Annotated in this window: 66 protein-coding genes (1 of these 66 running past the window's edge); 28 read left to right on the top strand and 38 right to left on the bottom strand. The window is 33.8% G+C overall.

Translation table 11 applies throughout. From position 1 onward, the window contains the following. The 11 genes from FTT76_RS06930 to FTT76_RS06880 all read left to right on the top strand — a co-directional run. On the top strand, positions 1-373 hold the end of the coding sequence (locus FTT76_RS06930) for a phosphohydrolase (protein WP_180190230.1). Its footprint begins 725 nt before the window's first position; 373 of the gene's 1,098 nt are visible here — the last part of the coding sequence; its start codon lies off the left edge, out of view; it ends in the stop codon at positions 371-373. Between the two features lie 168 nt (positions 374-541). Beyond that, positions 542-883 carry a hypothetical protein gene (locus FTT76_RS06925; RefSeq protein ID WP_180190229.1) on the top strand — a complete coding sequence of 114 codons (342 nt, stop codon included), beginning with the start codon at positions 542-544 and terminating at the stop codon, positions 881-883. Positions 884-1,019: 136 nt separating this feature from the next. Further along, the gene (locus tag FTT76_RS06920) at positions 1,020-1,457 is read left to right on the top strand and encodes a DUF6573 family protein (protein WP_180190228.1); all 438 of its coding nucleotides are present in this window, start codon (positions 1,020-1,022) and stop codon (positions 1,455-1,457) included. A 60-nt stretch (positions 1,458-1,517) separates the two neighbouring features. Then, on the top strand, positions 1,518-2,012 hold the full coding sequence (locus FTT76_RS06915; protein ID WP_180190227.1) for a hypothetical protein: 495 nt from the start codon (positions 1,518-1,520) through the stop codon (positions 2,010-2,012). A 217-nt stretch (positions 2,013-2,229) separates the two neighbouring features. Continuing rightward, positions 2,230-2,874 carry a hypothetical protein gene (locus tag FTT76_RS06910; protein WP_180190226.1) on the top strand — a complete coding sequence of 215 codons (645 nt, stop codon included), beginning with the start codon at positions 2,230-2,232 and terminating at the stop codon, positions 2,872-2,874. A 49-nt stretch (positions 2,875-2,923) separates the two neighbouring features. Beyond that, positions 2,924-3,760, top strand: coding sequence for a hypothetical protein (locus tag FTT76_RS06905; RefSeq protein ID WP_180190225.1), 837 nt, complete (start codon positions 2,924-2,926; stop codon positions 3,758-3,760). Positions 3,761-3,810: 50 nt separating this feature from the next. Beyond that, positions 3,811-4,422: a hypothetical protein gene (locus tag FTT76_RS06900; RefSeq protein WP_180190224.1), complete on the top strand. Its 612-nt coding sequence runs from the start codon at positions 3,811-3,813 to the stop codon at positions 4,420-4,422. 194 nt (positions 4,423-4,616) lie between these two features. Then, positions 4,617-5,756: a hypothetical protein gene (locus FTT76_RS06895; protein ID WP_180190223.1), complete on the top strand. Its 1,140-nt coding sequence runs from the start codon at positions 4,617-4,619 to the stop codon at positions 5,754-5,756. 171 nt (positions 5,757-5,927) lie between these two features. Next, positions 5,928-6,440 (top strand): hypothetical protein, encoded by a 513-nt coding sequence (locus FTT76_RS06890; RefSeq protein WP_180190222.1) that lies wholly within the window; start codon positions 5,928-5,930, stop codon positions 6,438-6,440. Between the two features lie 119 nt (positions 6,441-6,559). Next, the gene (locus tag FTT76_RS06885) at positions 6,560-7,516 is read left to right on the top strand and encodes a hypothetical protein (RefSeq protein ID WP_180190221.1); all 957 of its coding nucleotides are present in this window, start codon (positions 6,560-6,562) and stop codon (positions 7,514-7,516) included. Positions 7,517-7,540: 24 nt separating this feature from the next. Further along, complete coding sequence (locus tag FTT76_RS06880) at positions 7,541-8,011, top strand: hypothetical protein (RefSeq protein WP_180190220.1); 471 nt, start codon at positions 7,541-7,543, stop codon at positions 8,009-8,011. A gap of 254 nt (positions 8,012-8,265) precedes the next feature. Here the strand turns inward: FTT76_RS06880 and FTT76_RS06875 are convergent, their stop codons facing one another. Continuing rightward, complete coding sequence (locus FTT76_RS06875) at positions 8,266-9,555, bottom strand: Y-family DNA polymerase (protein ID WP_180190219.1); 1,290 nt, start codon at positions 9,553-9,555, stop codon at positions 8,266-8,268. After that, positions 9,552-10,118 (bottom strand): translesion error-prone DNA polymerase V autoproteolytic subunit, encoded by a 567-nt coding sequence (gene umuD, locus FTT76_RS06870; RefSeq protein ID WP_180190218.1) that lies wholly within the window; start codon positions 10,116-10,118, stop codon positions 9,552-9,554. Before umuD ends, FTT76_RS06875 begins: the two co-directional genes overlap by 4 nt. Positions 10,119-10,269: 151 nt before the next feature. Between umuD and FTT76_RS06865 the strand changes: the two genes are divergently transcribed. Beyond that, a complete protein-coding gene (locus tag FTT76_RS06865) occupies positions 10,270-11,649 on the top strand; it encodes a hypothetical protein (RefSeq protein ID WP_180190217.1) in 1,380 nt (459 codons plus the stop codon). 18 nt (positions 11,650-11,667) lie between these two features. On the opposite strand, the gene FTT76_RS06860 is transcribed toward FTT76_RS06865, so the two are convergent. Further along, entirely contained in the window at positions 11,668-12,261 is a 594-nt protein-coding gene (locus FTT76_RS06860) for a hypothetical protein (protein WP_180190216.1), read from the bottom strand. A gap of 157 nt (positions 12,262-12,418) precedes the next feature. Here FTT76_RS06860 and FTT76_RS06855 point away from each other — a divergent pair, with 157 nt between their 5' ends. Then, a complete protein-coding gene (locus tag FTT76_RS06855) occupies positions 12,419-12,871 on the top strand; it encodes a hypothetical protein (RefSeq protein ID WP_180190215.1) in 453 nt (150 codons plus the stop codon). Between the two features lie 125 nt (positions 12,872-12,996). On the opposite strand, the gene FTT76_RS06850 is transcribed toward FTT76_RS06855, so the two are convergent. The 3 genes from FTT76_RS06850 to FTT76_RS06840 all read right to left on the bottom strand — a co-directional run bounded on the left by FTT76_RS06850 (position 12,997) and on the right by FTT76_RS06840 (position 15,738). Continuing rightward, positions 12,997-14,364 (bottom strand): type I-F CRISPR-associated protein Csy2, encoded by a 1,368-nt coding sequence (locus FTT76_RS06850; RefSeq protein WP_180190214.1) that lies wholly within the window; start codon positions 14,362-14,364, stop codon positions 12,997-12,999. Further along, positions 14,364-14,891 carry a hypothetical protein gene (locus tag FTT76_RS06845; protein WP_180190213.1) on the bottom strand — a complete coding sequence of 176 codons (528 nt, stop codon included), beginning with the start codon at positions 14,889-14,891 and terminating at the stop codon, positions 14,364-14,366. Before FTT76_RS06845 ends, FTT76_RS06850 begins: the two co-directional genes overlap by 1 nt. Before the next feature lie 61 nt (positions 14,892-14,952). Then, positions 14,953-15,738 (bottom strand): hypothetical protein, encoded by a 786-nt coding sequence (locus FTT76_RS06840; protein ID WP_180190212.1) that lies wholly within the window; start codon positions 15,736-15,738, stop codon positions 14,953-14,955. A gap of 264 nt (positions 15,739-16,002) precedes the next feature. On the opposite strand from FTT76_RS06840, the gene FTT76_RS06835 reads away from it, so the two are divergent. Continuing rightward, positions 16,003-16,920, top strand: a complete 918-nt coding sequence (locus tag FTT76_RS06835) for a hypothetical protein (RefSeq protein WP_180190211.1) — start codon at positions 16,003-16,005, stop codon at positions 16,918-16,920. A gap of 66 nt (positions 16,921-16,986) precedes the next feature. Here the strand turns inward: FTT76_RS06835 and FTT76_RS06830 are convergent, their stop codons facing one another. From FTT76_RS06830 to FTT76_RS06820, 3 genes are all read right to left on the bottom strand, one after another. After that, complete coding sequence (locus FTT76_RS06830) at positions 16,987-17,298, bottom strand: hypothetical protein (RefSeq protein ID WP_180190210.1); 312 nt, start codon at positions 17,296-17,298, stop codon at positions 16,987-16,989. A gap of 17 nt (positions 17,299-17,315) precedes the next feature. Continuing rightward, positions 17,316-18,641: a DNA cytosine methyltransferase gene (locus tag FTT76_RS06825; protein WP_180190209.1), complete on the bottom strand. Its 1,326-nt coding sequence runs from the start codon at positions 18,639-18,641 to the stop codon at positions 17,316-17,318. A 65-nt stretch (positions 18,642-18,706) separates the two neighbouring features. Then, positions 18,707-19,768: a DNA cytosine methyltransferase gene (locus FTT76_RS06820; protein WP_180190208.1), complete on the bottom strand. Its 1,062-nt coding sequence runs from the start codon at positions 19,766-19,768 to the stop codon at positions 18,707-18,709. A gap of 153 nt (positions 19,769-19,921) precedes the next feature. Between FTT76_RS06820 and FTT76_RS06815 the strand changes: the two genes are divergently transcribed. Further along, positions 19,922-20,116, top strand: coding sequence for a hypothetical protein (locus FTT76_RS06815; protein ID WP_180190207.1), 195 nt, complete (start codon positions 19,922-19,924; stop codon positions 20,114-20,116). Positions 20,117-20,162: 46 nt separating this feature from the next. On the opposite strand, the gene FTT76_RS06810 is transcribed toward FTT76_RS06815, so the two are convergent. Genes FTT76_RS06810 through FTT76_RS06785 form a run of 6 tightly spaced genes read right to left on the bottom strand, consistent with a single transcriptional unit; the run spans position 20,163 to position 22,816 of the window. Further along, complete coding sequence (locus FTT76_RS06810; protein ID WP_180190206.1) at positions 20,163-20,744, bottom strand: hypothetical protein; 582 nt, start codon at positions 20,742-20,744, stop codon at positions 20,163-20,165. Between the two features lie 2 nt (positions 20,745-20,746). Continuing rightward, entirely contained in the window at positions 20,747-20,953 is a 207-nt protein-coding gene (locus FTT76_RS06805) for a hypothetical protein (protein ID WP_180190205.1), read from the bottom strand. A 15-nt stretch (positions 20,954-20,968) separates the two neighbouring features. Then, positions 20,969-21,460, bottom strand: a complete 492-nt coding sequence (locus FTT76_RS06800; RefSeq protein ID WP_180190204.1) for a hypothetical protein — start codon at positions 21,458-21,460, stop codon at positions 20,969-20,971. A gap of 5 nt (positions 21,461-21,465) precedes the next feature. Next, positions 21,466-21,816 carry a hypothetical protein gene (locus FTT76_RS06795; protein ID WP_180190203.1) on the bottom strand — a complete coding sequence of 117 codons (351 nt, stop codon included), beginning with the start codon at positions 21,814-21,816 and terminating at the stop codon, positions 21,466-21,468. A gap of 13 nt (positions 21,817-21,829) precedes the next feature. After that, entirely contained in the window at positions 21,830-22,396 is a 567-nt protein-coding gene (locus FTT76_RS06790) for a hypothetical protein (RefSeq protein ID WP_180190202.1), read from the bottom strand. A gap of 54 nt (positions 22,397-22,450) precedes the next feature. After that, complete coding sequence (locus tag FTT76_RS06785) at positions 22,451-22,816, bottom strand: hypothetical protein (RefSeq protein WP_180190201.1); 366 nt, start codon at positions 22,814-22,816, stop codon at positions 22,451-22,453. A 269-nt stretch (positions 22,817-23,085) separates the two neighbouring features. Between FTT76_RS06785 and FTT76_RS06780 the strand changes: the two genes are divergently transcribed. Continuing rightward, a complete protein-coding gene (locus FTT76_RS06780; protein ID WP_180190200.1) occupies positions 23,086-23,835 on the top strand; it encodes a hypothetical protein in 750 nt (249 codons plus the stop codon). A gap of 38 nt (positions 23,836-23,873) precedes the next feature. Continuing rightward, positions 23,874-24,404 carry a hypothetical protein gene (locus FTT76_RS06775; RefSeq protein WP_180190199.1) on the top strand — a complete coding sequence of 177 codons (531 nt, stop codon included), beginning with the start codon at positions 23,874-23,876 and terminating at the stop codon, positions 24,402-24,404. Between the two features lie 105 nt (positions 24,405-24,509). On the opposite strand, the gene FTT76_RS06770 is transcribed toward FTT76_RS06775, so the two are convergent. The 4 genes from FTT76_RS06770 to FTT76_RS06755 all read right to left on the bottom strand — a co-directional run bounded on the left by FTT76_RS06770 (position 24,510) and on the right by FTT76_RS06755 (position 26,544). Continuing rightward, positions 24,510-24,710: a hypothetical protein gene (locus tag FTT76_RS06770; RefSeq protein ID WP_180190198.1), complete on the bottom strand. Its 201-nt coding sequence runs from the start codon at positions 24,708-24,710 to the stop codon at positions 24,510-24,512. Positions 24,711-24,980: 270 nt separating this feature from the next. Continuing rightward, positions 24,981-25,427, bottom strand: coding sequence for a hypothetical protein (locus FTT76_RS06765; RefSeq protein ID WP_180190197.1), 447 nt, complete (start codon positions 25,425-25,427; stop codon positions 24,981-24,983). Between the two features lie 41 nt (positions 25,428-25,468). After that, on the bottom strand, positions 25,469-26,110 hold the full coding sequence (locus FTT76_RS06760; RefSeq protein WP_180190196.1) for a 3'-5' exonuclease: 642 nt from the start codon (positions 26,108-26,110) through the stop codon (positions 25,469-25,471). Between the two features lie 17 nt (positions 26,111-26,127). After that, positions 26,128-26,544 (bottom strand): hypothetical protein, encoded by a 417-nt coding sequence (locus FTT76_RS06755; protein WP_180190195.1) that lies wholly within the window; start codon positions 26,542-26,544, stop codon positions 26,128-26,130. Positions 26,545-26,681: 137 nt separating this feature from the next. Here FTT76_RS06755 and FTT76_RS06750 point away from each other — a divergent pair, with 137 nt between their 5' ends. From FTT76_RS06750 to FTT76_RS06730, 5 genes are all read left to right on the top strand, one after another. Next, the gene (locus tag FTT76_RS06750) at positions 26,682-27,491 is read left to right on the top strand and encodes a DUF4942 domain-containing protein (RefSeq protein ID WP_180190194.1); all 810 of its coding nucleotides are present in this window, start codon (positions 26,682-26,684) and stop codon (positions 27,489-27,491) included. Between the two features lie 213 nt (positions 27,492-27,704). Then, entirely contained in the window at positions 27,705-28,184 is a 480-nt protein-coding gene (locus tag FTT76_RS06745; RefSeq protein WP_180190193.1) for a hypothetical protein, read from the top strand. 27 nt (positions 28,185-28,211) lie between these two features. Next, the gene (locus FTT76_RS06740; protein ID WP_180190192.1) at positions 28,212-29,189 is read left to right on the top strand and encodes a hypothetical protein; all 978 of its coding nucleotides are present in this window, start codon (positions 28,212-28,214) and stop codon (positions 29,187-29,189) included. Between the two features lie 181 nt (positions 29,190-29,370). Beyond that, on the top strand, positions 29,371-29,733 hold the full coding sequence (locus FTT76_RS06735; protein WP_180190191.1) for a hypothetical protein: 363 nt from the start codon (positions 29,371-29,373) through the stop codon (positions 29,731-29,733). Positions 29,734-29,748: 15 nt separating this feature from the next. Then, the gene (locus FTT76_RS06730; RefSeq protein ID WP_180190190.1) at positions 29,749-30,126 is read left to right on the top strand and encodes a hypothetical protein; all 378 of its coding nucleotides are present in this window, start codon (positions 29,749-29,751) and stop codon (positions 30,124-30,126) included. 411 nt (positions 30,127-30,537) lie between these two features. Here the strand turns inward: FTT76_RS06730 and FTT76_RS06725 are convergent, their stop codons facing one another. The 17 genes from FTT76_RS06725 to FTT76_RS06645 all read right to left on the bottom strand — a co-directional run bounded on the left by FTT76_RS06725 (position 30,538) and on the right by FTT76_RS06645 (position 49,045). Then, entirely contained in the window at positions 30,538-31,551 is a 1,014-nt protein-coding gene (locus tag FTT76_RS06725) for a hypothetical protein (protein ID WP_180190189.1), read from the bottom strand. Next, complete coding sequence (locus FTT76_RS06720) at positions 31,548-32,060, bottom strand: hypothetical protein (RefSeq protein WP_180190188.1); 513 nt, start codon at positions 32,058-32,060, stop codon at positions 31,548-31,550. Before FTT76_RS06720 ends, FTT76_RS06725 begins: the two co-directional genes overlap by 4 nt. Positions 32,061-32,075: 15 nt before the next feature. Next, positions 32,076-32,537: a hypothetical protein gene (locus FTT76_RS06715; protein WP_180190187.1), complete on the bottom strand. Its 462-nt coding sequence runs from the start codon at positions 32,535-32,537 to the stop codon at positions 32,076-32,078. A gap of 15 nt (positions 32,538-32,552) precedes the next feature. After that, on the bottom strand, positions 32,553-33,485 hold the full coding sequence (locus tag FTT76_RS06710) for a DUF6685 family protein (RefSeq protein ID WP_180190186.1): 933 nt from the start codon (positions 33,483-33,485) through the stop codon (positions 32,553-32,555). An 84-nt stretch (positions 33,486-33,569) separates the two neighbouring features. Continuing rightward, positions 33,570-33,743: a hypothetical protein gene (locus FTT76_RS06705; protein ID WP_180190185.1), complete on the bottom strand. Its 174-nt coding sequence runs from the start codon at positions 33,741-33,743 to the stop codon at positions 33,570-33,572. 259 nt (positions 33,744-34,002) lie between these two features. After that, complete coding sequence (locus FTT76_RS06700) at positions 34,003-36,819, bottom strand: type IV secretion protein DotL (protein ID WP_180190184.1); 2,817 nt, start codon at positions 36,817-36,819, stop codon at positions 34,003-34,005. Positions 36,820-36,872: 53 nt separating this feature from the next. Then, positions 36,873-40,055 (bottom strand): hypothetical protein, encoded by a 3,183-nt coding sequence (locus FTT76_RS06695; RefSeq protein ID WP_180190183.1) that lies wholly within the window; start codon positions 40,053-40,055, stop codon positions 36,873-36,875. A gap of 57 nt (positions 40,056-40,112) precedes the next feature. Further along, on the bottom strand, positions 40,113-41,279 hold the full coding sequence (locus FTT76_RS06690) for a hypothetical protein (RefSeq protein ID WP_257235047.1): 1,167 nt from the start codon (positions 41,277-41,279) through the stop codon (positions 40,113-40,115). Positions 41,280-41,293: 14 nt separating this feature from the next. Continuing rightward, positions 41,294-42,190 (bottom strand): HNH endonuclease, encoded by an 897-nt coding sequence (locus FTT76_RS06685; protein ID WP_180190181.1) that lies wholly within the window; start codon positions 42,188-42,190, stop codon positions 41,294-41,296. A gap of 114 nt (positions 42,191-42,304) precedes the next feature. Next, positions 42,305-42,712, bottom strand: coding sequence for a hypothetical protein (locus FTT76_RS06680; protein ID WP_180190180.1), 408 nt, complete (start codon positions 42,710-42,712; stop codon positions 42,305-42,307). A 158-nt stretch (positions 42,713-42,870) separates the two neighbouring features. After that, positions 42,871-43,446 carry a hypothetical protein gene (locus tag FTT76_RS06675; protein WP_180190179.1) on the bottom strand — a complete coding sequence of 192 codons (576 nt, stop codon included), beginning with the start codon at positions 43,444-43,446 and terminating at the stop codon, positions 42,871-42,873. A 12-nt stretch (positions 43,447-43,458) separates the two neighbouring features. Then, positions 43,459-44,346 (bottom strand): hypothetical protein, encoded by an 888-nt coding sequence (locus FTT76_RS06670; protein ID WP_180190178.1) that lies wholly within the window; start codon positions 44,344-44,346, stop codon positions 43,459-43,461. Between the two features lie 12 nt (positions 44,347-44,358). After that, positions 44,359-45,870 carry a DotG/IcmE/VirB10 family protein gene (locus FTT76_RS06665; protein ID WP_180190177.1) on the bottom strand — a complete coding sequence of 504 codons (1,512 nt, stop codon included), beginning with the start codon at positions 45,868-45,870 and terminating at the stop codon, positions 44,359-44,361. A gap of 22 nt (positions 45,871-45,892) precedes the next feature. Beyond that, on the bottom strand, positions 45,893-46,840 hold the full coding sequence (locus tag FTT76_RS06660) for a DotH/IcmK family type IV secretion protein (RefSeq protein WP_180190176.1): 948 nt from the start codon (positions 46,838-46,840) through the stop codon (positions 45,893-45,895). Between the two features lie 14 nt (positions 46,841-46,854). Further along, the gene (locus FTT76_RS06655; protein WP_180190175.1) at positions 46,855-47,538 is read right to left on the bottom strand and encodes a DotI/IcmL family type IV secretion protein; all 684 of its coding nucleotides are present in this window, start codon (positions 47,536-47,538) and stop codon (positions 46,855-46,857) included. 12 nt (positions 47,539-47,550) lie between these two features. Continuing rightward, positions 47,551-47,823 (bottom strand): hypothetical protein, encoded by a 273-nt coding sequence (locus tag FTT76_RS06650; RefSeq protein ID WP_180190174.1) that lies wholly within the window; start codon positions 47,821-47,823, stop codon positions 47,551-47,553. A gap of 1 nt (position 47,824) precedes the next feature. Further along, positions 47,825-49,045 carry a hypothetical protein gene (locus tag FTT76_RS06645; RefSeq protein WP_180190173.1) on the bottom strand — a complete coding sequence of 407 codons (1,221 nt, stop codon included), beginning with the start codon at positions 49,043-49,045 and terminating at the stop codon, positions 47,825-47,827. 1,048 nt (positions 49,046-50,093) lie between these two features. Here FTT76_RS06645 and FTT76_RS06640 point away from each other — a divergent pair. Genes FTT76_RS06640 through FTT76_RS06615 form a run of 6 tightly spaced genes read left to right on the top strand, consistent with a single transcriptional unit; the run spans position 50,094 to position 55,001 of the window. Continuing rightward, positions 50,094-50,540 carry a DotD/TraH family lipoprotein gene (locus FTT76_RS06640; RefSeq protein ID WP_180190172.1) on the top strand — a complete coding sequence of 149 codons (447 nt, stop codon included), beginning with the start codon at positions 50,094-50,096 and terminating at the stop codon, positions 50,538-50,540. A 37-nt stretch (positions 50,541-50,577) separates the two neighbouring features. Further along, on the top strand, positions 50,578-51,387 hold the full coding sequence (locus tag FTT76_RS06635) for a type IV secretory system conjugative DNA transfer family protein (protein ID WP_180190171.1): 810 nt from the start codon (positions 50,578-50,580) through the stop codon (positions 51,385-51,387). A gap of 27 nt (positions 51,388-51,414) precedes the next feature. Further along, positions 51,415-52,695, top strand: a complete 1,281-nt coding sequence (locus tag FTT76_RS06630; RefSeq protein WP_180190170.1) for an ATPase, T2SS/T4P/T4SS family — start codon at positions 51,415-51,417, stop codon at positions 52,693-52,695. Between the two features lie 11 nt (positions 52,696-52,706). Next, positions 52,707-52,976 (top strand): hypothetical protein, encoded by a 270-nt coding sequence (locus FTT76_RS06625; RefSeq protein WP_180190169.1) that lies wholly within the window; start codon positions 52,707-52,709, stop codon positions 52,974-52,976. Positions 52,977-53,004: 28 nt separating this feature from the next. Then, positions 53,005-54,081: a ParM/StbA family protein gene (locus tag FTT76_RS06620; protein WP_257235046.1), complete on the top strand. Its 1,077-nt coding sequence runs from the start codon at positions 53,005-53,007 to the stop codon at positions 54,079-54,081. A gap of 2 nt (positions 54,082-54,083) precedes the next feature. Further along, entirely contained in the window at positions 54,084-55,001 is a 918-nt protein-coding gene (locus FTT76_RS06615; protein ID WP_180190168.1) for a hypothetical protein, read from the top strand. Between the two features lie 60 nt (positions 55,002-55,061). On the opposite strand, the gene FTT76_RS06610 is transcribed toward FTT76_RS06615, so the two are convergent. Together FTT76_RS06610 and FTT76_RS06605 are read right to left on the bottom strand one after the other, a co-directional pair. Further along, positions 55,062-56,129, bottom strand: coding sequence for a ParB/RepB/Spo0J family partition protein (locus FTT76_RS06610; protein WP_180190167.1), 1,068 nt, complete (start codon positions 56,127-56,129; stop codon positions 55,062-55,064). Positions 56,130-56,140: 11 nt separating this feature from the next. Beyond that, positions 56,141-56,980, bottom strand: a complete 840-nt coding sequence (locus FTT76_RS06605; protein ID WP_257235045.1) for a ParA family protein — start codon at positions 56,978-56,980, stop codon at positions 56,141-56,143. Between the last annotated feature and the right edge of the window lie 691 nt (positions 56,981-57,671).

Raw genomic sequence — 57,671 nt, 5'->3', positions numbered from 1 at the left:
TTTTACAGAAGCTCAGGTCTGGGCGCTGATTGAGAAGTACAAAGTAACAGCTCCAGTTCCCTATCGTTTAGGTTGGGGAAGAAGCAGTTGCCAAACATGTATTTTCAACAGTCCTAAAATCTGGTCAACAATTGCTTGTTATTTCCCTGAACGTGCAAAGATGATTGCTCAGTACGAAAATATGATGAATTGCACAATCAGCCGAAAGCAAATTGACGTCCTTAGTTTAAGTAATGGCGTTGAGCCTTTTGATATACAAGATATGGAAGCTCTCATTCAAGCCAAATTTAAGGAATACACCTTACCAATGTTCACTGATAACTGGAAACTCCCAGCTGGTGCATTTAATACTGAAGGGTGTGGATCGCTTTAATATGAAGGTGCCACGGCGCCTTTATTAGTATTTACACCGTATACGATGGTCATTTAATTGATTAAAAGGTTTTTGATTTTATTTGCGTAAGAGTCCTTTTCTAAAAAGTTTTTAACATCACTTGTCACCTTACAATCTTTCTAAATCAAATCAATACATGAGTTTAAAATGACTGAAACCTTAAACCAAACTATGCAAACATTCTGCAAAGCTAAAGCAATCATGACTTATTTAGCATCTGATGATCCTTGTATAGACATTGCTGTAAGTCGATATGAAAACTGGGCATTAGCTTATGATTTGCTAGTCAGTATTTCAGATTTAGGGCTTCAAGAAATCGAAAAAGTGTGGCAAGAAAAAACACAAACACAATTTGTCCTTTGGAATGCAATTTGTGATGCCTCTACTGATGACATTCTTGAATACATCACTGAAGAATATGAAGTACAGGTAACTACAGTTGAACAAATTTTAGAATTGCAAAACGGTAAGACACTGGAAGAAATCTAATAAGATAGAACGCTTACACTTATCAATCATGAGATGTGTAAGCATTTAATTATTTTTTAAAAAAAGTTTTTATTTCAAATTTTTAATTAAAATTAATACATCAAAGAGCAAATTGCTCAAAACTTGGAGTTCTAAAATGGAAAATAACTTTTTTGATGGTGCTGACCTAATTAACGCATATTCACTTCAAAATGCTTTAGACGATGGTGTTATTTTATGCCTAAGTACAAAAAAAGGTCATGAAAATGACTGCCGTCAATTCTATAAAGTGCCTGTATACATCACTGAAAATCTCTATAACAAGCACGTAGAAGCTGCAAAAAAATTATATCCAACAAACTCTATCCATGATCAAGAAGCAGTAGAAAAAACTGTCGGTTGGACTATATTCGACATGCTTAACATGAGTCGAACTTTATTCACTGAATTGTCACCACAGGTACGCCAGTTTGAGTATCACCTCCAAGCTACACCTGATACATTTCAAGATAAAACTATTAAAAATATCGCTGTTTCGGGTCCTGGTTTAGCTGGTGAGCACATTATCACCTTTATGTTACCTGAAGAGCAGTAAATGACTATACCCAGCTTCGGCTGGGTATTTTAGCTAATGCTATAAACGTGGAGCCATAAAATGAATAACACATCAATAAACAACCAATCACTTGACCTCTTTGGTGACGTAGATTTAAGCGCAGACTTAAAACAAAAGGAAATAATTGATCAAACTAAAGCTGATCAGATGAAGTTGCTACGTGCGGAATGGATAGTTGCTGTTACAACAACTGGCGAGTTGTTTAAATACAATAAAAAAGTACCGTCTAAATATCGTACTCAAAAAGGCGTTAAGTTGTTTAAATGCTGCAATGAAGCAACAGCAGATCTGGTTCTAAATGCTGTTAAGGGTGCTGTTAAATATAAAACTTTTGAAATCCCAGAAATCAGAAAGAAAAATAATAAACGATATGCAATTTCGCATTGGATTTACTTAGTTGAAACACGTTTATGTCACTTACCATTCGGACATTTAGAAAATTTATATCGTGAACATGAACAAAAAGTAAGAAAAAAAAGAGAATTGGCAGCTATTCAAGAAAAAGAAAATACCTATGACGTTGAACCTCACTGATTTTATTATAAATAAGAAAGGGCGAATTTGCCCTTTTTTATTATTCTAACGTTTAGTATATGACTGCCAAATCTAGAATTTAATAACCGTAAACGGTATTTTTTAATTGATTAAAAAGTAATTGGAATTTTAATTTTTAAATAAATATTTATAGAAACTATCGGCATTATAATATTTATATCAAGTAGCAAATAGCTACAAACTTGGAGTAAACAATATGACTTCTACTAATAGATTCTTTACTGATTGGGCTAAACAACTTTCGGTATTTACAGAAACAAATAATCATCTTAATTCATTTACGCTTTATGATGTGCTTGATGATTCCGAACTTTCAAGTTCTATCAATACGGTAACCTTGTTACCATATGACCATGATGCCTCTTTTATGGCAATTGATTTAAAAGACTGGTCTTTGATTGAATCAAAAATTCAATTTCCTACACATTTTGATTTATCTCAACTTTTAAGTACATTTTGGGAATCACAACCCATAGTTGTATTAACTGATTTGGCAACAGCTGATCTATATGAAAGCAGTCTCTTGGATGATCGCCTTAGAACATTGCAGTTTGCTTACAGCCGGGATCTTTCATCAGATCATGCACCAGAAGAAACTCACTATTTAAATCAGTCTTTTGATTTAAATAAACTTGCTCATTTCGGTATATACCTACAGGGTCATTGTTATACCGCTGATAAGTTTGTCATCACTCCTAATACTCTTCCAAAAAACACTGCTTACATTATTCCAGTTTTTAATATTCACTCAATGGATACTTCTGAAGTTCAACAACTCATTGTTTTTGATGAAAAAGGTAAGTTCTTGGATTGTGTAGTTGGTACAGGATTAATTCGATAATAATAAACATTTTACCGTGTATATAAATGAACGGTTTAAGGAAAACAGCATGAGTAAACAATATATTCACATTGAAACGAGTTATGAATCTATTCAACCCGGTACGAAAGATGAATTACATGATTTCATTATTGAAATTAACTACCCAGAAAACCTAAACCTGTTAGGTGCTAAATGTAAAAATCGTAATATTATCAATCAAAATCCACAAGCTTGTGAAATGATTGCATCATGGCTACGTCTATTCGGAATATTCACTATTCTTGATAAGTCAGATCAAGATCCTACCAGACCCATTGCATTATGCCTTAGTGATGGAGCTGATCTTGTGATTGATGGTTGGGATATCTTAGATGAAGAGAGAAAAAATACTTTAATCAAAAATAATTCACCAGATTCAGACCTTGCTGAAGATGATGTCGTTCACTTCATTTATGAATATACTGACACCATGGATTTGTCTTTAGTTAATGAAAGCGTTGACCCGGGTATACAAATAGCAGCACGTAATTCTAATGGCAATCACTACGATCTAGTATTGCGACCGGAGATGAGTGATAGACATACATATGCTCATTATACTGGTACATATGGCATCGGTGAATCAGTTATTAATTTAATTGCTTCAGATCTCGCATTACTGCCGTCTGTTAAGGTTACAGACTCAAATAACGACATACGTAAATACATTACTTTTAATGCTTTAGAGTTCTTTAAAAACTCTGATGATGCGATGTGCACAGAGTCTGATGCTTATGAAACATTTGTTCAATTCGACATTACAGAAACTCATAATTCAACGATCGTAATGGATTATATAGAGCTTCAGGCTGTAAATATAAACCAGAACCTTTTTGCTTTTTATGGTAATGATCCGCGCTTTTAAGCGTGGATCTATTTGTCTAGTGAGCATATTGCTCATAATTTGGAGTTTCTATGTCAAAAGATCTTTTTAAGTACTATATAGGCACAATTGAAACTAATGAAAAACATATGCAAATTGTTGAGTACCATTCTAGGTCTAATCTATTAGTACAAGCGCAACTTATGGAAATTCAATTCCCAACATTAGGGGTTATTGAAGGGTTTTTAAATGATTTTGATGTTGATGAAAAATTATCAATTTTTTATCGAAGTTTAAGTCACACGCTACCCCTATCTTCTGATGGGATTTTCCTATTTTCAAAAACCAATAATCAGTGGAATATTCTAGATCAGAGTATATCTTCAAAGTTAATTGGCATTTATAAAGAATCTCCAGATTTTGAAGATATCGTAGAGCATATATGTTCTTGTACTGTGAAGAACAATCCTAAACTTCAAAATACATATGCTGATCAAAGTACTCCAGTTAAGATGATTTTTGCTTCTTATGGATTTGAACGTTATTGCAATCATTGTCATAGCTATGTGCTAATTTCTAATTTTTATCGTGATCGCGGTGGTAAATCATTCGAATCAGTATGTAAGTCCTGCTATATTCCCCACTTTAAACCTTATAAACTTGCAAAAAAATATAAGCCTCAAATAGTAAATTCTGGAGTATAAATAAAGAGCTTCGGCTCTTTTTTTATGCTTATATATTTTATAACCGTATACGATTTTTTAATTGAATTAAAATAATGAAATATCTCTATCTCATTATTTTAATTATATATTTTGTTAAAAGTCTATGCAGTGAAATACGTCTTAATATTAATACTTCACATCGAGCAAGAACGCTCAAAACTTGGAGTTTTAATATGTCTCATTTCACTGTTGCTGTTATTACCACACCTGAAGGTGATGTAGATTCTGCATTAGCACCTTTTCATGAATATGAATGTACAGGCGTAAAAGATGAATATGTTACTTCCTCATCATCTCTTGATTATCTTCAAACACGTTATGAAGAAGCAAACATTACCTTAATGAAAAATACAAAAGTTAAGTTAGAAGCAGATGACGAGATATATGTATTTTGTGATGACCCACGTTTCTTGCGAGATCCGATTGACGGAGAAATTGAAGAACTAAATAGTCCTAAAGGTACGGTAAAACCATTGGGGCATAGCGAACGAGAAGTTGTGAATATTCGTAATGCTGATGGAACTTATACAAACAAAATCCGTGACTTTGGTATGTTCATTCAATGGAAAAAGTGCAATATGCCATGCCGAGAAGTTTTTGATTTGAAAAATTTCGCTTCATGGTTATGGGAAGAGGAATTGCCAACTGTCGTTACAGGTGAAGAACCTAGTCCCGATTGGGACACATGGCTTGAATTAGATGAAAATGGTGAAGTTGTAGATTTCTTTACTTCTACAAACGAAAATGCCAAGTGGGATTGGTATGTAATCGGAGGTCGTTGGGCAAACATGCTTAAAACGATCAATGGTGAGTTAGTCGATTTTTGCGAACTTGGACAGTTGGATTTTGATGGTGAAACCAAACGTCTTCAATCTAAAGCACATGAGATTTACGATACTTTTGAAGAATATTTAGGAAACCTTCCGAAATCATGGGTATCTTGGAAAGCAGTTCTTGCTGATGATAGCTATAAAACGATTGAAGAACGCCGTGATTTTTATAATAACCAAATTCAGGTTAAGTCACTTAAAGAAAAAGATAAGAATCATACCTTTGGATACTTTGGCTATGATTATGACGAGTTTCTAGTAGATCGTAATACGTTTGTTGCATTAAAAAGTAGTAATCCTTTTGGTACTTATGCCCTATTAGATGCTACAGGTGGATCTGATATAGGTAATTGGATGGGTTCAGATATTGGTATGTTCGGAACTACTTTGCGAGAAGAACCCAATTGGGAAGAGGTAAATCAAAAAATGCTACGAAGTTTTCCGAAAAACTATGTGATTACTATTGTTGATTGTCATATTTAATTAGTATCAGAAATAGAGTGTAATTGCTCTATTTCTTATGCTTTTTATACCGCATACGATGTTTTTTAATTGATTAAAAGGTTAAAGATATTTTGCTGCGTATTCTGGGTGCAAATGAACATTTAATAGTATATCGTTGGACATAAATTCTTCAAAAACAACCTGGTTCCTATGAAAAAATCAATTATTGCACTGAGTTGCTTAAGTACATTGTTGATGAGCTGTTCTACTCTTCTTAATCCAAGTATTCAGAATTCACTTAAAGAAGTAAGGGAATCGAACTTCCTAAAAAATGAAGATAAAACAAAAACCATCGGTGGGATTGATGCAAACAGTAATGGTGTGCGCGATGATATTGAAGGATATATAAAGCTGAAATATGTAAATAACCCCGAATTTGTTAGCGTATATATGCAGTATGCAAAAGAATTACGAATAAAGATGACTCTGGCTAGTGATGATCGTGAAGTCTATCGTAGAGCTTCACACAAAGTTAGTATGCAAATGGTTTGTGCTTCGAAAATTGACTATGAAGTTGAGCCTGATAAAATGTATCGTGACACAATGAAAATCTATGCTCTGACGGTAAATACCAAGCAGCGTAAGGCTGAAAGTAATCGTATTAGTTCATTAGTTAATGGCATGGCCTTTACATTGCCAAATGAAGAACATTGCGAAAATTAACGAATAAAGCTACCGCTAAATAATATGTTTGAGAAAAAAAATTAAAAAAAAATTATAGCTAATAATATGAAGTAAAATAACTTAATAAGCATAAAGCTTAAGACTTGGAGAATACACAAATGACAACTTTGAATGATTTGTTTTTTGGTTCCTTAGACCGTAAATACGGACGGATGAATGATAATGAAATTATTCATCTTGAAGCTGCTGCAGCAAACTTGGATCATATCGTTAATCCTGGAAATAAACATCAAAAGATTTATGCTGCTGATCTACCAGGCCTAATATCTAAGGCCAAAGAATTTAACTTATGGGATAGTTGGAAGCATAAAGTATCATCTGAAGCTCTCCCTATTAATCCTTACGTTAAACCCAAAATATCAGGTGTTTTATTTAAAACAGATCATCTAGATCGTGACGTCTATGAACATCTATTACAATCTACTAGTTTTCCTATCTTGGTCCCTGAAGATGGTAAAACGTTTGTTAATAAAGAACATAAATGTTTTTCCTTAAACAACGCTTTGTATGATTTATCTGAAGAGATGGTTAATCATTTAAATCAGGGCAAAAAGTTTTGGATTTATTCTTGTAATGGTCGTGTGGCCTGGTATACCCGTGCAGAAATTGAAGCACAAAAAAAATGGAAGTCTGCAGAAACTGAAACTAAGGAAAAAATTAAAAGCTTATTTGAACTCGCTGAAGAGATCCTTAGGGCCAAACCTATTTTTGATGCAGTGAAACAGAAAAACACTTTTGCAGTTTTACCCTTTACCTGGTACACCGGTATTAAAACGGTTCTTTCTGGGTTAACTGAAAACTCTTGGGGGGATGGTGAACAGGCAAACACCGTAAATCATTTAGTTGTAGCCGAAGACTATTCAAATGGCCGATTAAAGCGAAAAGCTCATAGTTTTTTGTGTACAGCTGGAGGGTTTGGTTCAGCTGAGGATTCAAAGAAAGAATATAGTCTTAAAATAGCTGGATATGTTGTAGATACAGTACCTCATAAAATTACATGTAAAACATGTTTATCGCGTATTGAACGACTTCTTAACAATGTTGATGAATCCTAAGTGGATTCATCTGGAGGACTGGATATGAACAATTTAAAAACACTTTTAAAAAAAGACATCTCTTTAGTACACAGGGCTATAAGTGATATTCAAGCTAAAAAGCTTTTAAACACCTATCAAGTGGTTGAGTCTTTTTCACATTTTTATGAATCACATAGTCATATCTACTTAGTTGGTAAAGATATATGTGCAGTTATGGCCAAACATTTCCCGTATTTTGCTTTCAAAACGCGTGATAATACTAAGCTACGTCATACTGTTGGTGATGGAGCTCTATCAGATATTCTTAATTCTATGCGCCGTGAGTACCAGATTGAATTATATTCGAATGCTGTCTCTAAATTTATTTCAAAAGTTGGGACTCCAGAATATAAGAAAAGTCAGTCCACGAGCCCTGTTGCATATTTAATCGATGATGTAATGTTTACATTAGAAGAACCATTTATTCAATTATCTCCTAATACAGGTTCTGACTTTTCTGATCTATTTAATTAATTGTAGTATTAATATAAAAACTCTTAACGAGATTGAAGTATTATAATCGAATTACCATACAGCTATTATTTTGATTTTGAGGACTTTTATTATGTTTGATAACATTAGTTATAGTGCAATTTTCTGTTTAGTTTGCGGTATTGTGTTTATTTTTTTAGATTTATACTTTCGTAAAACTAGACCTAAAAAAAATGATGGAATGTTAATGCTATGTGGATTAGGGTTGATTCTTATTTCTTTAGGTTTTCAATACTTTAATTAAATACAATCATTCCCTCTTCAGTAAAATAGTTTCTGCTGGCCCTTTCACTTTTTGGCGACCATAACCGGTTTTTCATATTACATGAACCAGCAGCTATTTTGTTTCGCCCAAATTTTGACTGGATCTCAATGTAAGTCTTCTTAAGTGAGTCATTTTTTTCTATCAAAGAAAGATCTGTTAAAAGGTCATTAGTACGATGTTTTTCAGCTATTAAGTCGCAAAGCATAATTCCACATTTTTTAAATTCTATATCTGGCTTATACATATCTTCTATCAGTACAGTGGCCATCTTTACAACTTCTAAAATGCTGTCTGTAGGTTCAGGAAAGTTGAATGTCATTGATTTATTGAAATATGGCTTACTACGATCGAATGGGTTGGATTGTAAAAATACAATGATGGTACCGCATAAAGCCTTTTCACTATGCAGACGAGATAATGCATTTTGGGCATATTTACTAATCGCTTCTTGAAGAAGTACTAGTTCAGTTACCTTCTGGCCAAAAGATTTACTAGATATGATTTGCTGTTTTGCCTTAGGTGCACTTTCGAATGGAAAACAGGAATTACCTTGTAACTCTAAAATTGTACTTTGTATATTTACATTAAAAAGATCGCGCATTCGATTAGGATTAGCACTAGCAAGGTCCAGTACTGTAGCAATACCCATGGCATGTAGTTTTTTTGAATACTTACTTCCTATTCCCCATACCTCACTAACATCCATATTTAAATAAAGCTGCTCTACATCTAGAGGGTCCATAGATATTAAATTACAGATTCCATTGAACTCAGCCTTCTTCTTAGCTAAGTGATTCGCTAATTTAGCCTCTGTTAGACTACGCCCAGCTCCAACGCATGTATCCAGGCCAATATATTTCTTAATTTTAGTTTTTAGTTCATTCGCTAATAAACTTACGTCATACAGCATCATGTAATCTGTAATTTCTAGAAAAGCTTCATCAATACTGTATATATAGTACGACTCCAGTGCTACATACTTTGCTAGAATTGAATGAAACCGGCGAGACATTTCGCCATATAAAGCAAAATTACTAGATAAAACAGCAACATTATTAGCATGAATTATATCTTGGACTTGAAATACCGGCACTCCCATTGGTATTTTTAGTTTTTTTGCTTCAGCATTCCTAGCAATAATATTCCCATCATTTGAAGAAAGAACTACGATCGCTTTATTTGCAAGTTCTGGGTTCCAAAATGCCTCCATGGAACAATACGCTGAATTTATATCAACATGAATGAAGACTCTTTCATTCATTTACGTGCTGCCTTAATAATGTACGTGATGACACCCCATACAATAAGTTCTTGTGCATCCTTTAAAAAGATATTTGGATAATCTGGGTTTTCAGCCTTCAACCACACTGATGGTATTGAATCTGGTTCACAATCATCTCCAAAGATTTCCGTTAATTCACTATTTGTCATAAATTTTGACAACATTAAACGTTTATCTGTGAATTCATTATCAATTTGAGCCACAATGATATCAAAATGCTTTGCATCCAAACTTCGATCTATAAGCAGCTTATCATCAATATCTATACCAGCATTTAACATGGATAAAGAACCTACTTTTCCAATAAAAGTAGAATTCTCATCAGTGATTAGCATTTCATTCAAATCTACGGATTTTTCTATGCTGTCCTGAGCTGGTGAAGCAAATCCGGCTGATAATAATTCAGCTGCAATAGGAATTTGTAAAAGCGAGTTAGATCTGACGTGCTCGAGGTCAAGAATATCGCTTATCTTTTTATTTGCACCGCTAAATGCGATAACTTTCGTTTCAGGTTTTCCTGACGTTGAACTGCAAGTAGACATGAAAAAAAACCTTACTATGATTTGAGATCCATTGTATTGAGAGCTGTATGTTTGTTCAAATATTTCTTAAAAGTTACCAATACACAATGGGTTATCCTTGGAGTTAGAATAAAGATCGTCTATCTTATGAATAATAAAATTTACACGTAATATGTCAGAGATGATGCCAATTATTCATTACTTAACAGTACAGGTTTGCAAACGGGTATTCATAGAGCCTAACTACGGCGTAATGCGTTCTAATGATCCATTAGTTATAGATCCTGATTTATCAATGCAGCCATTATGTTTACTTGGCATCTCCGTCAATGATTTTCCATTAAATTACACGGAATATTATGAAAAAAATGACAGTAGTTGTTCCCTGTCTAAATTCCTGAAGACTTTTTGGAGCCGTTACTACAAGACTAATGGCCCAAATATTCCATTAGTTTTTGGAATACCAGATATCCTGGTTATCGATCATCGTGTGAAGGATATTATTAATCAATCATTTTATAGTTGGTTAGACTCGAATAATGTTCAATATGAGTTTTCTGATAGTAAGAATAAGAAAGCTATTGCTAATTTTCGTCAGCATCAACACTATCCTTATATTGAATGTTACTCTGAGATAGACGTCCTAGATACATATAAAACTAAAAATGAAGAATATGCCTTACCTTTATCCGTTCTAAACACGATGACTAACTATTTAGATAGTGTTTTTCTCTTATCAAAGCATCGTAAAACTTTATTAGCGTATACCAGCAGACCTATAAAGCATCCAACATTTACAGAGTGCTGTCCTAACGATCTCCGACTATTTGACATTACACCTTTAGAAAGTAAAGCCGATAGAACTTTACAGGATGCATATTGGGTTAGCTCCGATTTAGAAAATGGCAACTATGGATACTTGCGGAATCGACAAATGCAAGAAGACATAGATTGCAACAGAGATGAAAAAAAAGCTTTTTTGGCCCTAATAAAATCATTACCAGTTACCCAATGGATGGATATTTTTACAAGCAATCAGATTGAATTATTGAATCAATTAAAAAAACAACGATACAAAGACACAATTGATATCGATCAGATTAATTACGCAGATATGTGTTTTAAATTAGGGTTAAGTAGGGATTCTCAGTACACAGTTTTAGCACTGGAGACATCTAAACTAAAACGTTCTGAAATGATTGAGCTTTGGGATCAATATTCTCATGGAGGTGATGTTAAGTACTCTTGTGAAATTATGCTTCCTGACTGGTACTCTTCGCGAAATGATAAAATTTACAGATATTTTTATTTATCTATGTGGAACAGCAGCATTATTTTTATAAGTGAATCAGGATCTCCAGCAACAAAATGTTTTGATCAAGATGAATGCATTAATTACATGTCAAAAAATCAATTCAAAATACATAACTTAAGTAATATCGTTGATATAAGACACTTTGATGAATTGTTATTAAACAACAGACAATATTTATTGAACATCGTTAAAGAAATGGATACTTTTGAACTTTTAAACGATCTAAATGCTGTATAAAAAGGTGTAAGCACCTTCTTATACAGGCAAAGAATCACGTAATAGTTTTAATTCATCATAACGAATATAGTTATTCCCTATTCCAGCTACATTGAACAAATTTTTTGCAGGTTTCTCACCATAAACTTCTACAGGAAAAGATTTAGCTTCATTGGCTAAAAGCCACAATGAACGTGTGACACCATTCACAAATCCTAGATACGGCGCCCCTTTATTGTTCTCTGCATATACTTGTGCAACTGGTACCGGATTGGATCTACCTTTAGAGAAGCCAGCGACCGCCCAATGGTATTTATAATCCTTGTGCATTAACCTTTTCACCGGGCAATTTATGGATCTATGCTTATCAAGTTCAACAATACTTGAACTCAACCAATACTGATAAAAGCGTAAAGCATCAACATGGACCAGATAAAACTCATTATCTACAGCTGTAAAGTGATTACTCATATAACAAACATTGCCATTTGCCAATTCAATTTGCCAATTTGCCGAGTCATTATTCATTGTTAAAAGTTTTGGAACAGATGCGTCAATATGTGTATCTAACTGATCTACAACGCGCTGTAATTCAAGTTTTTGCAAATAATAAAAATGTGGTTTAGATATCATGATTTGTTTCTAACAAATTAATTTATAAACAGTTTAACCATTTTTTCTTTAAAAACTTTTTTATTCAAAAAAATGGTTATATTTGTATATACCAGAACAGAGATTTAATGCTGTCCATGTTTTAAAGGTGCACACTGCCCTATATTTGGAGTCAATAATGTTTTTTAGATATACTCTCTTTAAAGTTCGTAAGGATCAAATTCTGGAAATGTATCCAGTTGGAATCAATATTAGTTTTATGCATCATGCAAAAAATATTCTTTATACTGAAGCAGATACTGAAGAAAGTTTTGATTATTTCATCCAACATTTACAAGCAAATGCAAATAAAAACTACTCAAAACATTCAAGACACGGCGAAAAAGCCAAGGTTGTAATGTACAATCCAAACGTGAGTATGATCTCTTATAGTTCGGACTTCTTTGATCGCATTGAACAAGCTCAAATCACAAATTTAGTTGAGATTGAGAACTTTGTGCATCATCACGAAAGCCTACGTTGTTTGATCTTTGATATAAATTCTAATCACTGGTCAGAAAGACGTTATACACAGCAACTGGATTATTACGGACTTATTGAGCCACTCAAAAAGCAGATTGCTCTCTTTTAATGCAAAATCAATAACTACTTGGATACCCATTTTTACCTTAGTTGGACACTCTAATAATCTTTTAAACTTATTAATGCAAAAAAGCTCGTTCTTTAACGAGCTTTAAATGCAAAAATGCTAAAAATTTACAGCCAATATACGCTGTTTTGGTCACTATGCCGCTTCCAGAATAAGTGACTAAAATCAACATCATTACTAACAACAACTGGACAAAAACACACTTCAGAAAATGCATGGTTATACCCATTGGTACGTAATCCATTGCGCTCCTTAGGTTCTTCTAAAAAAATATAGCCATTGGAATTAATGCTAAAAGCTTTTCCTTTTTCAAAAGTTTGATTTAATTTGATTGCACAATCCAATATGTCCGGCTTTCGTTCAAAAGAAACTTTTTCATTTTCTTTTGTTGTTTGAATTACTTTAATTTGCTCATTATCTGCAAAATATTGATCAATTTTATCTTGAAAAGATGCTGGACTATAAAGCCATTTAACATCAATAAATTGATACTCATCAAGGTTTTCAGCCATTACGAATTGATCCCAGACTGAACCTCCAGCAATACGTAACCGCTTTGTTTCTAAGTAATGAATTAAAGCTTTAGCTTTATCTGAACCAGGTAAACTATTGGTCTTCAATAACAAAACTAGTTCAACAGTTCCCGTAGTTTCATTTACTGTCCCACGCACACTTGATAAAACATTTTTTGCGTTGGTTTTATTCTTTCGAGATTGATCCACGTAACGTTTTTTACCCTCATGGATTTGAACACTTTTCACACCAATTGCAAAGTTAATATTTTGAAAAGTCTCACGTTCTAGCATATGTACAAAACCACCAATACTAGTGACGCTTGGCATTCCTTCAGCAATCAGGCCACTATTAATATTCATGTTTTCAACTCGTGCTGTAAACATGATTAATGAACCATCTAAGTTCTCATTAATATAGTCAAAATCATCTTGGGTAATGTATTTTTTACGTGGAATATGCTGATTAAAAGCGCGATATTGCCCAGATTGCATTAAAAGCGTTTCTCCATGGTTAGAAAGAGACATTGCGTTTAATTGGAGCATATGCTTAACCAGGTGATTGGGTGTACCAGTTTCAAAACCACGTTTATAAACTTCATGTACCAATCCTAAGCTAGGAACCGGCGTAGTAGCTACATAAGGTAGATCATCTTTAGATTCATATAGATCAATATTATCTACAGTTGGTACAAGAACACTTTTAACATGTCCATCAAAAGAAGTTGGAAATTGTTCTTCAAATTGGAATGTACCATTTTCAACCATTGGTAATGCTTTAGCTGATTCATCTCGCCAAATACGGATCTCAGCAGCATTAGACGGACATGCCCAAAGTAATTGACGCATTTGAATGTTTTTAGAGCAAATTAAGTTTTCATTAACATCAAAATCAATAACTTTTTGAATACCTTTCATTTTTAAAGTTAAATCTAAAAATTTAAGATTATGAGTTGCTAGCATTACTCAACTCCTTTTGTTTTCTGAATATATTGTTGCTTTAAATCTACGGACAAAAACTGTAAATCAAAATATTGAGGAATAATTTCGATTAATGCCAAATTGTTACCATCTTTATATGCTTGCTCTCCAGCTGCTGCTATCACAGTAGAAATAAACTCAATTTCATATTGAGATTTTAATAACTCACCATCTATTAAGATTGTATAGTCTGAAAATTCAGGTCCTTGAAATTTATCCCATTGACGAACGCCAAACTGGTCAAATGACAATATGTTAAATTCAGATGTATTTACGATTAATTTTTCTGGATTTTCCAAGAAAGCCACGGCATCAGCTAAGTCCTGAACTTTCTTTTTCATAGCCTTTATAGTGTCTTCTTTAACACCATTACTGATGTTACGAGTACCCTTTGCTAATTTTCGAACGTTGCCACTTTCTTCACTAAAGTGAAGTGTACGAGCAAGTTCAGTTTGCCAAGTTTTTCCATAAAGCATATGGCCACATGCGATAAATTCATATTTGTTCATTTGACTACACCAAGCGTAAGAATAGGAAAGGTATGGCCACTAGTTAGTGGCCAAGTAATTATTATTGAAGATCCCGATTATCATAATCTTGACGAGATAAAAACTCGCCTTCACTTGTATATACAGTTTCCCACTCTGGTTCATATAGTCGATCAATGTCTGATTTAAGCTGCTTAACTGCTTCGCTGTACTCTTGCATTGATTGAGAAAAAAATGGCTTAACATCATCACCACTTAGCCATGTTGTTGCATCGTACCAATTGCCGGCTGTATTTAACTCTATGTAATACAGTGTTTTTTGGATCTGCTCATCAAACATTACATCAACATTAAGTTGAGTCGGTTCTGAGAAACATTCTTCATCAAAATTAAAATCATCAAAATATTTTAATTTGGCAGCTGCTATAACTGCTCCTAAATCTGTACTGAATAGCTTTTTAAATGGACCACCATTCACAGGTTTAATGTAATTCGCATAAGGAGAAGTTGAAGCTATAAATTTAAAATCTGAAGCATCTTCTAAGCTTTGCTTAATTTCAAAATCAAAGCCTTTAGTCTCATGATTTTCAAAACCATGAGAAATTGCTTCGAAAAATGAATTTTCAAAGTTTTTACGTCCTGTCTGGTCAGTAAGATTTGCAACGATACTGCCCACATCACTTACAGTACTTTCATAACATGATATTTTGCCAAATTTAGTAAAATTGTCATTAACACCAATTTTAAAAGGACTAGTTGATGGTTGATTGAAAGCACCATTATATCCCGTGCATTGAACAACAAACTCGTGTTGATCATGAAGCTTGTTATAGTTAAAGAATCGAACTGTAAATTTTAAAGTTTTCATTTTTAAACCCTTTTTGGTTTGAAGTCTAAAGACCCTTTTGATCTTTGTGTTTTTATTTTAGTACCTAAAATACGGTACTTCAAGAAATTAATGATTTAAATTGTAAATTATATTGTTAATTTTATAATCCAGGCCTTTTGAAGGCATAAGAACAATAAATCATAGGTTTTATTAAGTATAAACAGTAAAATACAGATATTTAAGCAGTAAAAGATACTGCTTTTAAATAATAATCAACTTTAGTTTTACCAGGATAAAGGGATCATGAAAAATATTAAGTTAGTACTAAGCTCAGCTATTCTTCTACCTCTTGTTGGTTGTTCCATTCTGCCTCAACCGGATGAAATTACGCCAAATCAAATGCTGAAATATCAGACCCCTGAGAACATAATTAATTCCAAGAACCTAAATGGGAAAGCTGGGACCGGTAAAGACTATATGCTTACTGGATATAAAGAAGCTCTTTTACCCCATTCATACATGAATAATTTATGTAAAAGCCAGAATGGATCGTTGAGACAAATTCAACGTTCTACATATGCCTATTTAGATAAACGTAATAACCCATCTCCTAAGACTATCGGGTCAGAACTCGCACCTCACATTGGTATTTTTGAATGTAATGTAAGTTCACCCTGGTATGTAAGTATTGAACCATTATCAAGCCGATACGGTGGTACTAACAAAAATCTAGACATCATTTCGCTAAAAACGAAGGTTGTTGATCGATCTTCACTTAAAGGTCATATTGATTATTACAACGTTCATAGACAAGAAGAACTTGAACAAGACAAGAGAAAATATAATGAGCGATTACGTCAAGAAAATGAGCGTCTACGCCAGGAACAAGCTCAAATTAATGCAAAAAATAGATTTATAGCTGCAAATGCCCCTACAACAAAAGACATAGGTAAAACTATCTGCAATGAAACAGTATTGTCTGCTTTTACCGGTATATACGTATTTGGGCAACCTAATTTTAAGCAGACCAATGGTACGGTTATCGCAAGTGTAGAAGGCTTTTCTAACGATCAGAAAAATATCAAAATCAATATCAAAGGCTTTTTAAATACCCAAAATGGAATCTCAGCTGGAAGTGATGTGTTGTACAACCAGATCCCATTAGAAGCCGGTAAAACCGTTTGGGACAGTAAAGCAAACTGGTATAAGTGTAATTACTAAAAAATGCACTAAAAAGAAGATCCCGAGGGATCTTCTTTATGTATTATCGAAATGGTATTTATTTTTCTAATAATTATAATATTCCTCAAATGCTTCTCGCTGTTTTCTTGAAATATTCATTTTTGATTCAGGATCTTCTTTAATTTCCTTTTGTTTTAAACAGTCTTTTAATATCGATTTAAGCTTCCGATGAGTTATAGGATCTGGCTCACAGGTATGGCCAAAACATTTTTTTAATGCAAACCTTATATCACTACTAGTATCAGGACAAATTTCTAAAGCATGTTTAATTTCTTCAGGTGTTGCTGGCTTTGAGCATCCAGTTAATATCAGAAAGCCCAATATAGTTAAAAGTGGTTTTTTAAATTTAATATTCATATACATGTACCCTCTCATTAAGAAGCCAAGCTATATTCTTGTTCATGTGTAAAATTAGCTTTAACCAAAGCATGAGATAGATCCGGTGGTACCGAATTCCCGACCATACGATATTGGTCTTGTTTAGTTAACTTCAATTGTTGGTTATTTTCATCACGTCCATAACTGAAAATATAATCATGCGGAAAGCCTTGAGCCTTATAAAGTTCAAATGGTTGAAGCATTCTAAAGCCAATATCTTCAATACAATAGCGTTCACCATTGATTTCAATGATTCCAAATTTTTCAAAAAGTTCGTTTTTGAAATTTAACCCTTCAGTAAATCTCGTTAATAAAGCTCGTACCTCTGCAAATTGATTTACTGTTGTGAGTGTATGCATAGGTTCATTTAATTCTTGGCCAGTACATCCATTTTTCATTTTTGAAAGGTGACAAACATATAGTGAGTGGGTACCGCCTTTAGTTTCAGCTGTAATTGTCCTCAAAGGCTCATCGATCGGCATTGATCTCCGACTTGATCCATTTGCACATTCTGTAAGAATTGGAGCAGCTGCATCAACGATATATGGCTCTGGATTATGAACGATATATTTCAAAATACCGCGAACAATACGCTCTAACGTAGCTGGTGCCAGTGCTTTTTTTCTTTTAAATATACTAGGGCAATCAAAACTTAGATCTACGCATTCAGCAGCTGTACGCCATGGCAATAAACGTCCCTTTTTTACAAGACTGGTATTAGGATTACCATGGGTTTCCTTTGGCCATACGATTGGCAATCCATCACGGCGAGCTATTAAGAAAAATCGATTTCGTATAGTTGGTGCACCGAAGTCACATGCTTTTAATTCTTTGTATTCAACTGAGTATCCTTGATATTTCAATGCATTTACAAAGCAATTAAACGTTCGTCCCTTACGCTTTGGGCATGGACGTCCATCTTTATCAAGGTCACCCCATTCTGCAAACTCCGTTACATTTTCAAGCATTATTACACGAGGTCGAACCTTTGCTGCCCAGCGCAATGCAATCCAGGCCAATCCCCTAATGTTTTTATTGAGAGGTTTACCTCCCTTAGCTTTGGAATGGTGTTTACAGTCTGGGCTCAACCAGACTAATCCCACGGGTTGATTACCAGTGATTTCAACTGGATCTACATCCCAAACACTTTCACAATAATGTTTTGTAAGAGGATGATTTACCCGGTGCATCGCCAGAGCTTTAGGATCATGATTAATAGCAATATCAATCGGTCTCCCAAATGCACGTTCTAAACCGGTTGATGTTCCACCACCCCCGGCAAAATTATCAACAATAAGTTCGTGTGGTAATAAATTAAACATAATATAAACTCCAAGTTTTTGGCTTTTTGCCACTAAATTCGTGTACGCGAATACTGTATGAATACTTAGGCAAGCATTAGTTCATTTATAGAATCAATGGCTGCCAGATCATCATAATCATAGTAAGCATCATCGATGGCAGACGAAATTTCATATTCAGAAACTCCTGAATTCAGAGCGAGTTTTAAAAGATTCCGGTCTAATCGGTCATATTTGTTTGAAAATGCCATCAGCTTATGGTCATGCGCGTTATTGGCCATAAAGAATGAATATGCAAAACCAACAGGCGTTACACTTCGAGCATTTTTAGTGGCCAAGCTTTTCCCACCATATAACTTGTGCATTTTAGATCCCTCTATAGGCTCTACTGGTGCAATAGGTAGGTCAGCATTAAATCTACCCCATAATAAGGTTTTCTTAGTGTAAGTATCCCCAAAATGAAATGGATCAAATGATAAACGCCATGGTGCTAAACCACTTAAGCGTTCAATTCGCCCAACTGGGTTTTCAATGGCCCATATAGATGGTTTAAAGTATTCGATTGTACGTAGGGTTTGATATACGAGTTCAATACTTGCTTGAGTACGACCGTCCAGATCCTTAGCAGCAAAATGACGTGCACCTGATACAGCAAAATCTGTACAAGGACATGCAGCTAAAATTGCATAAATATCTTGTCCTTCAAAATCAGCAAATAAGTCACTAAAGAACTCGACATTAAAATTATTAATATCACCGTAGAATGGGTCGTCTTGAATATCAAAACAATAAACCTGATATCCAGCATCTACCCATGGTTGTGACCATGTGCCAGATAGATCAAAGAGAGATAAAACGATTTTTTGGCTATTTTCTTGGCGTATAGTTGGGTCTATGAATTGATTTAACGCATGTCTTTTCCATTTTCCAACTTCATCAGTGGCCTGGGACGGAGTTAACCAGTTGTTCTTAGCAACAAAGGTTTTTGACTTTTGATTTAGCCTAACAATATCTTTTGTATTTGGTGCATCAAAAATATTTGAAACAGAAAACTCGCTATTTTGGGTTTTATTACGAGCATCATTGAATATTTTAATTATTTCATTAAAGTGCTCAATTTCGCCGTATTCAGCAAATAAATCGGACATATTAAACTCCAAATTTTAGGCTTTTTGCCCTTTAAAACATTAAACATATAATAATAGATTTACGCTATAAAAATATTTTTCGCAAAAAAAATATTTTAGTTTAATGTCAGTTATTATAAATAAAATTAAACATGAATGATCTATGAGGTATATATGTTAGGTAAAATTGCATTGCATTATGGTTTTGAATTAGAAGTACAAGTTTTAAAAAGTGGAGCAGGCTTTTATATTGGAACTTTTGATTGTGAACCTGTAAGCAGAGAGTCAATTGAATATTTTGAAACTAGAGACATTGCAGAAGAAGCTTTGAAAAATAATACATGGACACAACGCGCATTAGATTTTTAATAAAAAAAGGCTAGTAGTTACTAGCCTTTTTTATGCTTTAATTAAATTAGTATTTGAGAATAGATACCAAAGTTACAGCTAAAGATAATGGCACAATAAAATACAGAATATTGATCATAATTAATTTAGATTTAGACATCTTTTTCATGAGATCATAGACATCAGGTTCATTTGAAATTTTATTAGTCAAAATTCTAGTAATATATGTACTTACTGGTGAAACTAAGATCATTGCTGTACAAAATATATTAATAAAGAGAGGTGCATAAGACTCTTTAGTTACAGGAAGTAAGTCAAATTTTTGGATGCTTAATAGTCCGATAAAAATACTAATAAGTAGGGCTGCCACTAACTGCCCTACTTCATTTTTATGCACATGCAAGCCCATAACTTTATAGTTAATAGAGTTATAAAGCATTTTGGTAAATACTTGTATATTATAAAGAAACATCAGAAAAAAACTAAATGAAATAGCGTTATCCCAAAACGATTTCATGATAAGAATCATAAATAGAAGTGCTAACATGAAAATAACATTCATAGATAGAACTAACGTTGCTCCTGATAAAAAGCTATTCTTTTTATCTAAGAGGATAAACATTTTTTCAAACTTTTTTGCACTAATCATTTTTAATACTTAAACCTATTAGTTGAAATTATTGTAATAAATACTTCATCACTATTTCCGAATTCTTTCTCATTGATCCCAGGCTTACCAGCAATACGATTTCTAAAGAACTTACCGCGTGGGGGCTTATCACCAAGTTTCAATACATATTGTAAATAATGCAAGAATGGTGGATATAATTTATTGTTTGCTGGACGATTAAATTCCATAATGATTTCTCAAAATTATTTAGATCTTTGGTTAAATTGTATTTCATTTAAAGATGCTTTTCTGACATATTTTGCGGAAGTACTCCAGATAGCACCATCTTGATCTTTGAGAAGTAATTCCTGAATATCATTTTTCACTTCAACAATAGTAAAAATAGAATCGATTTTATCTATATTTGAATAGCCAGTATTGCAAGTTAATACAACTTTCTGGTGAACAACAAATGATGATTCAATCGTAGTATTTAATTCTGCTATGCAACTTGAAAGATGCATATCTACATTGTGTTTTAAGCAGCTAGACCACTTATACGATAAGGCTTCAAATGCATTGTTCTGTTTGGCTAAGGATTCACTTACTTTAGAAAGCTGCTCATTCTGTTTCATCCACAATTTGAAAGCGAGTTCTGTTTCAGCGAAAACAAACTCACCATCTTCTTCATACGTATCAAAACCAATTAAAATAGCATCTTTCTTAAACTGTTCTTTCAGCATTAAATTCATCATTTGGATTACCACGGCTTAAAAGTTAAAGTAAAATAAAAACACATAGCCAAACAAATTATTAAAATAATCTGCATCGCCCTAAAAGGTGTAAATGTTAAATAAAAGAGCTTTAGTGGAGTAAAAAGTGTTTTACGGTAATCCCCACTCAATAACATTAGTCCTGTAATACTCATCATCAACAATGTCATTATGCCGATTGAATTAATTGGAAGTCCTTGTATAGCACAGTACTTGCCTGTACAAGACTCAACAATATTTTGAATTGGTCGGTAATGGTTAATATTCCAATAAACAAACACACTCACCAGACTCAAAGGAATAATATAAGTTTCGAAAATTTTAATCGTTGTTTTCATTACATTACTCCTATCACTTAAGATGTTCATGCAAATCAATGGATTCAAAGGTTTCTAATTTTTCAATTTCTGATTTTATATGCATCAATGTAGCCAGCCCAAATGAAGCTTGAAAAACTTCAGCTTTATTTTTTGGAGAATTTACTACATATAACCCAAAGTCACAGGTACTACCATGTGTCGGATCACTATCTACGCTCCAGCGATCCAGAAAGCTTAATGCCAGTGCTATACTTGAATTACAGTGAGAATCAATGTGTTTGAGTTCTGGGCGTTTTAGTATATACCCGAGTTCATAGGTAACCTTGTTGATTAAACTATATGCTAAATCTAACTTGGAATTAAACTCTTGAACTTGATCACTGTTTAGCTCCAATGATACTTCGCCACATTTAATAAAACCTTTCAAAAAGTTATATTGCTTTTCAACATCTATCGAAGCTGATTCAACATAGATATTTGATGCACACAATTTCTGAATACCAACGATAGTTTGAGAAGCGACATTGTTCTCCATGGTAGCTTTCATACACTGTAACTCAGTGATAAGTACTGCCAATTCTTTCTCTGCATTAATCATTATTTTGCTCCTTTTCAATAAGGGAAAAGCCCACATTTAAGTGGGCTTAAAAAATTACTTTGTATAAATTACAGCGCGGTACTGGCTTTTCAATTTGTAATATTCACGGCGAGACAGCTCTTTAGGGTTTTGAGCCATTAGTGAATAGAATTTTTGGATTTCTACTTTCTGATCAGCTGAATTCGTCATGACTTCCTCATAACGAACATCTTCATACCAATTAACTACATTGCCATAATCCTTAGCTGCGATTTGCGCCGTGTTATAGAATACGAATGAAAGAACAATAGTTGCAGCACCAGTAATTGCAATAAGGTTAAAAGCTGTTTTACCAAAATTGATAAGCTTTTCTTTGTATTCTGAAACTGTTAAGAACCAAGTACTCAACATTACTACTGCAATTAAATCAGTTAAAACCATTTGAATTATTCCTATATATGTTTAATCACCTTTCACTTTTAATTATATCCACTAAACCTTTTAGAAAACTTTTTTTAAAATATTTTTGTTTAAATCATTAAACTTTAAAAAATATTCACTAAAACCAAGATGAAAAAATATTAAATAGGCATACGATGTTTTTTAATTGATTAAAAGTGTTTTGAATTAAACTTTTATTATTAAGTTATTAATAGGTATTAAGCAGATATAATATACCTATCCTAAATACTTTTAACAAATGAGGTTTGATGATGGATAAGGTGAAACTCGCTATCCAGAGTGGGAAAGTCCAAGATGGAGATGTCTTGTTTGAGCAATTAAGTTCTATTCAATCTAATGACGTTATTGAAAAAATTAGCCCAGAACAGTTCGCTGAACTCTCTGAAATGGTTTTCTTATTTCAAGATGACTGGATGGACAATCCACTAGACTATTTTCAAACTATAAAAGATTTTTTAAAGGTCTTAGATTTTGAAGTACTGGATTGCTTCCCTGCTGATTTTGATCTTTGGTATTACTACTATGCGCCAGAGCAAAAATATGAACCTACAATCGCATCATACGCTCTATTTACAGCACCTAAACTAGATAGTGACGGCAATGTATACAATTGTCTGCTCTCACTTGAACGCGCTGAAGCCTATGTACAAAAAGCTGTTGGTTTCGCAAAGTCTAGAAATATTCAGATCCCTGAAAATGAATATTCATTTTTTAAGGTAAATGATGGCCTGGACGTATTAGGTGAAAAGCTATATTCACAAATTGGTACTGAACGCGTTGTATTTAAGACCATTCAGCACTTACAAGCTCTTATTGCAAAGAACAGTAATAAAACCAACGTAGTTTGTTTACGTAGATTTGCATCAACTTTAAAAATCTGGATCAAAAATGAGTTAAGTAAAGAAATTTATTTAACGAATTGCTCACATGGAAAAATTGCAGATCTTTTAGACCGCCCCGAAACTTGGGACGAATTCGCAGCAAAACATAGCAATTAATTATTTGGCAAAAAGCCAAAAACTTGGAGATAAAACAAATGAAACTGGCACTTTTAGACAATATGCGAAAAAATATTTTTCATTTACTACATACCTTTAAAAATGATAATGAAGGTATGCCCCTACATCATACGCGCCTTGTTGCTCAGTCGTTCAAAAATGATCCCCTGATTGTTAATTGTATGACAGTTGAAACTTCAACGATCATTTGCCTTAACAATACGAATTATAATTTTGATACACGCCTCGCTATTGATATGTATACACTTGCTGAAGCAGAAGAAAATGCAAAGTGGCGAATATCACAAACTCATAAATTAATTGAAGATGAAATGATGGACGTTGCTATTGGATTACAGCGTTGTTTATTAAAGCGTATGGTTGAGCTAAACCTACTAACAGCAGATCAAAGTCATGCATTTAATAACTGGAACTGTATTATGCCGTCTGGCTTACTCACTGAGCTAGAAACCGATTCTATAGACTTCAATCCTATTCAATCAGCCTATTCGGTTGCGAACTCTGTCTACATTGAACTCACAACTTTTTTCAAAGATAGAATCAAATAAGCTAATTTAGGGAGTACTTTGCTACTCCTTCTATTTTATGGCCGTAAACGATTTATTTTTAATTGATTAAAAGGGTTTGAAAATTAATTAGAGTGACAGATAATATTATTCAGCTCTTTCTTCTTGTTCACATTCTTTAAAATCTATTACTTTACAAGATATATTTTTAATTGGGTAATATAAAAGGCTTTCACCATATTTTTTATTCAGAATAAAGTATGACTCTATAAAAAGAAATCCTGCTATAAGAAAACAAGCAATACCCTTTAACAAACTTATTAATCGATTTTCTTCATTTGGTAACATATAAAAATCTCACTCTAATCTATTTATGTAAACTCTCAAATTCTACTGGACAGCAAAATGTTGAGTCAGATCCCCAAACTCGAGAGTCGTTAGTTTTTAACTCTTATACGTTTGCCATAGCTACGTCTACCTGTACCCGAACAAACAGGACACCAGGATTTATTGTGAAATAAGTTTTGAAACGTTGGATTCCATACACCAAGACTTTTTATGAATATGAGCAGCTGGAGAAGCATAAAATTCATGCCCTTTTGGATTGTACAAACCTATTTATTTATCATCACAAATATATTGGTACGGTGTTGTATTGCGTTCATACGGCGCACCAGATAAGTAACCTTGGACCTTGAAGGTAAGTTCCTGATCTTTTCTAAAACTATTTTTCAGGATGAAGAATCCAAAAGCAGTCAGATAACCATTTTTACAAACATCACGCTTAGACAATTCGGTATATACGCCGTTATACCCATCATTTTCCCGATTAAAAGCCTGTTCATACTGAACAAAACTATCTTGTATTTTTACTGGCACAGGTAACACGAAGTAAAAAACAATGAGTCCAGCAAGAATTGTTAGGGCAAATAATTTAACAGCCTTAGCATTATACAAGTGGAATGATCTATAAACTAAGTATGTCATGCCACAAGATAGATAGGTAAGTAGTAGAGGGAAAAACCACTCTGTATAGAGCATTTTAGAAATATCATCAAAATTCATATTTACTTACCATGGTATTTTGGAAACCTATAAAGCACTACTTAGCACAGTACTGATTGTATGCCCCTAAACTTCGATATTTGTTTAGTAAAATCATTAGATTGAAGAAAACTTAAAATCTCTGAATTAAACAATTCTGGACTACGTTTTAATAGTTCAAAAAATAGCTCATTAGTTGCTCGTACATCCGTTACAGCATTATGGAAGTTTGCAAAATTATACTTGGTATTAGATGAGATATAACCATCAATACTTAGATCATTTAGAGCTTTAGAAAGCTTTTGGAGCTTATAGCCACCACGACTAGATAGTACACCATGATACTCAGCATAAATTTTGATTAGATCTATCAGACCAGTAAAACCAAGATTTTCCACATCTGGTAAGTGATTTTTGATCATTCGAATATCGAAATCTATGCTATATCCAATGATGTACTTATCACGAAGTAATTTCAGTATTTGATCACTAAAAACACTAAAACTTGGCTTATCGAGAAGTTGCTCCATTGTAATTCCATGCACATTTGTAGCTTCTTGAGAAATAGCTACAGATGGCTTGAAATATTCATTGAAGAGGATTTCATTGTTTAAATTTACGATCGACAATTGAATGATCTGATCATCGCTGCCAATACCTGTTGTTTCGGTATCTACCGTTATGAAATTATCCCATACAGTCATTAATTATTATCCTAATATCAAAAAGGAATGATTCTATTGAACAGGTCATCGAAAAATGGGTATTTCGTCAATGATCCTAAATCAGTATTTTTTTTAGATGAATTGTTAGTGAAAACACCTACTCCTAGATCTTTTAGATTAGGTTCCAGAGCCTGGATTCCAGTTTGACTCAAAACAATACCATCACGTTTCATATAGTATGATAACTTACATTTCCGCTTATCATTAAGATTTTGAAGATTTAATGTATTGTCACTATTGTTTTTAGAAGAAGGTAATATCTTAAACTCTTCATTAAGTTTTTCCTTCAAAGCAAAAAGAATATTACTGTGACTTTTAGCATATATCATAACTTGATCTGATAGTTCTTCAATAAAACCATTATCAGAATATGTAAAGTCTAGTCGTAAAAAAACCACATCCATCATCGTCATATTTAACTCCAAGTCTTAAGCATTCATTGCTTTATAAATAATATTATAATCAAAAAAACCCAATTATATTTTTTTATAAAAAATAATAGATAATAAAAACATTTAAAATATATTTATAAATTTACTGGAAAACATATATGAATGCCCTAAGTACAATCAAGCCAAATAACTCACTGGAAAGTAGCTCATTAGATTTTGTGATAGTACAAAATCTTATAAAAGAATACGACAGTGCAAAAAAAGCAATCTTTGATATTTATGCGAGTTTAGATAAAATTTCATTAGATAACTATCAAATCATCGCTGCTTTAACTTATAAATCATATTCAAGTGGTTTCAATAGTATTAAACAAGCAATTCAACATGTTTCAAGCTGCTACTGGAAAAAGTTAGATGAAGCACTAAATTTAAGAAACTTCATTTCTGAGAAAGAACATGATGCTTTAATAACTAAAGTAGCAAGAGATGAAATACAAGAATTTAATTATGAAAATGTAAATTCTTTTATCAACAGTATATGGAATTCACGACATTATACCTATGCCAGAAAAGTTGACTCTCTTTTTGATTCTCTATCAAAAGACTACAAATCAAATTTAGGAGCTGGTGTTAATCCATTCATCATTATTCATAAGAATAAATATGCATCAACCTATAGCCGTGATAGATCAATAGATGAAGTACGATTTATCGCTAGACAGTTGTTTAATTTAGATATTACCTTTGAAAAAGCTGAAACTTTACCTAATGCTTATGGTGAATGGCAATCTATTGACAATAACTTGTTAAAAGTGAAGTTCTATGAAAATGGCAACTGTCATGTCTGGTTCAATCAATGTCTCATTGATCGTATAAATGTCGTATTAAATCTAATATATCCTAATCAAGTAGGTACAAATTCCCTACTGAAACATAAGCGCCGTGCATATGATGAACCACTCAATTGAGTGTGTTCATTACTATAGTTTAGCTATTGGCCTGGTAATATTTAGATTTAAATTTTTGCCTCTTTTTTATTTAATACGTAAGCGATTATTTTTAATTGATTAAAAGGTTTTGTGATTTTTTGATTTTTGATTTTTGATTTTTGAAATAAATAACCTCACTACATTAATCACTATAATAAATATATTACCTAACAAATAATTTATGGTGAATATATGACACTTCTATTTACTGCACATACCAAAGTTAAAGTTATACATGCTGAAGAACAGCAAAAAAATGTAGGACCTTTGGTGATTGAAAAAAATATTACATTTACAGCTTCAACCATTGAAGAGCTATTTTCTGCAATTTGTCAGGATGGTATTAGATTTAAGGCATTATATGATGGTCACTATAAATTCATACAGCATTTAATCATCCCAATTGAAAATATAAAAGTTGAAAGAATCAACTTAAATCAGATTAAAGTTTTAATTAAACCATCTACAAGCCCATCATTTGAAGTAACTGTATATCACCCTTCTGAAATCATTAATAACAGTACCGTATTTGATAATTCAGTAATTAGAACACTCATACGCAACCATCAAACCTCATTCCAAGCTCAAATCAATAATTACTTTAATAAAGATGAAAGCTATCTTGATGCCCTTGATGCTTTTACTAATATCTTCAATGTAATTCATGCTTAATTTAGACAACTAAAAGGAATATATCCCATGTCATATACAGTAGATTTCAAAACAGAAACATTAAACCTTGCTGCTATTAATGTATATCAACCTTTAGATCGTATTAACCTTTCAGCTCGCGTACATCCAAACTTTCCGCGTGATCTTTCAGTCGTTAAAGACCATTTGTTCAGCAATATTTGGGCAAAACCTAATTTTACTCTTGGTTTCAATTTATCTTTAAAATTAAAAGGTGTACGCATTTACGATTCATTATGCACTTCTACAGGCGTCCGTACATATTTCTATAAAATGGTCGGTTCAGAATTTGCATTCATGTACCAAAAACGTCCGTTGCCACAAAAAGACTTTATTGTAATTTTTCCAAATATCACCCATATGTTTAATGATGCTATTGGTTCAGATAGAGTAAATGAAAATGTATTTGCTGATCAGAATTTTAATTTAGCAAGTGGTGTTTCAAGACATACACTTCAAGCCTGTATCCTTGCTTATGCAAAAAAATCAAAACGCGCTCTGTCTTTAAGTGAAACAACTCGCGGTATCTTTGGTGGACCTGATGCCAAATACAATATTTTCATACGTAACTATCCAAAACTTGATATGAATGGAAAGGCAGTTAAATGTAAGAAGAAAATTATTGTGCTCAAAGGTGAAGATGCCAAGACCGGAACAAAAGTGGCATTTTATAGCGGTAATTGTTTTGCCCCTGTTGAAGTAAAACATCATCAATGCATGGAGCTTACTTCTGATGATGAACAGCTAAAAGTCACTTTTGATATTTTTGTTCTATATTCTGTAGATCAAGATATGTACACAGTTTATAAACCTAATGGCTTAAGATCATTTGATTTCAATCATAATGGTTATTTTGAAGGCTTATTCATCACTAAAGAAGATGCATTAACTGAAGTTGCTAAGGTTATTGACTTAGAGCAAAGCGCCTTAGATTCAAAAGCAAGATCTGATCGCTTACAAAAGGAAAAAGAGTCAAGAGTTGCATAAATACTAATACCAGTTGATCAGGGCTTCTGATCAACACGGCGTATTATTACGCATACGTTGGTTTTTATTTGATTAAAAAGGGTTTTTTATTTTGTCTTTACAAAAAAAGAATTCTTCCTAATCACTGCTATATAATCTTTTAATAAATGAACTGGCGTAGTGCCTAAAACCTGGAGTTAAAATGTTAGATCTTATCAAAATATTTCGCGATAGAGTTTCTATTGAGTATCTTGCCTTACAGCGCGAAGCTGATTATCAATCTGCTCTTAAAGAAGGATTAGATTTGTTTATTGGTGTCGGCTATTCAACTGAACATTCACCAAATTATTCTTGTACTTATTACTTGGTTAAGGATAATGCGATTCATAAAAAATACTATTGGCAATGGGAATACCCTCGTGTGCCACTTAAAATAGAAGAAGTTAAAACAGAGCATCTTCATTGGATCAACTTTGCAGATATCAGGTCTACCCTTTTAGAAAACCAAATACTTAAAGAAGAAGATTTCAAAATCTTCCAGGCCAGAACACCTTCATGCATATAAATCAGGTAATTGAAAATGTCTTCGAAAACTATAGATTTTGAACAAGCAGAAACTGTTGTAGCTACAGTTTATTCTGTTGGGGATACATCTATAGTTTTTGTAATAGGACAAGGTATCGTCATAGAAATATCTCTACATCAGGATCTCTTAAGTTTTTTCAAGAAATTTGAAGGATCTACTCGTGTTTTTTTATTACATGGCATCGCACAATATATTTATTTAGAAGATTGTGAATTAGAACTCTCAGCATTTAAGTTTCATTCATGTGAATTGCTCACAGAAACCTCACGAAGAGACTTCCTCAATAACTTTGTAAGAAGCGGTGCTGCAAGTTTAGGACCCTTAGAAGACCCTTATATTGCGCTTTTTATAGAGGAAAAAACATATTCTTAATTGATGTAGTAAATCAATAGCTACTTGGACAGTTCAGTTAACTGTTTAGAATCAAAAAACGCACATTTTAGTGCGTTTTTATTTAAATTATCGAAATGATAAAGATCTTATATCTGTAAGCTTAATTTGATATTTACCCTTGTGGCTTCTGACTGTTCCGGTACCACAAACATTTTTATATAAATATTGTTTACCTAAAGTCTGGTTATTCACATAGAAGTAAAACTTTTGATATGGGTGTGGACTATCTATGTTTATAAACGTGTCATTTCGAATAGTCGTTATCTCAGCTATGATTCCACAGACAGTTGCGTTTTTGCCTACATAGTTCGATGCCTGGTTCGTTGTAATCTTATTGGCCATAGAATCAGTTGATACTAAGAATAAGATTGCCAGTACGATTTGTTTCATTTATTCAAAATCCTTATTTTCTATTTTTAGATCACACGGCGCTTTAACTCGAATAAAATTTGCCCATGCATTAAGTTCAAAACCCGTCTTCGGATTAGCTACCGTCTTGGAATACTCCAGCCAACACGCCGTATAATGCGTAACATCTTCCTTCCTACCATTTCTATACTTGATTAGACTGTCTCTTAAATCCGAAATATTGCCATTTTTTACTAAGGACATATACCCTATCGCAAATACATCTGCATATGCTTCACGCCACAATTGCGTCTCTGGTTGCTCTTCAGCTTTAAGATAAGTCTGAATATCGTCAAACTTAACATCCTTGCGTACAGATGGAGCTAATGAGGATACACCTTTTATCTTTTCACCCAGGCCAACAGGTAAATCTGCTGCACGGTCAAGACAGTGACTTAATTCATGAGCTAACACCATAATTTCCCAATCTTCATATTTGATCTTATTGGAACTACGACTATACATATATTGCAAGTTAGGTTTTGACATATTTACAGTGCAATAACCGGTACCGGATCTTAAAGATGCTGGTGAAGCTTGAGGAATATTAAGAGTTGTAAGAGCCCAGCTTTCTTCATACCCACCTAATACAAGTGGAGCGTTATAGTATTTTTTAGCAAACTGCTGGATTGAATAAAATGAACTATTCCCCTCAATTTCGTTTAAATGTTCTTTTTCAAACTTTGACCTTTCCACGGCAAACACAGTATTTAAAAATGCAAATGAAAGTAAATACATTATTACTGGTGCTGCAAATAGACTAATGATTGAGGTAAGGACAACACGTTCTTTGAAATTGGTCGAGGATGAAAATATAATCCATGAAAAATAGTAGCTCAGAAGCGCCGTGACCAAATACAGTATTACTAGATACAGATTGGTAAACCCTACTGGTTCAATAATTGAGAAATACAACCAACCAAAAGAAGTTAATGCTGCAAGCAGAATGCAAACAATAAATAACGGCGTTTTAAAATTAGCTTTAGAAAATCTCATTGCTGAACATAATCCGAATAATTTCCACTTACATATGAATCATTCGATTTAACTATCTCGTCATACCAGATTGGTAAGCATTTACTCTGATCCTGTTGATCAATGGCCATATAGGGCAACATAAGTTCATTCTGTATAAGTTCAGGGCCTAGAAAGTTAGACAATGCATGTATGGGCAATGAAAGCATACATTCCACATACCCATTTTGATCAATCACTGGACGCCCGGCCTGGCAAATATGATCCAATTTTAACAAAGCCCATAATTGAGATGCTGCATTAATTTTGTGGTGCTCAACACTATAGTTGGTCTGGTCAGATGAATATTTTGCGATCTCAATCAGTTCAACATTTAGATCATATACATTGGTTTCAGACAGTTGGGTTTTTGGTATATACAACTGAATTGCGCCGTATCCTATTTTCCGCTTTATTGGATCAGGATGCTGACCTAAGCCACCAATCACCGCACTAGAAAGTATTGGGAATATATTATTAAGGTTTTTCATAAAATTACATTCCCTTTAAGCGTATTGTGTTTGTTCAATCAACTCATCCAATAGACTGAGTGAATAATTGTATTGATCGACTTTGTACTGGCTTTCTTCATTACCGTCATTAATGAGTTGTTGCAACTGCTGATAATTAATTGAAGCAGCATATGTGTTTCGAATCGATTGAAGATCTCTCAATGTCATTCGTTTTTGGCCATTAGAAAATTGGCTAAATACTTTCAGTAAATCTGGATCGTATTGGCTTAATTCAGTGTATAAAACAGCTAAACTTTCTGTTTTAACAAATGGGTTCTGTTTTTTGAAATAGTTGTACAGCTTGAACATTGCCAGGCCACCAATTAGTAGTGGTACTGCGAAGCTTAAGATTAATCCCTCTCCTAGAGACAACATATAAAAGAATATAAATAAAGTGACTAATGCAATAATAATTGCAAATAACCGGTAGGTTTTATTCTCAAACATTTCATTCATTAATATTTATCCTCTTTATATGGCAGTTTTTTGAATGTTCGTACAACCAATGAAATCTGAAAAATCCTGAAGAATTCGGTTTTGATTTTGGAATTGGATTCGCTCTGCTAAAACTTCATTCAGGCATGTATAACGTTCTTTGAACAATGAGATGATTCGCGAGTTTTCAGCAAGGGTTTCAAAAAAATAGACTTGGTGATCGATGAGAAGACTAGGGTTGAAATCCATACGAATAAATTTCAATTCACTCCGTTCAAAATGTTCCACTAGTCCATTAAGCGTTGAACTCGTAAGTACGAAAGCCACATATCGTTGATTGAATGCCTTCAAAGCTGCTTCATTTAACGTATAGCAAGTTGTCTTAGCTTCAAGGCATACAAACTGATCTAACTGCTTTGCTATGTATTGAGCAGCTGCTAAATGATGGAATCCACCATGATTACAAATGGCAATTTTAGGACTCCAGCCAAAAATTGAAAATGAATCAGATGTAGTCTCTGGAGAGTTAACAATACTAATTTCTTCATGAGACAGCATTTCCTTTAGAGCTTCTTCTGTAATTGATTGAATGAGCTCAGGTCTATTCTTTTTGAGTAATACATCAACATCACTGTAAGCATCTAAATTGGATTTTGAAGCTGAAAATGCTTGGATCTCAGATATGTCGATCGCATAAGTAGGATAGTGATTAACTTCAAAAATTGGATTGAACAAATCAGCAATCTGACAAGTCTCTTCCGTACTCATTGAAAATTTAGCAATATTGGTAGGTATGAAATTTCGTGAATCGATATATAACTTATCAATAGCAAGTTTATGAAATGGGTAAATTCCATCAATATTCACGTTGTTAAAATTATCAAGAGACAATCTTTCGATTGGCTGTAATTTTAGTTTTTGATAGAGATCATGCTTTAGTGAAACGAAAGACAATAATTTATCCAACATTTTAAGCACTCCTATTAATAATAGTTAATTAAAATCTACTACCTATATTAATATAAAAAGTGCTTATACATTTTTTTTTATAAATTAATTAATGTAGTGTGGCAATTGTGTTTTAAGAGATGAAGACTGAACGGCGTTATTTGAACGTGGTGAAATCACTTTTGAATCTTTAACCACTTCCACACTTTTAAGCTGCAAACGTGAACGATAGTCAGTTTTAGCAAGTGTTACAAGGTTTTCCAGTAGTTCTTGAGTCATGATATTTCGCCAATCTGTATTACTTAATAAGTGCGAATTTAATTGAAGTACTGAATTTTGTAAAGTGAAATAACATTTACTTAAATATTATTAGAGATGGTATATACCAAATAGATTTAAAAACCTCCTTCCAATGATCAAGTACCTTTAAGGGAGTCTAGAATTTTATTTATTACCACTTATGAACTAAAACAAAATAAAAAAAGATCTCTATTTTGAGACCTTTTTTATGTTTTAAGTACGCTATACCCTATTTCATTCAATCATCCTTTTTCTTAATAGAAATACCAGCGCGAATTGCGTTGATAGATCCTTTAGTTGCAAGCTGAATCAGCAATTTATCAAGAGTTAAGCATGGATGACTAAATGGATTGGTTGTAAGTGCTTTATCCATTGCTGATCTAAAGTCTTTTTCTTTAGCTTCCATTTCTTCTTTATTAGAATGCGAAATTGCATGATCTAGGGTTGCAGTAACACCGCCTACATATTCACTTTGATCTTCAGGTTTAATATGACGGGGAATAGACACGATTTGATAATCACTGATCGGCGCTACATTAAGATCATATCCGTTTAAAATCTCACGTAACTCGTCATAGTAACTATCAAGGTTCAATAGCGTAATTATGGCGCGTGGTGCTTCAGTAGCTTGATCTGTTTCCTGTTCAGTTGATGTGTCAGATTCAGTATTCGTATCTACAGCAACAGCTTCGCCGTGTGCATTAAAATCCGCATCTAAATCAGCTTTATTAAACTCTCCAGCCTGTACTTGAGGTGAAAGTGATGAATCTTTACCGAAAAATTGGAATTTTTTACGCTTCTCAATAATTTGGTCTTGAATCGAAGCTTGACCATGGGCAGATACAATACTTTCAAGATGCTTTTGATCTTTAGAAATTTCATTTTTAGATCCACCAGCTACCATTACTGTTTGCTGGCCTGGTTCCATACCTTCTGGGACTACAGCTTCTAGTCGTTTAGCATCCAATATCTGATGAATAAAATCTTGGGTGAAATCACCGATAACATTGTCATTGTCATAAATGATTTTATTTAGCGAACGACAGATTTTGAAATCTGCAATTTCTGTAGTATTCGCAGCAGTATTGTTATCAGTTAAGAGAGTATGTTTTTCTTCAATTTCTGTTTTAAAGTATTCAATCTTCAGGGTTGGATCGTAGATCTCAGACTTTTGAATATTGAAAATTGGGCAGAGGTCATTTAGACGTAAGTATTTTGGTTGTTCACCAGCAACATAGAAAGCAAGCATCGAAACAATTTTGACATCTGACGTTTTACCACCCTCACCTTTAGTTGAGATCAATAAAGTAAACTCGCCGTTATGTTGACCAGCAATTTGTTCGATCGTTACACGCTTCTCTTTGGCAAATTGAACTTCATTCTGAGGCACTGACCGGTTGAAGATTAAACCTTGATGCATACTGAGTGAGTTAATTTTACCTTGCCACTCTTCACCAGCAAAACCATCTACAAGTTCATATGTAGCACTCTTAGCACCTGATGTAGTACGTCCAATTGCTTTAATGGTCGTGTTACCCCAAGTTGCAGCTGCTTCCTCTTTAGATCCACGTTCAATATCTTCAAATGTTTGTGCACCAAAAGTAATAGAGAAGTTTAAAGAACGCGCCTGAGCTGGAAGTACTGAAGCACCAACAATAACGATATATCCCCATTCATCTAAAAATAGCTTAAATGAAGTATTTGCATTGGTAGGACGCGCATCAATAATGGCACGGCGTAAACCTTCCATACGGTTACCAAGGGAACCAGCCATCATTTGTTTAATTGAGCCAATGATAAGTTTACCAAGCGTTTTTAATGAATCTGGTGAACGCTCTAAAGCTGGTAGTGGGACTGTTAAAATACGGCGATTTAAAACAACGTCAAAGATATCAATGTCACCACCATGTTCAACACCAAAGATATGGCCATAGTTAAACGTCAGGTCGTTAATCGCTTTAGTGAGCTGCATAGTGATATAACCATGCTGTTCACGAGTTTTAGTTTCTTGCTTCTTCAGACTTTTTGGGTTTGTTGAATAACCTGGTAAAGATACGAGATACCCCTGTAGCTGTTCTGCTACACGTTCAAAGTCAATTCCGTACTTACCGCAATGTGAAAATACGAGTTCTTCCAGTGCTTCCAATTCCATGTATTGCGTGAATACTTTTGGACTCAATTGAATAAAGCCATTATCACGTAGATATACCAATACACGGGTTAATGCTGCAATAAATGCAATTGCACGACCTTTCCACATATCAGAACCACCACCGCCCCCAGAATCATCTAACAGGTTAATCAAGAACTCGATAAGCATACCTGAACTGGTATTACTCATTTGGTTCATTGAGTTGGTCATCTTATCTGTTTGAGCGCGGAGCATATTTCGACCAGAAGTAATGAAGTTGATCGTTAATAGATCTTCATTACGACCAAAACGGTTACATAACCGATAATGATCTTGTTGGGCCTTGGTATCACCTTTCGCATCTACGAAGATATATCCAGAGTTCTGTACGTATTGGTTCGCACAGTTACCCAACATATATTCTGTCTTACCTGAACCAGTTGTACCTAATACGATCTGATGCGTCCTGTCATCCGAGTTAGACGAATATACTGGTAAACCTGTATCACGACATCTACCTAAGTACGTTACACCCTCACCTTGCAATTTATCGCGATGATTACGTGCATACTCCAAAAATGCTTTTGGATTATCTAATACATCATCTTTTACGCGAGTTGTGATATCCGTAGATGCATCTAAAGAGTTAGAGTGCAACGGCGCACGAAATGGCCATTCAAAAAAATAGTCATTTGGGTGTGTATAGCGTCTGAGCAAGTAGAAAGTGATGATTAAAAATATTTCACCACCAAAAGGCATCACAAATAGGATTACTGCAGAAACTGCCAGTATTCCTACAATGTATTTAGCGCCGTCAATGTCCGTTAACTTTAAATGGATTTTCTCTAAACCAGGACGTGTGTCCCGTTTTAGAGAATGAGGTCTAAACTTTGTCTGTGTGCCGTATTTTTGTGTAGAAGACATTCCAACCTACTTTATTTACTTATGCTTTAAAAAGGTATAGTTGATTAGAATAATTAAGAAGCGTGTGCTTCATTATTCCGACTACTTAAAACCTTTTTCTTCATGTTCTGTTCCATTTCATAACGCTGATATTCAACAACCATTTCATTGGCCATTGTTGAGATAACAGAAGCTGTAACTTTCTTTTCATCAAAATCAGCACCACGGCTTTTTGAGTTTTTCTCAATCATTGTACGCCGTGTCTTAATTTGATCTTTTGCACCACGAGGATAAAACTGAGCAAGAATTTTCAGTGCTTTTGAGCGATCACCGACTAAATCAAAAGTGTAGTTACGAAGTGAACGTTCGTCAGGCTGTGTACTTAAAGACCATAATAGAACAGGTCCCAAACTAACTGTATATAGTCCAGCACACTCCATATTATTGAGTTTAATACGACTGAAGTACGTTAAACCGTGTTCAGAGAAACCTACACTACCTGAACCCAATGCTTCCATTTCAAGATTTGTTAAACCAACTGACTCTTGAATAGCTTTACGAGACTCCATTGTGCCAGGATCGACAATGACATACGCCGTTGCAAAACCAGCCAAGTCTTTAAAGTCTTCGATTTTATGTGATGCCAAATTTAAACGCGCTCCCCATTTACGTAATGTACGAGCATCTTCAGCGAGTTCTTCTAATAATACTGGATCACCTTTAGCTACATGTAACTCATCGTATGACATGATCTTACGGTCTTCTAAAAGCTCATGAATCAAATTAGATGCATAGTCTCGATACAATGGAGGGAATTTAGCAATATCCTCTTTACTGACAGCAAATTTACGCTTAATGAACATACGTACAATCTGGAAGAATAGTGATGTTGTCTTTGGATCTGATGAGGTTGCTACTTCGTTTAAGTCGATAGATGCTACACGCGCATTCCCGATATCGAAGTTTGTATGATAGAAAAAGGCTGGATAGCTGTTTTTGGCAGCTAAGATCTGATGTGATAAGAAGTTTAGTGCATTTTCATTATCAATATGAACATCACGCCAAATATCTGTAATTGAAGAGTCAGTAAGTGCATTCAACATGTCTTCAATTGTCGGCATTGCATAACGATGGGCTAAAGTTCGACCACGTACCTCACCAATAGAATGAAAATGATCACGTAGGCTGTAATAAGAGATGTATTTACCCTCATCTGAATGCTCTTTAATCAATCCATGCTTTTCCATGATGCGATCAAGTTCTGGATCAGCAAAGCGCATATACATACGTGCCTTATGATCAGCATTATTGTCATCAGCAAAATGGAATGTTTGTTTAAGAACATCACCAATTACGTCTGATGTATTTTTTGAAGGACGTCCTTTTAATTCAGGTGGTGTTACCAATGAACTTAGAAAAGCCTTCATTTGACGCATTTCATAGTTTAGTGGATAGCGAAGCCCCATAGAAAACTCTAACGGGTTAATCGCCTGTTCTTTACTGTTCTTGATACGCTGATAAATCGCCATATGACGCATATCATCTGGTAATGAATCTTGAACTGTTTCAACAAGACCGCGACTGGATTCACCAACATCAATAATGTACGTCAAAGGAATACGCTCATTACCCGGCATGATAATGTCTTCTAGCATTCCTTTATTCATTGTTACAGATTTACCTGTACCAGGCTTACCAATATTGATTGTGGTCCAAACAGTAACGTCATTAGAGAATGAGTCTAATAAAATCAACTTACCGTCAATAGTACGGTTTAACTGATGCCCTTTATGAAAAGGTGAGTTAATCCGCGTTAGTGGCAACATAAAGAATAAATCAAACAGTGGCGCTGGAGATATTGGAGCATGGTTACGAACCATCATACCGGGAATATGTGATGCCCACGTTAAGATAGGGTCACCAGCTTGTTCCATTACCTTAGTACCGCCCCAGGCCTCAAAACTTTTCCATAACTTTTGACGGCGACCTACCAATACTGAAACACCATCTTCTGTATTTGGTGCCCAAGTCATCATTGCCATTTGTAGTCCAGCAACTGTATCAACTTGATCTAAGTCATTTTTAGTCGCCATAAGGACATTACCAGCGTTCCTTACTGCTTTATTTTGCGCCGTCATAAAATGGATGATGCTTGATAATGTACGCTTGAGCATCGTACCAGCCATACCATCACCAGTAATACAGTAAGAGACTGCATATGGAATAGAACGAATGTTCCCTTCATTGTCGTAAGTTTTGGCCTGGTGAAGTAAACGGAATAAAGATTCAAATGCGTTTGTTTTCGCTGGGCAAATATCTACCATCAATGGCGCATATACAACACCGTCTGTAATAACACTTCCTACTGGATAGAATGATCCTTGGCTTGAACCAGGTAGGATTGTATTTGTCATTAATTGTTCAGCAATCGGCTGATACAAAACGTGAGAAGCATCTTCTTCAGATGGTATCTCTTTCCAACGCATCGGTAGTCGTGTATTCATTGCTGGTACTGATAACGTGAAGTCATCAGATGTTGAATTCGATGCTAATTGCTTTTTGATGGCACGACCAGCTTCTACTACATTCAACACTTCAAAAATAGCTGGAAACTCTTCTGTTGAAAGCGAGTTTAAGAATTGAGATACAAATGATTCATGGTGAATATAAAGACTGTCTGAAGCCTTTAATAAGTCTTGTGCGTTAACAGCACTTGGCATTTGTATTTGGCTTAAAAGCTTTTTACGAGCTTTTGTATCTTGCGCCGTATCAATGCTAGTTAAAAGTGACGGTTCACTAATTAAAGCTATATAACAAGTCTCGTTAAACACCCCTGAAGCAATAGTTTCTGTCATTTCATCAATGATAATATCCATGTTCATTTTGCATTTAGAAGTTGTAGCTTTCTGCATTGCATTAAGATCATGAATAGCATATGGAGTGTCATAGTCCACTTTAAATGCTAGATGAATTGTATGCCCTTTCTCTTTAAAGAAATTTCGTAGGTTTGCTGTCATAGACGCAATTTGACGACTAAAAACGTCACCTGAGATTAAGCTTTTAATGCCCTTATACTCTAAGATCGTAATCATTGCTCCAGACTTAGTAACAAACGTATTTTCATCTGCTACAGTCTCTAAATCACAATAATCCTCTACATCTGCTTTCATACTTTGCAGGAAGAGCATCAGAATGATTTCAAACTTCGAATATCCCGTCTTCTTATAACTTGGTTTTTCTGCTTTTTGCTTACTCATTACAACACCTTTATGTATTCACCTTTCTATGTCTATCTTTGATTAGACGTTAGCGCGTTACTCTTTAAACAAGGGTAATTCGCTTAGAACATTTAAAACACTATTGAAATCTTTATTTAAGATTGCTTCTTCAATACTTAGACGATCAGATAACAAATCAGGATCTAAAATCAATCTCAATAAAAGCTCATAGTAAGTACTGTTAAAATGGATATTATCATTTTTTGATTCGGTATATACATCAGTTTTAGAGTTTTCATCTACCTTTAATTCAACATAACTCTTAAAACTATTAACATCAAACATTAAACCCTTATTAATAAGTTGCCAAAAGGTATTCTCTAATACTGTTTTATCGGTATCTAAAGTACCCACCTTAAAATTAAGTGAACCAGTATTTTTTAACTGAAATTTAACTTTATCAAATTCGATATAGATACTTGGGTTTGTATACAGATCTTGATCTAGGAAAACTTTTGATATGTATAGTTTTAAATTTTGGTATATACAAAAAGACTGCAATGAGCTCATCTTTAAACTACCAGTATCTATCTGATTACTTGCATCCTCTTGGGTTGTCGGTAAGTGCAATAAAGGAAAGTATTTTGACATCTGTTGTGCGATGTTTACTTGCTCCGGCACACTAAGTAAGCAAAGAGCATTTTCGAAAACATATTCATTTGAAAGTAGCTTCTTATGTTTAACACTTACTGAATGCTTTACTTGTAGATCAATGTCGAGTTCGCTTTTGGCTATCAAGTCCTTTAAATGAGCAAGAGTTTCATCAAGTACTAAACACTCTGCATTTACTGGTAAATTAAGTAGAAGTAATGCCTTTACAAAGGGATCTTGATGGTAAATATCTGATTCATTGCAATCTAAGGGCCTGGCAACTGTCGATATATTTACTATGTGTAAAGATCTTAACGTGTTTGAAGTGTGCCCCGTGTCTCTTGTAGTTGGTATATACAAATTACTCAAAAGATTAAAAGATTCAGTCCCTATAACACCCAAGCGAAAAATTGTAAGTTGTTCATGAGTGTTTTTAGGAACTTGATCAAGACCAAGATCCCAATATCTATATAAATATGGTCCTATAAAGCTGTAAGCATCTTCTGTTAATAGATCAGATTCAAAAACACTATCAAGGATCGCCGTATCGTTGATTATTTCAGGTTTATATGGCTGTACCACTATCGCAGATATAATTTCTTCTACAGACATAGAATCAGCCATAATTACTGTACTCGCTTCAAATTGATGTTCTTGAATACATCTAAAGTTTGATAGTACTCATATTGCTCATTGGTAAAGATACTTGGTGAAAAAACAATAAAATGGTTTGGTAATTCAAAGGCCTCATAAGCTTCATCTGTCACTAGAGCCAAAGATTTAGCTAATTGATATAGCGAAAAGTTTTTATTTTCCTTAATAGCGCTTAAATACCAGTCTTTGTATTTTCTTAACTGGTCTACAAAGTCTACATTTGCGTTTAACGTATCCTCTTGCTTAGCTTCCTCATACTCTTCCATGTTGTTAAATTTTATATGGGTAAAATATAAGTTCGTATCTATGTTTTGAGTGCGCGTTTTGATTGCATTAAATGCTTGAATATCCTCAAACATAAGTCTTGTATATTCTGCATCAGAGATTTTTGCTGGGTTAGGACGTTGGTGGCGCTTTAAGGGCTCTAAGAATAGTTCTTGTCTATGGCGCCGTGCAAAGTTAGAAAGTTCGATATCTATGTGATCGGATTTATGCGACAAGACTAATAAAGTACGTTGGAGCTGATTTAAGATTTCTTGCGATATATCAGCACTTAATACGCAGATTTCAGCCTTTTTATCCAATGCCAATCCAAAGATGTGGTTCTGTGCATGACATAAAGTACATGCAGCAACAACGTTATCATCCGTATGATTTGTATGATCACCATCTAAGTGATGAGGTTCTAAAAAGTATTCATCATGAAACTCACAAAAATAACATTTGGACGGTTTCTTAGCCATGACAGCCTTTAAGACTTCATTATCTTTAAAACCCATGTGAATGGTTTTATCTCTTCTCATATTCTGGCTTTCAGTGCTACCAGATACTGGTCTTAAAATACCAAATTTTCGATTTTTACGCTTCATTTAAAACTCTAATAAAACTATTTTTCTTGTTATAAATTAAAACATGGATATCATTCTTTTAAAATAAAAAAAGACCTCATTATTGAGGTCTTTTTATGTTTTATATTAATACTATTAAGCTTTACCAGTAATAGTGTTAGCAGCAGAGAACATGATGAAGCCGATTACTGATAATGCACCACCTACGATAATGCAAATCCAAGCGGTTTTCTTTTTCTTCTGTTGATCTTCTTCAGAAGAATAGAACATCCACAAACCAATACCAACAAGGCCAAGACCGCCGACCATCGCTGCAACAACGAAGAACTTATAAATGTTTTGACCTAATGTTTCACCACGACTAAGAATTTCATTCGCATCAGAACCTGCTGAATGCTTACCATAGGCAGTTCCACCCGGGTTCCAAGTGGTAGCGTATGAAAGTTGCCCCATTAGAGCCGAAACAAAAGCGAGAAGCATTACTTTTGCGTTAATTACAGTCGCTTTTACAGTGCGAACTGATTTTTTTACTAATGATACCATTGTCATTTTCCTTTATAAATTTAATTTACGGGAGCTAATCTCCGCACTGTAATTAAACTCTCTTAAAACCAAATTGCTTTAAGTATGTTTAATTTTAAACTTGATATTAATTATCTTCAACCTGTTTTTAAACCGATAGCACAAGTTTAAGTTTATTTTTAGAAAATAGAAAAGAAAGTTCCTCCTAAACCTGATCCAAAAGTATTAACGAAAACCTCATGTACCTTTTCTACGTATACACAAAGAACACCAAAGAATATTAGAGCCCATCCTTTTCTATATGTCGCGTTTCCGTGTGCATCAATTTTTTCTACGAAAGCATACAAACCACGAGCAATAGCACAAATACCTACGATTTGAGTAAACCCGATAACTGCTACGAGAATATAAGCACCTAAATCGTTTGCTCCAGCGTTTGGCAAATAACTATCAACAGTAACTAATTCGACACCATTACCACCAAATAAAGATGATCCTAATGCTCCAATGATGTACCCATCGTAGCCAAGAGTAGCAAAAGCACCACCAATCAAGATCTTAATCATTGCACCTGGATAAGATGGCTCTTTCATCCCATGGCCAAAGAATTTCTTTTGCGTAGATGATGCTTGAACAATATCGAATAACGCCGTGTATGTAATCATTAAGCCTATTACAACAAAGCAAACGCGTATGAAACTTAATAACGGTCCATAAATATTCAATATTGCTTTAACAAGGTCTAATGCATCCACAATATATTCCTTTTATTTAACCCAAACTGCCTGAATATTAGAATCGATTGCATATACCTTTCTGTTATCTGGAAGTTTATCTCCAATTGAAACTGAATAATCATGATTATTAGAATCTGTTAACCAAGCACGATCTCCAACAACAGCAAATGCTTCAATTCGACTTGCACCTTTTGGTATATGTAAAGACCTTGAGCTAGTAGTACTTGTGTTAGCTGACTTTTCTTTTGCTTTTGCAATCGTAATTAAACTTGCTTTGAGCTCTTTAATAGTACGATCTTGTACTTCCACTAGGCTTTTAAGATCATCATTTTCAGCCTGAAGTTGCAAGTTAGCCTGATTATTCTCAGAGTCTTCAGTCCCTTGATTCATATTGGCCTGGGCTTGCTCTTTTTCTTGAAGGCGTTGTAACAGTATTAAAGGATTAGTGCCTTGAACTTGATAAAAATTAATTGCTTCTTTACCAAGGTCTGAATCAATAGGATATGCCATACTTTTATACTTAATCATATATTGACCAGTAGTAGCATCTTTATAAACTATTGTTTCATCAACGATAAATGATGTATTTTCAGAAATACTATTATCTTGCATTGGTTGTTGTGAAGGGTTATACGTTGCTTGCGTTTGTTGAATTCCCTGTCCTACGTTATCAATTGTGTGAGGTGCTTCTTCAGGGGTTTGCTGTGTAACTTCTGGCTTTTTGTTCATCTGCATCCACATGAATGAACCAATACCAATCAACACAATGACTACAACAATAATAATTGCCATAGGAGGTACACCCCCCTTACCGCCTTTATTTTTACCAGCTTGCTTACCACCAGCCTGTTCAAGGCTTTTTTTAGCTTGATCAGCTGTCATTGTGTCTGTGTTAGCAATTTTTTGATTTTCTGACATGGTATATACCTCTTATTTTTTTGGACTAGTCACGTCAGTATCAAAAAATACTTCGAATACTTTTCCAGCATTGACGATATATGTTGGCTGACGGTTGGTATTAGATCGAGCAACATTGGCCATTTCAGTTCCAACATTTCCAATAATATTTCCGGCTATTTCTTTATCGTTTGGCTCTTGTTTTGTACTAACAACATTGCCACCATTTGTAATTTGTGTAGTTCCAATATTTTGATAAGCCTGTCCATACCCTTCAAATATGCCAGCTGTAACTAAACCGCCCAGACGCTGCATAGTATGTTTTTGGACTTTATCAGCCATTCCTGATTGTTTAGTTCCAAGAGTCAATGCACGTACATTAATTGCGTATTCCTCACCCTTAAACAACATACGATTAAAATTAAACTCAATATCTGCAGTATTTTGTCCGACAGTTCCTAACAGTTTTGCACCATTAAATTTTCCACCAATTACAGTAGCAAACAGGTTTTTACCCTTATCTGTATTAACACCGGTATCAAGTCGAGCTTTCATTGATGTACCAGCTTTAATAATTGCTGGCCCCTTTTGACTTATCGCAACACTTGAGTTCGCCGTATCTAAATTACTTAAGTTAGATTGGCCAGATGCATTATTTGTATTTTTTGACTTAGCACTGTAATTAACTGCACTGTAACCAGTTTTTTCATTTTTCTTACTAGAATATGCTCCCAACTGATCAACAAAAGCTGTTTGTGATAGTTCACGAACTGCAGCATTTCGTTCAGCATACTGTGAAGCCTGTTGACTATATATACCATTGATATCAGCAGACGCGTTTTGTGCAGTTTCATATTGCTGTGTATAGCTTGACTGATAAATTGGCGTATTTGGTTGATTAGAATTTTGTTGTAATCCACCTTGAGTTGGTTGAGGCAGTGTTCCATTTTGTTGTGTTGAATTTGCCATATTAGCACGAGCCATCTGGTCGAGCTCTAAGGTAATATTCCCACCGTTCTGTCCAGTTCCATTTTGATTAACTGGTTGTCCATTAGGTCCTGTCAAAAAGTTTTGATCACTTAGTTCTGAATTAGGATCTGTTGCGACTGTTTTAAATTCTGGCAAATAACTTTCGCCGTTTTGACCAGCTTGAGCTGCGAGTTGGGCTTGTTTTTGGCGTTCATATTCTACATATTCTGCAGGAATGGTATTTGTGCCTTGTCCTTGAATTTCTGGAGTCGCGACAGAAACACTACCATCAACGTTCACTTGTTCACTTTTACCAAATGGATTAAATAAGAAAAGAAGAACACCAAAACCTATAACACCTCCACCAACTGCAAATACACGAAACCGTGTATCGCTCAATAATCGTTTTTTATTAACCTTATCAATACTTACGTTTTTTAATTTGGTTGATTCAGACTCATTAACAGACTGGTTAGCTGAAATAACATTTTCATTATCATGACCGACCTCAGTACTTTGACTTCGTTTATCAGCAATGTCATTTTCTAAGGGGTTATTGTGGTTATTTAAATCCATAGTAGTTCTCACTTAAATGACATTAAAATGCGTCTTCAATATATACAGTTTTTGGTGTTCCACCAGATGTAGAGAACGTTATATATTTCAGATCTTCACTCTCATCATATCGAAATATTTTCATTCCATTATTTGCTCTAAAAGAACTTAAAAATGCAGGCTGGATCACACCAAAGTTGCTACGCACATATATATACCCACCATATTTCCATGCTCTTACATTAGAACTATCAGTACGCATTTCAACCGCGCCCTCAGGAGCAAGGCCATCCATAAATTGAAGGCTTACAGAATCAGGGGTAATTGATGTTAAACCTCCAGCGGAATACATAGCTTTAGCATCTGGGCTTCGACCGGGTAATCGCGCATCAACACGTACATCTAGATCTCGTTGACCAGTGGTTAACATAAATATTACTGGTGTGCTCATACCTTTAAGCGTAATTGAAACATTACCAAAAGCAGCTGGATCTAAAGGTTCAAGTGTTAAAATATTGGTATCAGGAATATCTTCAGGTTGACTCTTATCATCAGGCCCAAGACCGTCATTGAAACGACTTCTATCCAAAGATACTTTTTCAATATTCCATGGATTTCCAGAAGAATCAGTAAATACAACCGTTGTTAACATTCCAGAACTTAGACGTAAAACAGGAGGCTCTTCTCCAGGATTCATAGAAATACCCAAACTTCGTGTTTTAGCTTGAGGGGTATTAATATAAGGAGAGGCTTGACTACGTTTTTGTTCTAATAAAAGTCCCTTAACAATTTTGGTTTGTTCAGGCGTAAACTGTAGTCCTTTTAAGTTTTGGACTTGACGATCAATCTCAGTTGCTGGATCAACAACTTCAGGAATAATTAATGGTGCTTGTGCATCAGCAAACGTATTTGGTGGCATATCAGCACCATAAGCAATAGAAGATGCAAAAAACGAAGCCAGGATAGATGTAGTTAATTTTTTAAGATACATAGTTTTCATCCAAATTAACGTGCTGGTGTAAGTAAAATAGATTTAACAGCAATACCGTTATAATTTAGGTAAGAGCGTGGATGCTCAACAATTGTCACTGTAGCGATAAAGCGGTGCGTTTCTTTAGGCTCTTTAGTTCCCAAGAAAAATTGAGTGGTGATAGGTACGCGTACAGTCCAATTTGGCTCAGCAGAAACAAGATCACGGTTTTCAATCTGAGGAACATCTGTTGCAGTCGTTCTCATAGTTAAATTGTTTTGAACAATCGTACCTACAGTTTGTGATTGTGCAATTTGCTTCATTAAAGAGTCCTTACCAGACTCAGTAAAGTACATTGAACCAGCATTATTAATTACATCACGCCAATTCAAAAAATCGAAATTATACACAGAAAGAATTGCACTCTTACCAAATTCAGAAATCACTACATCAGTTACACGAGGGTTCTTAGAAGCCTCAATAGGACAAATCACACTGTTATCTACAGTCTGAACTGCTTTAATTTTAGGATAGTAATTAAAGGTGGCGAAAATGATAAAGGCAAAAATAGTAGCTAAAATAAAAGCCACAAAAACAAAAACCAGCCATTTTCGTAATTTAGCAATTTCTTTGTCTTTGTCTTCGTTTAACTTAACCAACAAAAGACTAGGATCACACGAAACATTTTCATTGCTTTGGTTTGAATCATCACTGGACACAATAGTGCTCCTTTATTTTGTAGGTTGATAAATCACAGAGGGAACAGGACGATCTGAAGATGATCCGAGTACACACTTAACGGGTGTGCCATCATCAAAAACCAAAGCTTCAAAATCAGTAGTAGTCACTTTAAATACAACATAACCTAGGGTTACTAAAACTATTGAAATAAATGCAAGAGCAAATAAAACAACTAGACGCCTAAGCAATGTTGCATATTTTCTTTTTCCTATTATTGAGACTTCCGCATAAGGATGTCCCCAAGTACTATTAGTATTGTCCATTTTAGTCTATCACTAAACCTGACTTTAATTCGTCATTATAATAATCGGTATTAAACTCTTTTGCCATATTAAGATCAAAATAATAAGGGGTTTCTACGTTATTTGCTAAAAGTGTTTTAACAAATTCATGACTACCATTAACGCGCTCAATAGTATCCATTGTTGGCATTACGCTAAAACCTGAATAACCACGCCATTTTTTACCATAATATTTTGAAGCTGTATCTTTACCAGCATGACCAAATGCACCAGCTATAATAAATTTATCAACACCTTTTACCTTTGCATTAGCAATACATTGATGTCTTGTGCTGTATAGTGTAGGTCGTTCAGATTCGCTCGAAATGTCTTTCCCCCTAAGTCTAATAAAGTCATCATATCTTAAACGTAGGCGCTCCCCTAAAACCTTAATATAGGTTTGCTTTTCATCCCAGCTTAAACTCTTATCATTATTCTTTTTATTAGAAGTCACTCTTTTTATATATCTATTCAATAAGTTCCAATACAGGTTAATTTTTTCAACATCTTCAGTTTTAAGATCATCAAGAATTAAATAGCGGAATAGCCCATTAGCTCTACCATGTGTTGCTTTTCCATTACCAACAATCATAATTAATTTTGGTCCTTTCACGGCACAACAAAAGCTAACCGAAAACCACTCGATTGGTCGCAATCCCAACACCAAATTCGCATCCACAAATGCAATCATCAATCTTTCGAATTCACCAATACGAATATTATTGTTTTTTTTATGTTGAAATTCTCTCATAAGAAAGTTGTAAAAAGTACGTTCAAAATACTTAGCTTTAAGCTCAGAAGTTCTTTTGGGTTTTAGAGGCTCATGTTTATACTTAACAGATAATGTTTTTAAATATAAACCCTGTACAAAGTATTCATCAAATCCACCATCAATATCCTCATCTTCAATAACCCCCTTATTTAAATCAATTAACCTCAATGCAAGTCCGTACACTATATAAGCCCTATAAGCTCTGAAAGTAGATTCAGCATAATATCCACTCTCCGACTTGTTTTTAAAATCAAAGACAAGTTGTGTATAAACGTCAGCTAAATTAGTAATTCCTTTTTTATTTATTGAATCAATTTTCTGTTGTAGTTCTAATTCGTATTTTGTACGAGTTGAATAAATAAAATCATCAATACGTCCAATATATTCAGACAAGGTATCTGGATAGCTATTCGGATTCTCAAAATTGCTCATATAGGCAGCCTTTAACACAGATGGACTTATTAGGTCACTTAACTATAGGCTTATACTTCTTCTTAAACCCTTTAACAATAGTTTTTCACTTTTTGTAAAAAGTTTTTCACTCTCAGACCCAAAGTACAAAGCAACTTCCACACACTCTGATCTTGTTAGTACAGTGAAATTTTAAGTTTTTTACAGTAAAAGATTAAAAAAATGTAAGTTATTGTTTTTGTTGGTGCAGTTTGCAATTTAAACAATATTGTTAGCTTTTAGTGGTATAAATTATAAATTTAGCGGTATTATAAAACACACGTTTAATATCAAGAATTAAAATATAATGTACCAATATCAATATTTGTATTTTAATAAAAACACCAAACTTTAAACCTATTATTAAAATATTAATATTCACATAACAAAATCAAGATAATTTAAGTAAATAAAATATGTATCTAATATATTTTAATGCGTATTAAACCCTGTTATATAAAGCATTAAAAAAAACAAGAAATGCAATTGCAATAATTAAAAAAATAAGTGTATTCTAAATTTTATTAATTTCTAGTAAATACCTTGTCTTTGTTATATTATAGTTGGTTAAATATCACTAAATATAAATTAAACGTTTTTTAATATTTGTTTTTATATTTTCTAGCAAACATATATTTTTAAATTGGGATCAATTCTTTTAGCTTAAGATTACAAATTGATCACTTTGTGATCTAAAAAAAGATAGCTATTCATAACAAAAAGACAATCTTTTACCTGTTATTGCAATAGAATTACTAATATTTGTTATGGAAAGACAGTTTTTTTATTTTTTTTACAAAATATTTACATGTTTTTAAGCGTATTTTGCAATTTTTCTCAATTAAACATACGCTTGCAAGTACTAAAAAAATTGAGTCAACAGTTTATGCTGTCAACCTTATACTTGGTTAAAGGGTTTTAAATTTATCTTTTATACTTTTAACGATGTTTTTTATAATTATTAAAGTGCATTTTTATTATTTTTAGACTAAAATTAAAACTTGTTTATACCTCTTAATTTGGAGTAACAATGAAGTACAACAAGAAGCTTTTAGCAATTCTATCATGCAGTTTAGTCATCACTGCTTGCTCTACTAACAATGCATCCAAACTAAACGTAGCAAGTCCACTACAAATTATATCTGAAGCTTCGCAAGAAGCTTTAATAGCTCAACAAAACCTTAAAAATAGTACTGCTACACAAATGCAATCTGTTCATCAAAAGCAAGGTAGTATTAATCATGACCTTCTTAAAATTGATTACATTGGCGACCCAATACCTTTAATTAAGAGTATCGCAAGTCAATATGGTTATCGCTTTGTTGAAAGTGGCCCTACCCATGAACTACCAATTGTTAATTTTAATAAAAAAAGTTTAACTGGCGTTGAAGCTCTTCGTGATATTTCTGCTTTTATGAATACTGCTTCGATAACTCTTGATCATCAAAATAAAAGTATTTTATTAACTTATAATTAATCTCACTAATACTTTTAATTATTTTTATGGAGTTTTTATGGACTATTCAAATAATGCTTCTTTACAAGAACTGCTAAACCCATCTTCGCAGTCTTCTCTTGAAGTTCATGTTAGTGATATTGAACAGCAAGCACGTATAGAAGCCATGCTTGAGCTTGTTAAACAAAAGGGTATTAAACTTGGCATCAACGACTATTTGGGTGAAGCTCGAGCAGCCATAAAAAACCAAGAACGAAATTTAGATACTATTTATAATTTTCGTCCCTATATGATTAAGGATGTTGTAGTACCACCTGTAATTATTGAATCAAAAGATCTCGTAGAGAATCCAAATTCCTTAGCTTATAAGACTACAAAGCAAACATATAGAATTGATAAACAGGCTCGTTTCAGTACTCGTGCACCAGATTGGCGTCAATACCTAACATTCCCAACATTAGATAGTAATGTTGACTATGTTACGTTTATTCCCAAAGAAATGCTTCCTTCTTCTGAACATGAACGTAAACTTTGGAAAAGAGAAGCTGAAAAATCCTATAAATTAGGCCTAATTGAAGGTAAAAATATTGTTGATGATGCAGTTGGGCGTCTTAACAAAGATTACATTGGTATGATTACTTTCCATCAATTTGTTTTGGAAGGCAAACTTTCAATGCCAGCTTTCAGTAGTCAGTCTTTAGCTGTTACTTCAACAAAAGACACTATGGCTCTTGATATGAAGTTACTACAAATCCAACAGCTACCTCAATTCAATACCAACATTGAAAACTGGAAACCTACGATTCAACCTGAAAAGATTGAACCAGGCAACTTAAATCCTAAAATCAATCTTGTTAGCGAACAATAAGTTCGCTAACTACAATAAGGTATTAATATGTCAGGCAATCAAGCATTAGGTCTTTTTGAAGTTTCAAGAATTAAAACTTCTGAGCAGAAGATTCAGTCTGCAACTAAAGACATTCGCCCACATATAGACAAGTCGAGAGGTTTTGGCCTCCCTACCTTAACTGCTATCACTACATATAAAGATCCTAAACAAGGTTTTAAATACAAAGCTGAAGTTGAAAGTCTTTTATATGAAGCTATGGCTCATGGTGCATCAGATATCTTCATCCATCCAGATAAACCTATTACGATGATGAAAGATTTAGATTTGTATTCAATAACACATCGAATAATTAATAGAGATGAAGCGCGTGAAATTTTAAAAATTATTGCTGGTGATAATGCAACGTTACTTCTCAGCAGAAATAAATATATTAATAAGTCATATCGAATCTTGCAAAGAGATGGTACAGGGAAAGAAATAAGACATAATTTTCGTGTGAACGTTTCACAAACTACCTATAAAGGTTCAAGTGATGCATTTCAAATCGTACTTCGAACAATTTCAGGTGCACCCCCACATTTTTCAAAAATAGGTTTAGAAGAAGACTTTGTAAGAAGATCATTACCATACAATGGTTGCTATATCATTGGAGGCGTGACTGGATCTGGTAAGAGTACAACATTAGCTGCTACATTCCGATATATTCTAGAAAATGACACCCATATCAAAGGTAATATCCTTACCCATAATGAACCTATTGAGTATGAATACGATTCAATAGATAGTGCCCATAGTATTGTTCAGCAGAGTGAAATTCCAACCAACTTTGAATCTTTCCATGATGCCAATCGTGAAGCTATGCGAAGACGTCCAGCTGCAGCTGAAATTGGTGAGTTACGAGATCGAGAAACTATTTCTGCTTCACTTGAATTATCTATGACAGGACATCCAGTTTTTGCAACAGTTCATGCCACAACTGTTGATCGAATCATTCCACGTATGCTCAGTCGATATAAACATGAAGAACACCTTCAAGCTGCTACGGATATCATTAGCACGGCATACACTTTAATTGCTCAACGATTAATTAAGGATGTAGATGGTAAAGTTTTTGCTGTCCGTGAACATCTAATATTCACACCAGAATTGAAAGATGAAATCTTAAAAATCGATAGCATACTAGATCAGCAGAAATTCATTCGTAAACTTATGAATGACTCTGATGGTACTGATCCAAATATAAGTAAAACCTTTAAAAAGCAAGGCCTAGACTTATTAAATGCTGGTCGAATTAACGATGAATATTATAAAAAATTATCAAATTAGAGGAAAAGTTAATGAGTGAACAATACACACATTGGTCTCAATTTCGACAACCATTAATTTTATGGGGTGGAATTAACGGCTACTTGTTTATTCCTTTTATTCTGGTAATTATTAACATTTCAATGGTTAAGGTCTTACTCTACTTTGCTTTAATAATCATAACTGTAGTAATTGAAAGAATTTTTAAATACCAATATTCCTATATTCCTTCTGCAGTCCGAAAACTTGTATTTGGTGGAAATAAATATACAAGACGTGGCAGAAGACGTTACTCACTTTAAATTATTTTTTGAAATGAAAGGTAAACATATGAAAAAATCTGATGAATTTATTGTACTAGGAATTGATGATGGTCATGGTGGAACCAAACTTTTTGCTGGTCTAGATGCTGAAGGAAAGGAAATTAAGTTAACCATCCCTAGCATTGCATACTCTGGCAAAGTACTAAATGGTGATCCAGAAAATGTCGATTATTACGTTGTTAAAGTGAATGATAACTTTTACACCGTTGGCAAAAAAATCAACAGCTCTGCACCACTTGACACTCGAACGGATGAATATCCTACATCTGAATACAACAAAGCATTAATTTACCAGGCTATTAAGGCATATTCAGATCTAGTGGGAATTCCTGAGGGTGGAAAATTTGCTATTGCTACCTCACTTCCAGTATCACGATATTACACTTCTGAAAAAACTAAAAATACTGGCTTGATTGACCAAAAAACTGATTTTTTACTGAATAACGATATATGTTATAACCTTAAAGACCATAATAATGGTCATAAGAATCATGAAATTAAGCGCCATATTGTTAAATGCGAAGCACAAACTGCTTATTTCAATGAAATTATTGATATACACGGTAATCCAGCTGAAAACGCTAAACTTTTTATGAATTCTGAATGTGCCGTCATTGACATTGGTGGGAAAACAACAGATATCGTTGTAACTCTTGATGGCGGAAATATGATTGATGCTTCAAGATCCACTTCGAAGGATCTTGGGATACTCAGTATTAAAGAACGTATTGCCGACTTAATTGTTGATTCTGGCATTAAGAAAGTAAACGCAAACTGGTTAGACTTTGCTTTAGAATCAGGTCAGTATGGAATAGGTAATCAAGCAAAGGATATTACACCCTATATTCAGCAAGCAAAAAATGAATTTATGATACAACTCAATAACTTCATTTCAAAAAACATTGGCGAAGGTGATGACTTGGCTTTAATTGTATTTTGTGGCGGTGGTGCTGCATTTATGGAAAAGGAAATTTCTGAAAAATGGACTGCTCCAAATGTAAAAATTGCTGAATCCCCTTCTTATGCAAATGCAAAGGGATTGTATAAATTAGCTAAGTACATGTATAAATTACATAAAGCCTAATTATGCCTGAATCTAAAAATATCCAGTTATCATATTGTTTATTGCATTTAACCAAAGATGATTTAGATGTAATAAACAGCATACTTAAGTGTATGCCTGGCTTAGACTTAAACCATTTTGGTTTAAGTCTACTATTTCTTGGCCATTTGTTTTGTACAGACAAGCAAAAGATCTTTTTAAATGGTCCTTTAAATAATGAATTTGAAGATAAATTTAAAAACCCTATACGATTAAGATTTACGAAAGATTTAAATGTTAAATTATTTAATACAATCAAACGTACATCTCAAGGAAAATTACGTAGAAATTACCTAACAGCAGTAATACATACTGGTATTTCAACTTTTATTGAATTAGTTTGCCTTTTTAAATCATATAGAACATTAAATGATATATCCAGCCTATACAGTTTAAACACCTTTGCTCTTAAGTTTGGATTGGATTCATGTATCGAAAAGTATAGCGATGAATTCGCTGATATCTATGAATTCGACTCACAATACCTCATCAATAAATATAAAAAATATTTATTGAGTGAAATTAGTATTCAAAAAAAACCAAAGAACTCATCCAAACATGAAACACAAAAGGACAAAGTAATAGTCAATGAACCTATTCAAAACATATCTGACGTTAATAATCAAACTGAAATTAATCAAGAAGTAGAAATAGATACTTGTAAAAATTATATAAATACCACTCAAAGTATCACCGCTGCAACAACCAGTGCCAATACAATAGTTCAAGAAGTTCAAGAAGTTCAAGAAGTTCAAAAAGTTCAAGATGAGATTATTTTAACTACTATTGAGCCACTTAAACAAATAGACGCAGAGGTGCCAGAGTTAACGGATTTAAATAACACAAAAAAAGACGAAGAAAATGATTGGCTACAAATGGCTTTTAATCCTAAACTTTTATAATAATTATATAAAAAGCCGGCATCAATGCCGGCTTTTTATTTTTCACTTATTTAAATTTGTTCATTTATTTAAATCATTGAAAAACTGTTCAATTTTCCTTGTTTTATCTTCATCCAAATCGGAATCTAATGAAATCCGTAATTTTAAAATGCTCTTTCCTTGTGTACCTTTTTCAGATCTCATTGATCCAAATTTAACACCATTTTCAGTTTTAAAATCGATTTTGCTACGTTCTTTAGGCATATTTGAACGATAATTTTCCTTTGGAGAATCATTTTCATCAGATGCTGATGTATTACTAACTTCTGATCGTCCAGATAAAGCGATTACAAAACTTTTATTACGTTTTCCAGTCTTTTTAAACTCCTCTACATATACCGCCCAAGTTTTCCGTAACAAATCCATGATTTCAGCTTCTGGCTTACTTTCCAATTGTTTATTAATCTCAATTTTTACTTCCTGTGCTATATAACCCGAGATTAAATCTGGCTCAATCGACAAGTCATCCAACATAAAAACTGGTAAATCAAGAATATATTTGAGTCTAAAATAACGGTTCTTATCAATTGAAAACTTTTCAGTAACAAAATCAGTATTATCAAATGGATAGCCAAACTCATCGCATATTTGCTTTATTTGAGTAATATTTTCGTAATCAGACAGATCTTCACGATTCATATTGTCAGAAAAAGCCTGGATAGCTGCTTTTTCATCACTAATATTCGATTTGATAATTGCTGTAATGTGTTCAAGTTTTAGAATATCTTTAATTGCTCTAAATCGTCTTTCCCCACCAATTAATTCATATCGTTGGCCTTTTTGACGAAGAGTAATTGGATACAACTGACCATTTCGCTCAATATCTTTTGCGAGTGGTATCAGTGAATCAAGAACTTTATTAGTAATAATTCGCGGTTGATATGGCGATAAATCAATAAGATCTACAGGGATTTTTTCAAGCGCCCCTCCCCCAACTACGTTTTTAGCTTCACGCATAGCAATTGGGTTAAGTTTTTCATCATTTTGCTTTATCGTATCATCAACAGAATTATCTAAAGCATTAATATGTTTTGATTTAAGACTATTTTCTCTTCGCTTTTGCTCAGCTCTTTCTTTAAATGACGCCATTTATTTTCACCTCACAATTTTTTATATTCATTTACTATCATTTCGACTATCGACTTAATAGCTAACGTTGCTGGTGTATCTTCATTTGTATCTATATCAAAAATAGAAGACTTTAAATATGATGCCTGTTCGAAAACAGTAGCGTTAGGAATACAAATCAGATCTTTATGAACCAATCGATTTAATACATTTTCTTGTGAAAATTCTTCTCTGATATCCTCAGCCAAACTCATATCAACAATGTTTCTTTTTTTATAAAAATTCAGTATTGGTGCCAATATTTTTAAATTTGGGTTACTTGTTTCCATGTCATCCATCGTATATAGGATATCTTCTAGTCCTTGAATACTATATTCTCCATCCAACGGGAGAATTATTGAATTAGACGCTAAAAAAGCATTATAAGTTAGTGTTTCCATTCTAGGTGGGCAGTCCAAAATAATGAAGTCAAAATCTCCTTCAATTTTTTTTAAGACACGTCTTAAGATTTCGTTTGGAACTGCACTAGTACGTTGAATATTAATTTCAACATCGCGAATATTTTTATCACATGCTATTAAAGACACATTTTCAAAGTTTGTTCCCTCAGGCCCAATAATAACGTCATATGGATTAATAGTTTTGTACTGCTCAAATATATCTCTAAGAGTTAAATTAATCTTATCAATTTGGGCTTCAGTGGAAATATGTTTGGTTGCATTTCTTTGGTTATCTAAATCAATGACAAGAACCTTATAACCCATTTTACCTAATAGAACTGCACTATTTACTGTACTAGTTGTTTTACCAACACCACCTTTAAAATGTGCTGAAGCCAACACATATGTTTTGCCTATATTTTTTTCCATCATTAATCACCTTTCAAGTAAAGCCATACAATACAACACTTATATTAATTTTAAAACTATATTTTACTTTTTATTTAAGTATTTTGTTTATTTTGACTTAATACATTTGAAAATATCAGTCTGATACGAGCAATCAACCTAAAAACCATAAATATCATTTGAATGAAACTGGTCTAAGTTTTCAAAGGTACAGTGCCTAACTCTGGCGGTGTTTTTCAAATATCAGTCTGATACGAGCAATCAACCTAAAAACCATAAATACCATTTGAATGAAACTGGTCTAAGTTTCCAAAGGTACAGTGCCTAACTCTGGCGGTGTTTTTCAAATATCAGTCTGATACGAACAATCAACCTAAAAACCATAAATACAATTTGAATGAAACTGGTCTAAGTTTCCAAAGGTACAGTGCCTAACTCTGGCAGTGTTTTTCAAATATCAGCCTGATACGAACAATTAACCTAAAAACCATAAATACAATTTGAATGAAACTGGTCTAAGTTTTCAAAGGTACAGTGCCTAACTCTGGCAGTGTTTTTCAAATATCAGTCTGATACGAACAATCAACCAAAAACCATAAATACAATTTGAATGAAACTGGTCTAAGTTTCCAAAGGTACAGTGGCTAACTCTGGCAGTGTTTTTCAAATATCAGTCTGATACGAGCAATCAATCTAAAAACCATAAATACAATTT

The organism is Acinetobacter sp. YH01009, assembly GCF_013420765.1.
In the GTDB taxonomy this organism is placed as follows: domain Bacteria; phylum Pseudomonadota; class Gammaproteobacteria; order Pseudomonadales; family Moraxellaceae; genus Acinetobacter; species Acinetobacter amyesii.
The sequence above is the reverse complement of the archived record's forward strand: the minus strand, read 5'-3'. Positions and strand labels throughout refer to the sequence as shown.

Bases quoted from the DNA above. Each gene is read 5' to 3' on its own strand.
- FTT76_RS06780 (WP_180190200.1), top strand. From the start codon at position 23,086: ATGATGGATAAGGTGAAACTCGCTATCCAGAGTGGGAAAGTCCAAGAT.
- FTT76_RS06910 (WP_180190226.1), top strand. From the start codon at position 2,230: ATGACTTCTACTAATAGATTCTTTACTGATTGGGCTAAACAACTTTCG.
- FTT76_RS06750 (WP_180190194.1), top strand. From the start codon at position 26,682: ATGAATGCCCTAAGTACAATCAAGCCAAATAACTCACTGGAAAGTAGC.
- FTT76_RS06860 (WP_180190216.1), bottom strand. From the start codon at position 12,261: ATGATATCTAAACCACATTTTTATTATTTGCAAAAACTTGAATTACAG.
- FTT76_RS06645 (WP_180190173.1), bottom strand. From the start codon at position 49,045: ATGAGCAATTTTGAGAATCCGAATAGCTATCCAGATACCTTGTCTGAA.
- umuD (WP_180190218.1), bottom strand. From the start codon at position 10,118: ATGTCTACTTGCAGTTCAACGTCAGGAAAACCTGAAACGAAAGTTATC.
- FTT76_RS06615 (WP_180190168.1), top strand. From the start codon at position 54,084: ATGCCTGAATCTAAAAATATCCAGTTATCATATTGTTTATTGCATTTA.
- FTT76_RS06820 (WP_180190208.1), bottom strand. From the start codon at position 19,768: ATGTCCGATTTATTTGCTGAATACGGCGAAATTGAGCACTTTAATGAA.
- FTT76_RS06670 (WP_180190178.1), bottom strand. From the start codon at position 44,346: ATGTCAGAAAATCAAAAAATTGCTAACACAGACACAATGACAGCTGAT.
- FTT76_RS06630 (WP_180190170.1), top strand. From the start codon at position 51,415: ATGTCAGGCAATCAAGCATTAGGTCTTTTTGAAGTTTCAAGAATTAAA.
- FTT76_RS06890 (WP_180190222.1), top strand. From the start codon at position 5,928: ATGAAAAAATCAATTATTGCACTGAGTTGCTTAAGTACATTGTTGATG.
- FTT76_RS06685 (WP_180190181.1), bottom strand. From the start codon at position 42,190: ATGAAGCGTAAAAATCGAAAATTTGGTATTTTAAGACCAGTATCTGGT.
- FTT76_RS06690 (WP_257235047.1), bottom strand. From the start codon at position 41,279: ATGTCTGTAGAAGAAATTATATCTGCGATAGTGGTACAGCCATATAAA.
- FTT76_RS06825 (WP_180190209.1), bottom strand. From the start codon at position 18,641: ATGTTTAATTTATTACCACACGAACTTATTGTTGATAATTTTGCCGGG.
- FTT76_RS06745 (WP_180190193.1), top strand. From the start codon at position 27,705: ATGACACTTCTATTTACTGCACATACCAAAGTTAAAGTTATACATGCT.
- FTT76_RS06885 (WP_180190221.1), top strand. From the start codon at position 6,560: ATGACAACTTTGAATGATTTGTTTTTTGGTTCCTTAGACCGTAAATAC.
- FTT76_RS06715 (WP_180190187.1), bottom strand. From the start codon at position 32,537: ATGAATGAAATGTTTGAGAATAAAACCTACCGGTTATTTGCAATTATT.
- FTT76_RS06725 (WP_180190189.1), bottom strand. From the start codon at position 31,551: ATGAGATTTTCTAAAGCTAATTTTAAAACGCCGTTATTTATTGTTTGC.
- FTT76_RS06635 (WP_180190171.1), top strand. From the start codon at position 50,578: ATGGACTATTCAAATAATGCTTCTTTACAAGAACTGCTAAACCCATCT.
- FTT76_RS06800 (WP_180190204.1), bottom strand. From the start codon at position 21,460: ATGATGAATTTAATGCTGAAAGAACAGTTTAAGAAAGATGCTATTTTA.
- FTT76_RS06610 (WP_180190167.1), bottom strand. From the start codon at position 56,129: ATGGCGTCATTTAAAGAAAGAGCTGAGCAAAAGCGAAGAGAAAATAGT.
- FTT76_RS06840 (WP_180190212.1), bottom strand. From the start codon at position 15,738: ATGAAAACTTTAAAATTTACAGTTCGATTCTTTAACTATAACAAGCTT.
- FTT76_RS06925 (WP_180190229.1), top strand. From the start codon at position 542: ATGACTGAAACCTTAAACCAAACTATGCAAACATTCTGCAAAGCTAAA.
- FTT76_RS06855 (WP_180190215.1), top strand. From the start codon at position 12,419: ATGTTTTTTAGATATACTCTCTTTAAAGTTCGTAAGGATCAAATTCTG.
- FTT76_RS06785 (WP_180190201.1), bottom strand. From the start codon at position 22,816: ATGGTTTTAACTGATTTAATTGCAGTAGTAATGTTGAGTACTTGGTTC.
- FTT76_RS06695 (WP_180190183.1), bottom strand. From the start codon at position 40,055: ATGAGTAAGCAAAAAGCAGAAAAACCAAGTTATAAGAAGACGGGATAT.
- FTT76_RS06880 (WP_180190220.1), top strand. From the start codon at position 7,541: ATGAACAATTTAAAAACACTTTTAAAAAAAGACATCTCTTTAGTACAC.
- FTT76_RS06720 (WP_180190188.1), bottom strand. From the start codon at position 32,060: ATGAAAAACCTTAATAATATATTCCCAATACTTTCTAGTGCGGTGATT.
- FTT76_RS06650 (WP_180190174.1), bottom strand. From the start codon at position 47,823: ATGGACAATACTAATAGTACTTGGGGACATCCTTATGCGGAAGTCTCA.
- FTT76_RS06710 (WP_180190186.1), bottom strand. From the start codon at position 33,485: ATGTTGGATAAATTATTGTCTTTCGTTTCACTAAAGCATGATCTCTAT.
- FTT76_RS06740 (WP_180190192.1), top strand. From the start codon at position 28,212: ATGTCATATACAGTAGATTTCAAAACAGAAACATTAAACCTTGCTGCT.
- FTT76_RS06915 (WP_180190227.1), top strand. From the start codon at position 1,518: ATGAATAACACATCAATAAACAACCAATCACTTGACCTCTTTGGTGAC.
- FTT76_RS06795 (WP_180190203.1), bottom strand. From the start codon at position 21,816: ATGAAAACAACGATTAAAATTTTCGAAACTTATATTATTCCTTTGAGT.
- FTT76_RS06790 (WP_180190202.1), bottom strand. From the start codon at position 22,396: ATGATTAATGCAGAGAAAGAATTGGCAGTACTTATCACTGAGTTACAG.
- FTT76_RS06805 (WP_180190205.1), bottom strand. From the start codon at position 20,953: ATGGAATTTAATCGTCCAGCAAACAATAAATTATATCCACCATTCTTG.
- FTT76_RS06815 (WP_180190207.1), top strand. From the start codon at position 19,922: ATGTTAGGTAAAATTGCATTGCATTATGGTTTTGAATTAGAAGTACAA.
- FTT76_RS06735 (WP_180190191.1), top strand. From the start codon at position 29,371: ATGTTAGATCTTATCAAAATATTTCGCGATAGAGTTTCTATTGAGTAT.
- FTT76_RS06900 (WP_180190224.1), top strand. From the start codon at position 3,811: ATGTCAAAAGATCTTTTTAAGTACTATATAGGCACAATTGAAACTAAT.
- FTT76_RS06810 (WP_180190206.1), bottom strand. From the start codon at position 20,744: ATGATTAGTGCAAAAAAGTTTGAAAAAATGTTTATCCTCTTAGATAAA.
- FTT76_RS06625 (WP_180190169.1), top strand. From the start codon at position 52,707: ATGAGTGAACAATACACACATTGGTCTCAATTTCGACAACCATTAATT.
- FTT76_RS06730 (WP_180190190.1), top strand. From the start codon at position 29,749: ATGTCTTCGAAAACTATAGATTTTGAACAAGCAGAAACTGTTGTAGCT.
- FTT76_RS06680 (WP_180190180.1), bottom strand. From the start codon at position 42,712: ATGGTATCATTAGTAAAAAAATCAGTTCGCACTGTAAAAGCGACTGTA.
- FTT76_RS06920 (WP_180190228.1), top strand. From the start codon at position 1,020: ATGGAAAATAACTTTTTTGATGGTGCTGACCTAATTAACGCATATTCA.
- FTT76_RS06605 (WP_257235045.1), bottom strand. From the start codon at position 56,980: ATGATGGAAAAAAATATAGGCAAAACATATGTGTTGGCTTCAGCACAT.
- FTT76_RS06640 (WP_180190172.1), top strand. From the start codon at position 50,094: ATGAAGTACAACAAGAAGCTTTTAGCAATTCTATCATGCAGTTTAGTC.
- FTT76_RS06755 (WP_180190195.1), bottom strand. From the start codon at position 26,544: ATGACGATGATGGATGTGGTTTTTTTACGACTAGACTTTACATATTCT.
- FTT76_RS06830 (WP_180190210.1), bottom strand. From the start codon at position 17,298: ATGAATATTAAATTTAAAAAACCACTTTTAACTATATTGGGCTTTCTG.
- FTT76_RS06705 (WP_180190185.1), bottom strand. From the start codon at position 33,743: ATGACTCAAGAACTACTGGAAAACCTTGTAACACTTGCTAAAACTGAC.
- FTT76_RS06660 (WP_180190176.1), bottom strand. From the start codon at position 46,840: ATGTATCTTAAAAAATTAACTACATCTATCCTGGCTTCGTTTTTTGCA.
- FTT76_RS06700 (WP_180190184.1), bottom strand. From the start codon at position 36,819: ATGTCTTCTACACAAAAATACGGCACACAGACAAAGTTTAGACCTCAT.
- FTT76_RS06665 (WP_180190177.1), bottom strand. From the start codon at position 45,870: ATGGATTTAAATAACCACAATAACCCCTTAGAAAATGACATTGCTGAT.
- FTT76_RS06905 (WP_180190225.1), top strand. From the start codon at position 2,924: ATGAGTAAACAATATATTCACATTGAAACGAGTTATGAATCTATTCAA.
- FTT76_RS06895 (WP_180190223.1), top strand. From the start codon at position 4,617: ATGTCTCATTTCACTGTTGCTGTTATTACCACACCTGAAGGTGATGTA.
- FTT76_RS06765 (WP_180190197.1), bottom strand. From the start codon at position 25,427: ATGAATTTTGATGATATTTCTAAAATGCTCTATACAGAGTGGTTTTTC.
- FTT76_RS06775 (WP_180190199.1), top strand. From the start codon at position 23,874: ATGAAACTGGCACTTTTAGACAATATGCGAAAAAATATTTTTCATTTA.
- FTT76_RS06875 (WP_180190219.1), bottom strand. From the start codon at position 9,555: ATGAATGAAAGAGTCTTCATTCATGTTGATATAAATTCAGCGTATTGT.
- FTT76_RS06835 (WP_180190211.1), top strand. From the start codon at position 16,003: ATGAAAAATATTAAGTTAGTACTAAGCTCAGCTATTCTTCTACCTCTT.
- FTT76_RS06770 (WP_180190198.1), bottom strand. From the start codon at position 24,710: ATGTTACCAAATGAAGAAAATCGATTAATAAGTTTGTTAAAGGGTATT.
- FTT76_RS06850 (WP_180190214.1), bottom strand. From the start codon at position 14,364: ATGCTAGCAACTCATAATCTTAAATTTTTAGATTTAACTTTAAAAATG.
- FTT76_RS06865 (WP_180190217.1), top strand. From the start codon at position 10,270: ATGTCAGAGATGATGCCAATTATTCATTACTTAACAGTACAGGTTTGC.
- FTT76_RS06620 (WP_257235046.1), top strand. From the start codon at position 53,005: ATGAAAAAATCTGATGAATTTATTGTACTAGGAATTGATGATGGTCAT.
- FTT76_RS06760 (WP_180190196.1), bottom strand. From the start codon at position 26,110: ATGACTGTATGGGATAATTTCATAACGGTAGATACCGAAACAACAGGT.
- FTT76_RS06845 (WP_180190213.1), bottom strand. From the start codon at position 14,891: ATGAACAAATATGAATTTATCGCATGTGGCCATATGCTTTATGGAAAA.